Genomic DNA, 57,550 nt, shown 5'->3' with positions numbered 1-57,550 from the left:
AGAAGATCCAGAAGAAGGCGAAGACCGGCAACGCGCCCGTACTCCTGCACGGGGAGGCCGACCTCACCACCCGCGTCGTGCGCGACGTGTTCAACGAGGACTTCACCAAGCTCGTCGTCTCCGGCGAGGTCGCGTGGGAGTCGATCAGCGACTACGTCGAGTCCGTCGCGCCCGATCTCGCCGACCGCCTCGAGCGGTGGACGGGCGAGAAGGACGTGTTCGCCGAGTACCGCGTCGACGAGCAGATCGCCAAGGCGATGGACCGCAAGGTCTGGCTGCCCTCCGGCGGGTCGCTCGTCATCGACCGCACCGAGGCCATGACGGTCATCGACGTCAACACCGGCAAGTTCACCGGCTCCGGGGGCAACCTCGAGGAGACGGTGACGAAGAACAACATCGAGGCGGCCGAGGAGATCGTCCGACAGCTGCGGCTGCGCGACATCGGCGGCATCGTCGTCGTCGACTTCATCGACATGGTGCTCGAGGCCAACCGTGAGCTCGTCGTGCGTCGTCTCGTCGAGTGCCTCGGGCGCGACCGCACGAAGCACCAGGTCGCCGAGGTCACTTCGCTCGGCCTCGTCCAGATGACGCGTAAGCGCGTGGGTGCCGGGCTCATCGAGGTGTTCTCCGAGGAGTGCGAGCACTGCCACGGTCGCGGCATCCTCGTGAGCACCGAGCCGCTCGAGAAGTCCGGGGACTCCGGGCGCGGCGACGACCGTGGTCGCGGCCGTGGTGGCCGGGGCCGCCGCGAGGGCAAGGGCTCCGGCGGTCACTCCCGCGACCACTCCTCGTCCTCGTCGTCCTCCTCGTCGTCGAACTCCTCCGGGAACTCCTCGTCGCAGGCGTCGATGTCGGGCCCGACTCCGGCGCAGATCGCCGCCGTCGCGTACGCCGCCGCCGTGCAGTCGCACGAGGAGGGTGGCTCCGAGGCGCTCGACGGTGACGCGCCGATGGAGACGGCCGCCGTCGAGGCGATCGTCGCCGAGCACCTCGAGGGCGCCGAGACGACCGAGGCCTCCGTGCCGACGTCGGACGAGGTCCGTTCCGGCTCCGAGCCCACGGGGAACGCTCCCACCGGTCGTCGTTCGCGGGGTTCGCGTCGCGCGTCCTCCCCGAGCACCGCACCAGCCGCGCCCGTCGTCGAACCGGGCACGTCGGGCGACGATGCCTCCACCGACGTCACCGGCCGTGTGAGCGGCGCGGTGACGGGCAAGGTCACCGGCAAGGCGTCCGGCATGGCACGGACCGCCCCGGTGGAGGATCGGGACACCGACGCCTCCGACGGGACCGGCCACTCGGGCGACGAAGCCGCGGCCGGCGGCGAGTCCCCGGCCGAGACCGCTGCCGCCGTGTCCGCGACGGAGACGCCCGCGCCGAAACGTCGCCGTGGCGCCCGCCGTGCAGCGAGCGCGCCGACGGCCGCCCCCTCGGGTGCGGCACCGGCGGTGTTCACCGCGGAGGAGGCCGCCAAGGCCACCGAGGCCCTCGCCGCGTCCGCACCGAAGACGATCCCCGCGGCGGCCGCCGCGCCGTCGTCGGAGACGCCTGCGGCGGAGTCGCCGGCCGCGGAGGCTCCGGCCCCGACGCGTCGCCGTGCGGTCCGCCGCGCCGCGGGCGCCCCGGCCGGTCCGCCGCGTCCCGTCGAGGGGGAGTGACCCTCCGGCGTCACGACGCCTGAGCGCGAGGCGGGGACGGATCCTTCGAGGGATTCGTCCCCGCCTCGCGTCGTTCCCCGCTCCTCTCGCGGAGGGGATGGCGGCGGCGGATCCCACCGGATCGCCTCGCGCGCGGGGAGGATGGGAGAGAGGTGAGTGCGGTGGAGGAGTTCTGGGCACTGAACGGGCTCGTCGGGGTGATCTCGGCGGCCGCGCTGGGGTTGCGCATCCGGCAGCGGGGGTCGCTGCGGCCCGAGACCACCGACCCACGCAACGCGTGGGACGCGGCGCCCGGCTGGGCGCAGGCGCTGCTGTACGGCTGGCCGGTCCTCGGTGCGATGGCGGCGGTGGCCCTCGCCGCCGGGTGGCGGTCGGGTGCGGGGGCGTTCCCCACCCACTGGGGCGCGGGAGGTGTCGACGGGTGGGGGTCCCGTGAGACGGCTCTGCTGTTCCCCGCAGAGATGGCGGTCGTGTGCGGCCTGTGGTCGGCTGCCGTCACGTGGCGTCACCGGCGGGGCCTGCACGTCGCCGCGGACACCGCCGTCGTGTGCGGCATGTTCGCCTGGATCGGGGTGGGGTGCCTCGTCGCGGCGTCGGTCTCGGGTGGCCGTTCGTGGGTCGTCGCCGTCCCCGGCGCCGTCGTCGTCACGGCCGTCCTCGCCTCCCTCGTCCGGGTGGCGGGAGCTCGTCGTGCGTCCGAGGGGGAGGTGCGGCGTCCCCGGAGGTGACCGGCGGGTTTGGAGCGGGGGAGGGGCGTCGCCTACCCTGGAGAGTCGGTGCGCCCACCGAGATCCGTGATTCGCGTGTCCTCCGCCGCCTGCGGCGTGGTGGTCCCGTCTCGACGGGCCGGTTCTTCAGAGGTGCTTCGTTCGACCAACAGGAGTCATCCACGTGTATGCGATCGTCCGTGCAGGCGGCCGTCAGGAGAAGGTGTCCGTCGGCGACGTCCTCATCATCGACAAGGTGAAGGGCAACCCCGGCGACAGCCTCGAGCTCGCCCCGATCCTCCTCGTCGACGGCGAGAAGGTGACGACCGACGCCTCCGCTCTCGCGAAGGTCAAGGTCTCCGCCGAGATCGTGAAGCCCACCAAGGGCCCGAAGATCACGATCCAGAAGTACAAGAACAAGACCGGGTACAAGAAGCGTCAGGGTCACCGTCAGCACTCGACGCAGATCAAGATCACGGGGATCGACGCCTGAGGCGTCGCTCGTAGCGAGAGGCAGAACGCGACATGGCACACAAGAAGGGTGCGTCCAGCTCCAAGAACGGGCGCGATTCCAACCCGCAATTCCTCGGCGTCAAGCGCTTCGGTGGTCAGCTCGTCAACGCGGGCGAGATCATCGTCCGCCAGCGCGGCACCCACTTCCACCCCGGCGACAACGTCGGCCGTGGCAAGGACGACACGCTGTTCGCCCTGGCCGCCGGTGAGGTCCGGTTCGGCGCCAAGCGCGGCCGCAAGACCGTGAACATCGACCTCGTCGAGACCGCCTGACCCAGGAGACACACGACACACGCATCAGGGGTAGGGCCCACCAGGGCCCTACCCCTGACGCATGTCCGAACGAGAACACTCCGCCCGCGATCCACGCCCTCACCGCCCGCGATCCACGCCCTCACCGCCGCGGGTGACGTACGGGCGGCCGTCAGCGTGCGGGGGGCAGCGCGACGTCGTCGCGGTACTGGGCCACGGCGTCGTCGAAGGACGTGTCCTGGGCGAACCCGAGAGCCGTGGCCGTCGTGACGTCGAACGCGCCCGGCCAGCTCGTGACGATGGCGGCGACCCGGTCGTCCGGCGCGTCGGTCACCAGCGCTCGAGCCTCCGCGCCGCCGACGCGCTCCAGTGAGTCGAGCATCTCGCCGACGGTCACGGTGATGCCCGGCAGATCGAGCACCCGCCAACGGGGAAGCGACGCGGAGTCCAGGGTGAGCGCGTGCGCGAGGTTGGTCACGACCGTGCGCGGCGAGGACAGCCACATGCGCGTGTCGTGGGGCACCGGCACCTGGGAGGCCACCCCGGACAGCGGCTCGCGGATGATTCCGCTCGCGAAACTCGACGCCGCCGAGTTGGGCAGGCCGGGGCGCACCGAGATCGTCGGAAGACGGCACACGAGACCGTCGACGTAGCCCTTGCGCGTGTACTCGTTGACGAGGATCTCGCCGATCGCCTTGGTGGCGCCGTACGTCGAATCGGGCTGCGTGGCCCAGTGACTCGGCACCACGTCGGGCATCTGCCCGCCGAAGACGGCGAGGCTGGAGGTGAAGACGAACCGCACCGGTCGCCCCTGGGATCCGGCCCGCCGCGCGGCCTCCAACAGCGTTCGGGTGCCGTCGACGTTGACGCTCATCGCGGCGTCGAAGTCCGCCTCCGAACCGCCGGACAGCTCCGCCGCGAGGTGATAGACCGCGCCCACGCCGTCGCCGAGGGCCTCCGCGACGATCGTCGGGTCGGTGATCGCCCCCACCACCGAGGCGACGCGCGCGTCCTCGACACGGCTGGGGGCGAGGTCGAGCGACGTGATGCGCTGGAGGTCCACGTCCCCCGCGTCCGCGAGGTCGAGCAGACGCCGGGTGAGCAGGGTGCCGAGAAACCCGGCACCTCCGGTGACGACGATGTGCATCGGTGACTCCTCCATCGGGGGGTGAGGGGGCCTGGCGAGACGGCCGGGTCGGCCGGTGGAACCGATTGAAACCCACGTCGGAGCGGGCGGGTGCGGTTTCGGCAGGACGAGACACGCGGGGGATCGGCCGCATCGTGTCGACAACCGTCCGAGGGGCACCCCACCCCACTAGATTGGCGGACATCCGCCCCGGGGAACGTCCCTGGCGGGGCCACCCACCCGTCTGCCGCGTCACACACGATCAACGAGGATCCGTATGACCCCCACCGTTCTCGTCCTTCTCGGACTCGCCTCCGTCCTGGTGATCCTCGGACTCATCATCAAGGGCAGGACGCACCCGTTCCTCGCGTTGCTGTTCGTCGCCACCGCGCTCGCCCTGGTCGCGGGCATCCCGCTCGACGAGATCGTCCCCCTGCTCAAGGACGGCATGGGTGCGACGCTCGGTGGAGTCGCGCTCATCGTCACCCTGGGGGCGATGCTCGGGCGCATCGTCGAGGTCTCCGGCGGAGCCGAGGTCCTGGCCCGCAAGCTCGGCGACGCCTTCGGCGAGAAGCGCGCCCCGTGGGCTCTGGGCGCGGCGTCGTTCCTCTTCGGCATCCCCGTGTTCGTCGACGTCGCGACGATCGTCCTCGTGCCCATCGTCCTGGCCGTGGCCCGCCGCATGCCCGGCTCCAAGGTCAACATGCTCGCCTACGCGTTGCCGACCGTGGCCGCGCTCCTCACCGTGCACGTCGTGCTGCCGCCCCACCCCGGCATCGTCGGCGCCTCGGAGATGATCGGTGCGGATGTCGGTCTCGTCCTGCTCATCGGTCTCGTCCCCGCCCTCGTCATGTGGCTCGTCGGGCAGGTGCTCTCCGGTGTGGTGGCGAAGCGCGTGTTCTCGCCGGTCCCCGGGCTCGGCTCGGCCCCGGCGGGCACGACCAGCTCGGATCACGACGAACTCAGGGACACCGGCAAGGAACCGTCGGTGGCCCTCGTCCTCGCCGCGATCGTCCTGCCGCTGCTGCTCATCATGGGCGGCACCGTCTCGGCGCTGACCCTGCCGAAGGGCAACGGCGTGCGGTCGTTCCTCGGGTTCGTCGGCGACTCCCCGATGGCCTTGTTCATCGGCGTGGTCTTCGCGATCGTCACCCTCGGCTTCGCGCGCGGCTGGAACGCGAAGCGGGTGGAGGACGTCGTCTCCTCGGCACTTCCCGCCACCGCCGCCGTCATCCTCATCACCGGTGCGGGTGGAACCTTCGGTGCCGTCCTCCGCGAGACCGGCGTCGCCAAGGCCGTCGCCGACCTGCTCATCTCGACCGGGCTTCCGGTGCTCCTCCTGGCCTGGCTGTTGGCGGCGTTCATCCGCGCCGCCCAGGGCTCCGCCACCGTCGCGGCGCTGACGACCGCGCCGCTGGTCGCACCCATGATCGCCACCCTCGGCCTCAACCCCGCGCAGATCGCGCTGCTCACCGTCACGGTCGGTGCGGGCTCGATGGCGTTCAGTCACGTCAACGACTCCCTGTTCTGGGTGTGGAGCCGCTACTACCAGGTCTCGACGGTCGACGCGTTGAAGTCGTACTCCCTGGTGACGACCGTGATGTCGGTCGTGGGCCTCGTGGTCGCCTCCCTCCTATGGCTCGTGCTGGGGGTGGCGGCATGACGAGCGAGCGACGTCTACTCGTCCTCGACGACGACCCGACGGGTTCGCAGTGCGTGGCCGGGGTCGAGGTGGCCTTCGACACCGACCCTGCCATCCCGGCCCAGGTGCTCGCAGAGGCCGGCAGTACCTGTTTCGTCCTCACCAACTCCCGCGCCCTCGACGAGGCCGACGCGGAGGCCCTCAACCGGCGCGTCGTCGGTGGCGTGGTCGACCTGCTCGCCGACAGGGGCGCCCTGGCGGGGCTCCATGTCGTCTCCCGCTCGGACTCCACGCTGCGCGGGCACGTCATCGCCGAACCGACCGCCGTCGCCGACGCGCTCGCCGAGCACGGCATCGAGGTGGACGCGTTCGTGTTCTGCCCCGCGATGATCGAGGCCGGACGCTTCACGAAGGACGACGTCCACTACGCCACGGTCGACGGCGTGCCGACCCGCGTCGAGGACACCGACTTCGCCCAGGACGCCACCTTCGGATACGGCCGATCGAACCTGCGGGAGTTCCTCGAGGAGCGTTCCGACGGCGCGGTCCGAGCGGAGGAGTGCCTCTCCGTGAGCCTGGCCGACATCCGTGAAGGCGGCGTGGACCGGGTGACCGAGGTGCTCCGCGGCGCCCGGGGTCGAACCTGGGTCGTCGTGAACGCCACCGACTACGCCGACATGGACGTCGTCGCGGAGGCCATGGCCCGTCTCGAAGCCGAGGGGCGCGTGTTCGTCACCCGGTGCGGCCCGTCCTTCGTGCGGTCGCTCGCCGGTCAGTCGGGCGCCACCGTCCTCGGGCCCGAGGGCATCAGGACGAGCGGAGAGCGTGCGCCCCACGGGGTCGTCGTCGTCGGCTCGCACGTCGGCCTGACCAGCAGGCAGCTGGAGGTGCTGCAGGAACGTGGGGGCGGCCGTGGGGCATCGCTCACGGAGTTCGAACTGCAGGTGCCGCGGTTGCTCGACGACGACACCCGTGCGGACCACGTCCGCGAGACCGTCGACGGCATCAGCGCTGCGCTGGTGAGCAGCGACTGCGTGGTCTACACGAGCCGTGACCTCGTCAAGACCGACAGCAAGCAGGAGTCCCTCGCGATCGCGCGGCGCGTGTCCGACGCCGTCGTGGCCGTCGCCCGAGGCATCCGCGGCGCCCGGCCCGCGTGGGTCGTCGCCAAGGGCGGCATCACGTCCCACGAGGTCGCCGCATCGGGACTGGAGATCCGCCGGGCGCGGGTCGCAGGGCAGTTCTACGCCGGGCAGATCAGCATGTTCACCGCGACCGACGCACCCGCCGACGTCCTCGGCGTGCCGTACGTCGTCTTCCCGGGCAACGTGGGCGGCCGTGAGGCCCTCGCCGAGGTCGTGCAGCGGTTGCGCGACGCAGGCGGGTCGGACGAGCGCACCGCACCCGGCCACGACACGAAGGAGCACCGCTCATGACCCCGATCACCAAGGTCGCCTGGATCGGCCTGGGCGCGATGGGCGCCCCGATGGCACTCGCCGCCGCCGGCGCGGGCATCCCCGTCACCGCGTTCGACGTCTCGCCGACGTCGTTGGAGGCCGTGGCCCCCGATGTCACGGCGACGTCCTCCGCCCGCGAGGCGGCGACGGGCGCCGACGTCGTCGCGATCATGGTCGCCACCGGAGCCCAACTCCAGGCGGTGCTCTTCGGCGAGGACGGGATCGCCGACGTCCTCACACCCGAGACGGTGGTGCTCGTCATGGCGACGGTCGGCCCGGCGTCGATCGATCTCGTCCTCACCGGCCTCGACGGGAGGACGACCCGTGTCGTCGACGCCCCCGTCTCCGGTGGAATGGCCCGTGCCCGCACCGGCGAGCTCCTCATGATGGTCGGCGGCGCGAAGGAGGACGTGGCGCGGGTGCGACCGCTCCTCGACGCCCTCGCTTCCAATGCTCCCGTCGTCGGATCGCGTCCCGGTGACGGCCAGAAGTTCAAGATCGTCAACCAACTCCTCTGCGGCGTGCACATCGCTGCCGCGGGGGAGGCCCTGGCGCTCGCGGACTCCATGGGACTCGACCTCGCCCAGGTGCACGACGTGCTCGGCACCGGCGCGGCGGCCTCGTTCATGTTCGGCGACCGCGGGCAGCGCATGGTCGACGGCGCCTTCGACGAGGCCCGCTCCGCCCTCGACATCTTCGTCAAGGACATGGGCCTGGTGAGCGACGCCGCCCGCGCCGTCCACCAGGAGATCCCCCTCGCCTCGACGGCCGAACAGCTCTACGCGCGCGGCCACCGCGAGGGGCTCGGCCGCAAGGACGACTCGATCGTCTACCGGCTGCTGCGAGGCTCCGCGGAGCAGTGACGGCCTGGGCGGTGCGGGGACGTTCCGCCCAGACCGTCGTCCGCAGCGTCGCCTCGTCGGCGCGGGGCGGGAGCCGGGCGTGAGAGACTGCAGGGTCGCCCGTCCGTCATCGGCCGTTCGTGCGACGACCGCTTCATGTGCGCCGTGCGCGCCGCCCCCATCGCAGCAGGAGTACCCCATGGCAGCCCCGACGTTCGTCGATCGCGTCACCCTCTACGTGAGTGCCGGGAACGGCGGCCACGGCTGTGCGTCCGTGCGCCGTGAGAAGTTCAAGCCCCTCGGCGGCCCCGACGGCGGCAACGGTGGCAACGGCGGCGACGTGATCCTCCGCGTCGACCACCAGGTGACGACCCTGCTCGACTACCACCGCAGCCCCCACCGCAACGCCGGCAACGGACGCCCCGGCGAGGGCGACGAACGCAACGGCAGCAACGGTGAGGAGCTCGTGCTCCCCGTGCCCGACGGCACCGTGGTCAAGAACAACCGCGGCGACGTCGTCGCCGACCTCGTCGGCGAGGGCACGGAGTACGTCGCCGCACGCGGTGGCCGTGGCGGCCTCGGCAACCGGGCCCTCGCCTCCACCAAGCGCAAGGCCCCGGGCTTCGCCCTGCTCGGCGAACCCGGCGACGAGGCGACCCTCAGCCTCGAGCTCAAGACCCTCGCCGACGTCGCCCTCATCGGGTTCCCCTCGGCCGGCAAGTCGAGCCTCGTCTCCGTGATCTCCGCGGCCAAGCCCAAGATCGCCGACTACCCCTTCACGACCCTCGTGCCCAATCTCGGCGTCGTCACCGCCGGCGACGTCCGTTACACCGTCGCCGACGTGCCCGGCCTCATCCCCGGAGCACACGAGGGACGCGGCCTCGGGCTGGAGTTCCTCCGCCACGTCGAGCGGTGCTCCGTGCTCGTCCACGTCATCGACTGCGCCACCCTCGAACCCGGCCGTGACCCCCTGAGCGACCTCGACGTCATCGAGGACGAACTCCGCCAGTACGTCCCCGACGAGGCACTCGGCGGCCGCCCGCTCGCCGAGCGCACCCGCATCGTCGTCCTCAACAAGGCCGATGTGCCCGAGGCCCGCGAGCTCGCCGAGTTCGTCAAGGGCGACCTCGAGGCGCGCGGCCTGGAGGTCCACGTCGTCTCCGCCGTCGCCCGCACCGGCCTCAAGGAGCTCACGTTCGCCCTCGCCCGCCACGTCCAGGAGAACCGTGAGGCGTTCGGCGACGTCGACGACGAGCGCCGCCGCATCGTCATCCGCCCCGAGGCCGTCGACGACGGCGGGTTCGCCGTGCGTCGCGAGAACACCTCCGACGGGTTCGTCTTCCGCGTCACCGGCGCCAAGCCGATCCGCTGGGTGCGCCAGACCGACTTCACCAACGACGAGGCCGTCGGCTACCTCGCCGACCGTCTCAACCGCCTCGGCGTCGAGGAGGAACTCGTCAAGGTCGGGGCCGTCGCGGGCGACACCGTCGTCATCGGCGACGGCGACGATGCCGTCGTCTTCGACTGGGAACCCACCCTCTCCTCGGGTGCCGAGATCCTCGGCACCGTCGGCCCCCGCGGCACCGACATCCGCCTCGAGGAGGCCCACCGCCCCACCCGCGCCGAGAAGCGCGAGGACTACGACCTGCGCCGCGCCGCCAAGCGTGCCGCCCGCGAGGAACTCGCCGAGGAACGCCGCGCCGGTCTCTGGACCGGCCACGACGAGGGCTGACCCACCCACGGGAGCCCGCCGTCGATGAGTACAACGTGCCCTTCGGCGGCGGGCCACCCGCGTCTACCCTGGCCATACGCCGAAGCCACGCCGGTTCCCCTCCCCGCCGCGGTCCACCACGAGCGTGAGACGAAGGGAGGCCCACGATGATCGTGCTCGACCTGCGCATGCCCATACCGCCGGCGGTTCCCGTGGTCGCCTCCCCGTCGCCGGGAGCCACCGCGACCAACACGGGCAAGGCCAAGGAGGACCCGCGCCTCCAGTGGGGCGGCCACGTCGCCTACGCAGGTGGAGTGGGGTTCTCCGTCCTCGACCGGGCGCTCATCCGCGCCGTCACCGGCGAGAACGTCGAGATCCTCCACCCGAACGATCTGTCGGCGTTCGCGTTGCAGATCCTCGCCGACCGTCACAACGGTCGTCTGCCCGCCGGGCGCGAGGTCGACCTCGACTACCTCTCCCGCACCCACCGTCGGCTCCTCGGCCTCGGCGAGGCCAATCCCTTCGCCGGCGCCCTGCTCAAGCGGGCGATGGCCTTCGTCGAGTCCCGCGCCTCGGGCCGCATCGACATCGCCATGTGAGACGGCGCGCGCGAACACGTCGCTCGGGCCGACCTGCGCGGCCGGTACTCTCGCAGACGTGAGTGATGCGTTGGAGGCCGCGCGGGCGCGGGTGCGGGAGGCACGGACCGTCGTCGTCAAGGTCGGGTCGAGTTCGCTGACGACCCCCGAGGGTGTCCTCGACGTCGCCCGCCTCACGGCCCTCGCGGACGCCCTCGCCGCGCGCCGCCTCGCCGGGTCCGACGTCGTCCTCGTCTCCTCCGGCGCCATCGCCGCCGGCATCGTCCCGCTCGGTCACACGACGCGCCCCAACGACCTTGCGACGCAACAGGCCGCTGCGAGCGTCGGGCAGGGCGCGCTCATCGCGGCCTACACCGCCGCGTTCGGCGCCCACGGGCTCACAGTCGGGCAGCTCCTCCTCACCGCCGACGACCTCATCCGCCGACAGAACTACGGCAACGCCCGCCGCGCCGTCGGCCGCCTGCTGCGTCTCGGCGTCGTGCCCGTCGTCAACGAGAACGACGCCGTCGCCACCGACGAGATCGGCTTCGGCGACAACGACCGTCTCGCCGCCCTCGTCGCCCACCTCACCCGGGCCGACGCGCTGCTGCTGCTCACCGACGTCGACGGGCTCTACGACGGCCCGCCGAGCGAGGCCGGATCCGTCCGCATCCCGCTCGTCCGACGCCAGGAGGACCTCGCCGAGGTGCGCCTCGGCGGCACGGGGTCCAAGGTCGGCACGGGCGGGATGGTGACCAAGGTCGAGGCCGCCCGCATCGCCACCGGCGCGGGCGTGACGACCCTCCTCACGAGCGCCGACCAGATCGTCGACGCCCTCACCGGCCGCGACGCCGGCACCGTCTTCCTCCCCACCGGCACCCGCCCCGCCTCCCGCATGCTGTGGCTCGCCCACGCGAGCGACCCCGCCGGGAGACTCGTCGTCGACGACGGCGCCGTCCGCGCGCTCCGCGGCCGTGGTGCCTCCCTGCTGCCCGCCGGGATCGTCCGAGTCGAGGGCTCCTTCGACGAGGGTGCCCCCGTCGAGGTCGTCGACCGCCGCGGTATCGGCGTCGCCCGCGGCCTCGTCGCCTACGGCAGCGATGAACTCCCGCGCCTGCTGGGCCGATCCACGACGTGGATCGCCGACGTGTTCGGCGGTGAGTACGCCCGCGAGATCGTCCACCGTGACCACCTCGTCCTCGTGTGAACGATTGCGCCCCGCCCCGCCCTGCCCGGGGTCCCGTGTCGCCGCCGGGCACCCGACCTCGCTACCGTCTGGGCATGACCGTTCGAATCCAGCGTGCCCACGTGCGGGACCTCACCCGCGTCAAGCCGCTGTGGAAGCTTCTCCTCCAGCGCTACCAGGAGTACACCGCCGGCGACTGGCCGGTGCGTGACCCCCAGGAGGCCTGGCAGCTCCGCCACCAGGAGTACCTGTCGTGGATCAACGACGGGGACGGGGTCGTCTACCTCGCCGCCGATGAGGCCGACCCCGACGCGGGTCTCCTCGGATACGCCGCGATGCGGTTCGTCGAGTCCGGCGCCGTCATGAACCTCGGCGACGCCATCGGCCTGATCGAGACGCTCGTCGTCCACCCCGACCACCGCGGCCAGGGCATCGGCAACCAGCTCCTCAACCAGTGCCGTCGCGAACTCGAACGCCGCGAGATCTCCTACTGCTGCATCGAGACCCTCTCGACCAACGAGGAGGCCATGGGCCTCATCACGAAGAACGGGTTCCGCCCGTACATGACGCGCCTCATCCGGCGCATCGACACCGACGATTGACCGGCCCCACCGCACGCCCGACACGAAGGACGACGAGGAATGACCGACGAGACGACGCCCGTGGATGCCGCCGTGACCGCCGAGGTCGAACGCCGCGCCCGCCTCGCGGGAGAGGCGGGCCGCGTCCTCGCCGGACTCACCCGGGCCCGCAAGGACGCCGTGCTCCACGCCCTCGCCGACGCCCTCGACACCTCGGCGGCGGAGGTGCTGCCCGCGAACGGGGCCGACCTCGCCGCCGGTCGCGAGATCGGATCACCCGAGTCCCTCCTCGACCGGCTGCGTCTCGACGAGTCGCGCCTCGCAGCGATCGCCCAGGCGGTGCGGGACGTCGCCGCGCTGCCCGACCCCGTCGGAGACGTCGTACGCGGATCGACCCTGCCCAACGGCCTGCAGATCCGCCAGGTGCGGGTGCCCATGGGCGTCGTCGGGATGATCTACGAGGCCCGCCCCAACGTCACCGTCGATGCCGCCGCGCTCGCGCTCAAGAGCGGCAACTCCGTGCTCCTGCGCGGCGGGTCGGCCGCGGCCCGCAGCAACGCAGCCCTCGTCGGAGTCGTCCGTCGGGTGCTCGCCGAGCAGGGCCTGCCGCAGGACGCCGTCGCCTCCGTCGACGACGGCGGGCGCGAGGCCGCACGCGCCCTCATGCGCGCCCACGGGCTCGTCGACGTCATCATCCCGCGCGGGGGAGCCGGCCTCATCGCCACCGTCGTGCGCGAGTCGATCGTCCCCGTCATCGAGACCGGCAGCGGAAACTGCCACGTCTACGTCGACGCCGCCGCCGACCACGCCAAGGCGCGCCGCATCGTCGTCGACGCGAAGACCCACCGGCCCAGCGTCTGCAACGCCGCCGAGACCCTCCTCGTCCACGCCGACCTCGCCGACTCCCTCCTCCCCGTGCTGCTCGCCGACCTCCACGCGCGCGGCGTCCGTCTCCACGGGGACGACACCACCCGTGCCCATGCCGGCGACGTGCCCGTCGAGCCCGCCACCGAAGAGCTCTACGACACCGAGTTCCACGGCCTGGAGATGACCATCGCCGTCGTCGACTCCCTCGACGCCGCGCTCGACCACGTGCGTCGGTACACGACCGGCCACACGGAGGCGATCGTCACCGAGGACCGCGCCGCCGCCCGTCGCTGGACGGGCGAGGTCGGCGCCGCCGTCGTCGTCGTCAACGCCTCCACCCGGTTCACCGACGGCAGCGAGTTCGGCTTCGGCGCCGAGATCGGTATCAGCACCCAGAAGCTTCACGCCCGCGGACCCATGGCCCTGCCCGAACTCACGACGACGACGTGGATCGTCGAGGGCGACGGCCAGACCCGCGGCGACGACGACCCGACCGACGCCGCCGCGCCCCACGCGGCGCGGTAGAGTCGGACGTCCCCCCGGAACAGGCAGTGAGGAAGACGTAGCGATGGAAGCCACCGAGGTCCGTAAGCTCGCGGCACTCGAGGAGGACCACTGGTGGTACCGCGAGCGGCGCCACATCCTGGCCTCCTCCCTCAGGGGGATGACGCCGGGCACCGCCCTCGACATCGGCGCCGCCGGCGGTGGCAACTCCCGCGTTCTGCGCGAGATGGGCTGGAAGGCCATCCCGCTCGAGTACGGCGCCCCCGGTGCCGAGGTCGCCGCCGAACGCGGCCTGTCGGTCATCCGCGCCGACGCCAGCCGCCTCCCCCTCGCCGACGAGTCCGTCGACCTCGTCGTCGCGTACGACGTCCTCGAGCACATCGCCGACGACGAGGGCACCGTCGAGGAGGTCATGCGCGTCCTGCGCCCCCACGGCCGGTTCCTCGTCGCCGTCCCCTGCGACCCCAAGCTGTGGAGTGAGCACGATGTCGCCGTCGACCATCTGCGCCGCTACACCCGCGAGACCCTCACGGCACTCCTCGACCGCCCCGGTTTCGAGCTCCGTTCGATGACGTCGTGGAACGTGCTCCTGCGCCCCGTCGTCGCGATGCGCCGCAAGAAGAGCAGCGGCAGCGACCTCGAGAAGTTGAACCCGATCGTCAACCTCGGCCTTCGCACCATCGTCACCGCCGAGCGCTACCTGCCGGTCAAGAACCTCCCCGGCGTCACGCTGTTCGCCGACGTGCGTCGCGTCTGACACCGCCCGCTCCGGTAGGCGCGAAGGGCCGCTCCCCATCTCGGGGAGCGGCCCTTCGTGTGTCGAGGAGGCCTCGAGCGTCAGCGCAGGCGACGGGCCATGCGCTCCTCGGCGGACAGGCCGCCATGGTGGGCGACGTGCCGCTCGTCGTGGTGCGCCGCCTGCTCAGAACCGAGCACGGGGGCGTCGATGCGGGGGAGAACGGACGTCGGCGGAACGGTGGCCACGGTGCGGTCGTCGTCCGCATCGTCTCGCTCCACCGCGTCGGTCGCGGTCGCGCCCTCTGTCGTGACGAACGCGTCGGTCGGCGCCTCCGAGCCCTCGGCGACGGCGGCGGCGCGTTCCATCTGGGTGAGGACGGGGTCGACCGTGGGTGCGCTCGTCCGCTCGTCGTCGCGGTCGGACGTGGATGCGGTGTCGTCGTGTCGGCGGGTGAGGTCGTTGCGCGACCCCGAGGTGACGACGGCGGGCTCGGCTTCGACGCCGTCCTGCGCGGCGGACTCCTCGACGGCCTCGGTGACGACGAGCCTCGGGGCGTCGGGCCGCGCGCCGGTGACGACGTGGACGGCACCGTCCTCGTCGTGGACGCTCGTGCCGCCGGGGAACTCCGAGGCGGGGACGGGACGCACCCGCTCCAGCGTCGACCGGGGGGCGGCGGCCGCCGCGGCCTCGACGCGCGAGCGGGAGTCGCGCCGGATCTCGGCGGAGTCGTAGGCGACGAAGTACGTGGGGATGCCCTGCATCATCGTGTACATCCGCCCGACGTACTCGCCGAGCAGACCGAGGCAGAGCAGCTGGATCGAGCCGATCGCCGCGACCGTGACGACCGTGGACGCCCAGCCGGCGACCGCGTGACCGCTCCACACCGAGATGAGGGCATACACGAGGATGAGCAGCGAGAGCACCCCGCCGAGCAGACCGCACCATGTCGCGAGCCGCAGCGGCGCCATCGAGTGGCTCGTGAGCGAGTCGATGGACAGCTTGATCATCTTCGTGAGCGGGTACTTGCTGTGCCCGGCCGCGCGCTCCTCACGCTTGTACGTGACCTGCGCGGAGGGGAACCCCAGCGCGGGCACGACGAGGCGCAGCACCCGGTGGTGCTCGGGGAGGGCGTTGACGGCATCGACCGTCGCCCGCGACATGAGGCGGAAGTCGCCCGCGTCCGGCGGGGCGTCGGTGCCGGAGACGGCGCGCATCGTCGCGTAGAACGCCCGCGCCGTGCCCCGCTTGAACGCCGTGTCGGTGCTGCGGTCGTTGCGGACGCCGTAGACGACGTCGACGCCCTCGGACTTCGCGAGGTGCAGCATCTCGGCGATGACTTCGGGCGGATCCTGCAGGTCGGCGTCGATCGTCACGCTGTACCGACCCCGCGACCGGGCGAGACCCGCGGAGATCGCGGCCTGGTGCCCGGCGTTGGCGCGCAGCCGGACGACGCGCACCTCGGGCCACTCGTGCCGCAACCGTTGGAGGATGACCGCCGAGGCGTCCGTACTGCCGTCGTCGACCGTCACGACCTCGTACGGAACGTCGAGTCCGTCGAGGACCGGACGCAGCCGATGGGCGAGGAGGGGGAGCACCTCTTCCTCGTTGTAGACAGGTATGACGACCGACAACTCTGGGTGCATGAGCACAGGTTAGGTGACCGACCCTGGGCGTGACCTCACGGTAGGCTGTACTGCATGTCGATGTTCCTCACACTCGCGACCGCCGCCGAGAACGGCCACGTCCACCTGCCGATGCCGGCGTGGGCCTTCGGGGTTCTCGGCCTCGGGGTCTTCCTCGCCCTCCTCCTGTTCGTGTGGATGTTCCGCCACACCGCCTCCTCCCTCCTCGAGGGTGGCCACGGCCCCGCTCAGGGCGACTTCGCCCACGGCAACGCCCCCGAGGGGCACGGCCACGACGGCCGTCACGGCACCACCGGTGACGACCATGGGCGCCGACACTGAGCAGGCGAATCGGGGTGATGGGTGGGACCTTCGACCCCATCCACCACGGTCACCTCGTCGCGGCGAGTGAGGTCCAGCACCTCCTCGGCCTCGACGAAGTGATCTTCGTTCCTACGGGCCGGCCGTGGCAGAAGGACGCCGGCAAGGTCTCCCCGGCCGAGCACCGTTACCTCATGACGGTCATCGCCACCGCCTCGAACCCGCGGTTCTCGGTGAGTCGCGTCGACATCGACCGGCCGGGCACCACGTACACGATCGACACGCTACGGGACCTGAGCGCGCTCGACCCCGACGCCGAGCTGTTCTTCATCACCGGTGCCGACGCGTTGCAGCAGATCCTCTCGTGGAAGGACGCCGACGAGCTCTTCGAGCTCGCGCATTTCGTCGGCGTCACCCGCCCCGGTCACGTCCTCAGCGACGAGGGACTCCCCGAGAAGGGCGTCACCCTCACCGAGGTGCCCGCCATGGCGATCAGCTCGACCGACTGCCGCGCACGCGTCGGCGGCGGCGCCCCCGTCTGGTACCTCGTCCCCGACGGCGTCGTCCAGTACATCGACAAGTACGACCTCTACCGCCGCCCCGGGACGCCTGCGGCCGCGGCCCCCGCCGCGCTGCGGTCGGCGCTCACGTAACGTGCGCACCGCGGCCCGTCCACACTCCCGCCACGTCATGCCCATCGCGTGGGCGTCGCCGGCGCCGGTGAGGTCGGCCCCGCACCCCCCACCCTTTCTCGACACCCCTTAGGAGACCCCGCGTGGCTGCAACGCCCGAGGCGCTCACCCAGGCACGACAGGCCGCCGCCGCGGCCGACGACAAGCTCGCCACCGACATCGTCGCGATCGACGTGAGCGAGCACCTCGCCCTCACCGACGTCTTCGTCATCGCCTCCGCCCCCACGGACCGCCAGGTGCAGGCGATCGTGTCGGGCGTCGAGAAGAAGATGCACGAGGTCGGCGTCAAGCCCCTGCGACGGGAGGGCGAGCGGGAGGGGCACTGGGTGCTCCTCGACTTCGGCGACATCGTCGTCCACGTCATGCAGGCCGAGGACCGCATGTTCTACCAGCTCGAACGGCTGTGGAAGGACTGCCCGCGGGTGCCTCTCGAGGGCCTCGGCGCCGCCACGTCGCCCGGCGCGGACGAGCCCGAGGGCGAGGGCGAGGTCGGGGTGTGAGCCCCGCGGTCGACGCACCCGGCCCCGGTCGACGCATCGTCGTCCTCCGGCACGGCCTCACCGCGCACAACGCACGTGGGGTGTGGCAGGGGCACCTCGACTCCCCGCTCACCGACGAGGGCCGGGCCCAGGCGGAGCGGGCCGCCGACGCCGTCGCGTCGTACGCCCCCGACGTCGTCGTCGCGAGCGACCTCCAGCGTGCCCGGATCACCGCCGAGATCGTCCTCCGCGCGCTTCCCGGCCGGGACCTCCGGATCGACCCCCGGCTGCGGGAGATCCACGTCGGTCAGTGGCAGGGCCTCGAGCGTTCCGTGATGACCGAACGGTTCCCCGACGCGGCCGCGCTGCTCGCCGGCAGCGAGGACTTCCGTCGAGGCGTCGACGGCGAGACGTACGGAGAGCTGGGGGAGCGGGTGGGCGCCGCCGCCGCCGACGCCCTCCACGACGTGTCCGACGGGGGCACCCTCCTCCTCGTCACGCACGGCGTCTCCGCCCGCGTGCTCACCGGGGACCTTCTCGGTCTCGATCGGGCGTCCTCGTGGGCGATGCTCTCCGGACTCGGCAACTGTCACTGGGCCGAACTCCGCGAGAACGGCCGGAGCTGGCGACTTTCCGGATGGAACCTCCGAGCCCGATTTGGCGCCGACGAGCAAGGGCGCTAAACTCATCGGGTGCTCAAGGGCCGAAAGGTTCTCTTGGGAACGGGGCTGTAGCGCAGTTGGTAGCGCACCTCCATGGCATGGAGGGGGTCAGGGGTTCGAATCCCCTCAGCTCCACCGCACGACGAAAGCCTCCCGAGAGATCGGGAGGCTTTCGTCGTTTCTGCCTCCGGACCGGCGCGAGTGCATCCCCCCCGGGTGATCGCTCCGCTTCGCGCGAACGCCGAGCGCGCTCGCAGGCCGTCGCCCGGGAAGGGCTCGTCGTTCGACGGGGCCGGAGAACAACCACAACTCTCGTCCGTTCTGGAGCGCCGCTGGTCACAGGCGCGAGGGGTGCCGGGTGGGCGAGTTCTGGTCGTCGTTCGAGCCGATCCCTCCGCGTCTCGGCGCGCCCCGATGCAGAAGCGGGGCCTGAACCGTGTCTCAGCTCCCGTCGAGGAGGTCGTCGGCCTGCGCGCGGACGCGGCGGAGGATGTCGTCCCGGACGAGACGCATGCGCTCGAGGCCCTCGACGCCGCGAAGGGAGGGTTCGTCGATCTCCCAGACCTCCACGGGGGCCCGATCGGGTGCTCGGCCGGGGGCCTCGACGTGCGCCTCCGCGCCGAGGACGACGACGCGGTCGACGGAGTCGAGGAGGGCGGGGTCGACGGGCTTGGGGTGCTCACCTGAGAACGTCGCGCCGATCTCCTCGACGACGCGCCGGGACTCCGCGTTGAGCGAGGTCCCCGGGTGTGTCCCGGCGGAGTGCACCTCGACGGCGTCACCGGCGACGTGCCTCATGAGTGCGGCGGCCATCTGGGACTTGCCGCCGTTCTTGACGCAGACGTAGAGGACGGAGGGTGACCTGCTCATGGGGGGTCTCCTCGGTGGGACGGTGCATCCGGTGGAGCGGCGCTGCTGGGTGGGGCGCGGCGGTCTCGGGGCGTGCGGGTGAGGGGTGGGTCAGCGGGCGTCGGCGGCGACGGCGTCGGGGAATCGACGACGCAGCCAGAGGCTCACGTAGACGAGACCGACGAGCACCGGCACCTCGATGAGCGGCCCGACGACGCCGGCGAGGGCCTGACCGCTCGTCGCCCCGAAGGTCGCGATCGCGACGGCGATCGCGAGTTCGAAGTTGTTTCCCGCCGCGGTGAACGCAAGGGTCGTCGTCCTCTCGTACCCCATGCCCAGGGCGCGGCCGAGGACGTATCCGAGGCCCCACATGATCGCGAAGTAGGCGAGGAGCGGGAGCGCGATGCGGGCGACGTCGAGCGGGTGCGTCGTGATCTGGTCGCCCTGGAGGGCGAAGAGCACGACGATCGTGAAGAGCAGGCCGTAGAGCGCCCACGGGCCGATGCGCGGCAGGAACGACCGCTCGTAGGCCTCCCGGCCCCAGCGCTTCTCACCGAGGCGGCGCGTGAGGTACCCCGCCACGAGGGGGATGCCGAGGAAGATGAGCACCGATTTCGCGATCTGCCACGCCGACACCTCGAGACCGGTCTGCGGAAGACCGAGCAGACCGGGGAGCACGGAGAGGTAGAACCAGCCGAGGAAGGCGAACGCGACGACCTGGAAGATCGAGTTGACGGCGACCAGTACGGCGGCGGCCTCCCTGTCGCCACAGGCGAGGTCGTTCCAGATGATGACCATGGCGATGCACCGGGCGAGCCCGACGATGATGAGGCCGGTGCGGTACTCCGGCAGGTCGGGCAGGAACACCCAGGCGAGCGTGAACATGAGCGCCGGCCCGAGGATCCAGTTGAGGAACAGGGAGGTGAGGAGCATCCGGCGGTCGTGGGTGACGGTGTCGAGCCGGTCGTAGCGCACCTTGGCGAGCACCGGGTACATCATCACGAGCAGCCCGACGGCGATGGGGAGCGAGACGCCGTCGATCGACACCGCGGCGAGGGCTTCGCCGAGCCCGGGGACGAGGCGCCCGAGCAGGAGTCCGGCGACCATGGCGAGCCCGATCCACAGGGGGAGGTGCCGGTCGAGGGTGGACAGGCGCGCCGCGACGGGTGCGTCGGGGACGGTGCGGGTGTCGGTGGACATGGAGGGCCTTTCATCGACGATCGTCGATACGAACTGTGTCAGTCGTATCGACGTACGTCAATGCGATCGCGTGGCGTGCCTAGACTCGCCTTCATGGCGACGCACGACACCCCAGCGGACGGTCTCGTGAGAGCGGCGGTGGTGCAGGCGGCACCCGCCTCCTCCGGCGAGAACGCGGCGGGCGACCCGCCTCGGGGCACGGAGACCTGCTGCCCGGCGTCGACGGCCACGCTGCCGGACGCCGACCGGGCCGCCGCACTCGCGGACGTCTTCAAGGCCCTCGCCGATCCCACGCGCGTCCGGCTGCTCGGCTACGTCGCCTCGGCGGAGGGCGGCACCGTGTGTGCCTGCCACCTGCCCGACGAGCTCGGGATCAGCCAGCCCACCCTCTCCCACCACCTCAAGAAGCTCGTCGCGGCAGGGCTCCTCGCCCGGGAGCAGCGGGGGAGATGGGCGCACTACACCGTGATACCCGCCGCGCTCGAGCGGGCCCGGAGGTTCCTCGGCTCGGCCACGGGCGCCTGAGCGTCGCTCACGCGTTCGGGCCGCGGCTCGTCACGAGGCGGTGCTGCACTCGGCGCAGAGGCCGAAGATCTCGAGGGTGTGGGAGACGTCGGTGAAGCCGTGGGCGGAGGCCATGCGTTCCGCCCACCGCTCCGCGTCGGGCTCCTCGACCTCCACCGTGCGGCCGCACTCGCGGCACACGAGATGGTGGTGGTGGTCCTCCGACGCGCACAGCCGGTAGCGGGCCTCGCCGTCCTCCGCGCGGATCATGTCGACGGCGCCCGTCTCGGCCATGAGGCCGAGGGTGCGGTAGACGGTCGCGAGCCCCACGCGCTCGCCGGCCTCCCGCAACGTGAGGTGGAGGTCCTGGGCCGAGACGAAGTCGGCGGTGCGGCGGAGCGCCGCCTCGACGGCACGACGCTGCCGGGTGGTGCGGGGTCCGGACTCGGTCATCGCGGCGTGTCTCCTCTCCTGGCCCGCCTCGTCGGCGGGCCGTGGCTCTGCCCCACCCTAGGAGGCTCGCCGCGCCTGCGGGGCACGGGCCGTGCGCGTCGAGTCGAGGGCGGGCCGCTGAGGAGGGTGCGACCGGCGTGGGCGCCGATGCGGGAGGACGAGACTCGACCGGTGGGAGGTGTGCGGGAGGACGGCGACGCGGGCGCCCCGGTCAGGGCGCCCGGCGTCTCACCTCGGCTCGAACGGGCGGGGCGTCCCCACCTCGGCCGCGGACTCGTGCGTGGGCGCGTGGCCCGGTCCGTGCCCGTGGTCGCCGCACTGCTCGATGGGGCCGTGCTCGTCGTAGTGGTCGCCGTGGGGGGAGTGGAGGTGGCCGTCGTGGACGTAGTCGACGTGGTCCTCGTGGAGGACGGGCAGGTGCTCGCAGTCCGGCATGCCGTGGACGTGCGGGTGGTCGTGGGCGTGTTCGTGGCCGGGCGCGCGCCGCAGGCGACGCCCGCGTACGGCACCGAGCGCCGTGTCCGCCGACGCGAGCACCGCGTACACGATCACGGCGAGGACGACGATCGTGCCGCCCGAGGGGGTGTCGAGCTGGAACGACGCGACGACCCCGACGACGCTGCACACGAGTCCGATCGCGACCGCGATGCCCATCGCCGACGCGAAGCTCCGCGCGACGACCTGCGCGGCCGCGTTCGGCACGATCATGAGCGCCGCGATGAGGAGAAGACCCACGACCCGCATCGATACGACGACCGTGATCGCAGTGAGCACGGCGAGCGTGACGTTGAGGGCGAGGACGGGCAGCCCCGACGCGCGGGCGAACTCCGGGTCGTTCGCGACGGCGAACAGCCGCGGACGCAGGAACCACGTGACGATCGCGACGGCGATCGCGAGCCCCGCGAACACGACGACGTCGGAGTCCTTCGTCGTCGAGATCGCGCCGAAGAGGTACGCGGGGATGCTCTTGCCGCCCGAAGGGGCGCGACTCATGAGGACGACGCCGAGGCTGATGCCGCCGTAGAACAGGATCGCGAGCGCGGTGTCGCCGGTCGTCGTGCCGCGCGCCCGCATGAGCTCGATCGCGACGGCCGCGGCGACGGCGAGTGCGAGCGCGGTCCACACCGGCTGGGTGCCCGTGACGGCGCCGAGGGCGACGCCCGCGAACGCGACGTGGCCCATGCCGTCGCCGATGAGCGTGAGGCGCCGCTGCATGAGGAAGATGCCCACCATCGGCGCCGCCGCCCCGATGAACACTGCGGCGAGCAGCGCACGCTGCATGAACTCGTACGTGAGGAAGTGGAGCATCAGGCCCTTCCTGGAGCGGGGACGTCCCCGGTGATGCGGCCGGTGTCGACCGTGACGACGCGGGTGAGCAGCGAGGCGAGGGGGTCGATCTCGTGCGTGACGACGACGAGGGTCACCCCGCGCTCGACGAGGCGGCCGAGCACCTCGGCGAGGACGACCTGGTTGGCGGCGTCGACGCCGGCGGTGGGCTCGTCCATGACGAGCACCTCCGGGCCGGCGGCGAGGGCGCGGGCGATGAGGACGCGCCGCTGCTGCCCGCCGGAGAGGTCGGCGACCTCGCGGTGGACCGCGTCACCGAGACCGACGACGGCGAGACATTCGGCGATGACCGCCCGATCCGCGCGGCCCGGGCGTCCGAGGAGGCCGAGGCGCGGCAGGCGGCCGCTCGCGACGACCTCCCCGGCCGTCGCCCGTACCGTCGCCGACACGGTGTGTCGCTGCGGCACGTAGCCGAGGAGGTGACGCTGCCGGAACCGGTCGGCCGGGGTGCCGAAGAGGCGCACCTGCCCGCCGAGGTGGTCGTTGAGGCCGAGAACGCCCTTGACGAGCGTCGACTTGCCGCTGCCGTTCGGGCCGACGACGGCGACGCGTTCGCCGGGGCGGATCGCCAGGGTCGCGCCCGTGACGACCGGCCGGTGCCGGTATCCGAACGAGGCGTCGACGAGGTCGATCACCGGCGTGTCCGCCGGGCGGGGCCCGCGAGGTGGGGCAGCGGTCATGAACATCCCTGTCCGGTGCGGAGGGTGGCGAGGTTGGAGCGCATGAGGCCGAGGTAGTCCGTTCCGTCCTTCGTGAGGCCTTCGATGGGGTCGAGCACGGCGGTGCGGGCGCCCGTCTCCCGTGCGACCGTCTCGGCGACCGCCGGGCTCGTGAGCGTCTCGGCGTAGATCGTGCTCACGTCGTGCTTGCGGACGTAGTCGGCGACGGCCGCGAGCCGGGCCGGGTCGGGCTCGGACTCGGGGGACAGGCCGCTGATCGCCGCCTGCGTCAGACCGTACCGCGCCGCGAGGTACCCGAACGCCGCGTGTCCGGTGACGAGGGTCGTGCTGCGGCACTTCTCGAGGCCCTTCTCGTACTCGGCGTCGACGGCCTCGAGATCACGGCGCAGGTCGGCGAGGTTGGCCTCGTACGTCGCCTTGCCCTCCGGGTCGACCTGCGACAGCCGCTCGGTGAGCGCCGCCGCGACCGCCTCGTACCGCACCGGGTCGAGCCAGAAGTGCGGATCCACCGTGCCGTGGTCGTGGCTGTGCCCCTCGTGCCCCTTCTCCTCGCCCTCGTGTCCCTCGCCCTCGTGTGCGTGGTCGTGCCCCTCGTGGCCCTCTTCGTGGCCCTCCTCGTGCGCGTGCTCGTCGCCGTGCGCGTGGTCGTGGCCGTCGCCGCCGAGGTCGGCGACCGGCTCGGGGACGGGCGCGTCGAGCTGGGCGACGGTCGCGACGTCGAAGGCCTTGTCGGGGTTCTCGGCCGCGACGGCGTCGTCGAGCGCGGGCTGCATGCCCTTCTCGTGGACGGCGAGGTCCGCGTCGGCGACGGCGGCGACGTCCTTGGGGGTGAGCTCCGCGTCGTGCGGCTCCCCGCCGGGGCGGGTGAGGTTGGTGACGTGGATGCGGTCGCCACCGATGCGCTCGGCGGCGTACTGGAGGGGGTAGAACCCGACGACGACGGAGGGCTTGCCGTCGGTGCCGCCCGTGCCGCTCTTCTCCGGGGAGGGGGCACCGCACGCGCCGAGGAGGGCGCAGACGGTGAGAGCGGCGGTGGGGGCGGCGGTACGGCGGAAGGTCATGGGACGAGACAACCCGCAATTGGGAATGATTGTCAAATCAATGCCGGGGGAGGCTCGGGGCCGAAGAGTGAGCGTCCGTGGGCCACAGTCGGGCCCGCCACCGCACGCGCCGTGACGCACCGGCGAGGGCCGCCGCGCGAACGCTCTCGGCGTCCCGGCCCGCCGCCTCTGCGGTCTCGGCGGTCGGGGCATCCACCGGGGGCCGGTACCGCCCCGCTTCGACGGCGGCGACGAGCCGGTCGAGCCCTGCGCGGGCCTCGTCGTGCAGGTCTTCGGCGTAGGTCGCGGCGTTCGCCCGGACGGTGGCGTCGGGGACGGTGGGGAGGCCGAGGTCGGTGAGAGCGGCGGTGAGCCGACGCCAGTGCTCGTCGATCTCCTCGGCGGGCGAGGATGCGGCATGCAGACGGCGTCGGTGCCGGGCGCTCGCGAGGGCTGCCGGGGCCGCGAGGGCGGCGAGGAGGACCAGAGCGACGAGGGCCGCGGCGGCGAGGCGCCCGAGGAGGTCGTCTGCGGGGCGAGGGGAACCCGCGGGTGTGCCCGGTGCGGTCGAAGGGGTCGTCGAGGCGCCCGGCGAGGCCTTCGCGGCCGTGGGGTGCGCCGAGGTGGGGGTGGCCGAGGGCCTCGGTCTCGCGGTGGGCCGACCCGTCGGCGTGGCGCCCGTGCGGGTCGCGGGCGTCGGCTCGAACCGCGTCCAGCCGAGACCGGGCAGGTACAGCTCCGGCCAGGCGTGGGCGTCGTCGGCACGCACGACACGAGAGTCCCCGTCGGGCGTCCCGGGGAGGAACCCCGTGGCGAGACGCGCGGGGATGCCCTGTGCCCGGGCCAGGAGGATCATCGTCGTCGCGAAATGCGTGCAGTAGCCCGTGCGGGTGTGGAGGAACGTCTCGATCGGGTCGACGCTCTGCGGCTCGGGCAGGTCGAGGGAGTACGTGAACCGGTCCTCGTCCCGCAGCCACGCCTCGATCGCCTCGGCGCGCTCGCGGTCGGTGCGTGCCCCACGCGTCGCCTCCTCGGCCGCCTCCCACACCTCCGGTCGGACCGTCGTGGCGTCGAGCTCGTCGACGAGGTCGGGGGTGCGGCGGCCGCCGTCGTCCGCCGTCGTGCGGGGCACGGCGAGGTATGTCATCTCGTAGTGGCGGGGGCGGCGGTCGACGACGAGCATGCCGGTGACCGGGTCCTGACCCCATCGAGACCCGGTGACGGTGCCGCCGACGAGGGGCGCGGGGGCGGCGAGGTAGGGCGGGTCGAGGCGCGTCTCGGTGACGGTGAGGGTGCGCTCGGCGGCGGGCACGGTGAGGCCGGGCGGATAGGGCAGGGTCGGTGACGTCGTCGGGACGGCCGCCGCGGTCGCGGGCAGCCATCGCGCGCCGTCGTACTCCGACGTGACGGCGATGCGCAGGGGAGGCGGGGTCGGATCGGTCGTGCGGTAGCGGAGGACCGGCGTCGGGTCGTCGTCGCGCAGGTCGGTGAGGAGATCGGGCGCGGGGGTGAAGCCGACCTGGGCGAGGTCGCGTGACGCCCCACCGCCGAGGTGGTCGAGGATCGGGTGGCGGTGGTGGGGGAGGAGCGCCGCGCCGCCCGTCGCGAGGAGGAGGGCGCCACCGGTGACGACGGCCGTGACGCCGACCCGGCGCGCCCGCGTCGCCGTCCTGGCATCGCGACCGGCCGAGGGGGACCCGATGGTCGTCGGGGTGGGACGACGTGGCGGGCTCGGTTCGAGCAGGAGGAGCCCCACGAGGGCGAGGGCGGGGACGACGAACGCCGGCCACGGGGACGGCTCCCCACTCACCGCGACGACGACGAGCGCGGGCAGGACGACGGGGACGACCGCGAGGAGCGGGCGGCGCAGCGTCACGGCGAGCGTGTCGGTGAGGAGTGCGAGGAGCCCGAGGCCTGCGGCGAACGCGAACGCGACGCCCACCGTGCCGGGCGCGGGGGGAGGGCTCGTCGCGATGGTGAGGGTCGCGTCGTCGAGGAGGGCGCCTGCACGCTCGACCGTCGCCGGGGTGGGGACGGCGCGGAAAAGGGCCGCACCGTCGCCGAACGCGGCCGTGAGGACGCCGGCGAGGACGAGGGCTTGCACGAACGGAGTCGCCACACGGGACCACTGACGCACGAGTGACCCCGTGAGCACGAGGGCGACGAAGACCAGAAGGAGTGGGGTGCGCCACGGCGCCGAGGTGAACTGCGTCGCGATCGGTGCGGCGGAGGCCCACAGGGCGACGGCGACGAGCGCGGAGGCCGCCACTCCGGATCGCGCCACGAGATCGACCCCCGACACCGCGACGGACCGGGGCGTCGGGATGCGGTCACCGCGTGGTGCCTCGGCGGGGAGCCGACGCCCCGCGGATGCGGCCGCGCTCCCGTTCGTCGCCGTCATCGCAGCCACCCGCCGACGCGTGCGTCCTCCAGCGGGGCGAGGGCTTGCCGCCACGCCTCCGCGTGGGGCGTGCGCTCGGACACGACGACGACGTGGGCTCCTGCTGCGCGCAGTCCGGCGACGACCCGGGCGGTGGCGGCCTCGTCACCGTCCTCGAGAGGGGGTGCGGTCGTCGGGCGACGGCGGAGGCCCGGACCCCGCTCGGCCGCGCCGTCGCGTGACGTGACGCCCCGAGCCCCGCCCGACCCCGCGGTCGCGACAGAGGAGTCGGCGACGACGACGACCGTGGCAGCAGTTCCCGGCGCGAGTGTGTCGAGCGACGAGCAGATCCCGTCGGAGGCATGGCTCCCCGTGACCTGGAGGACCCAGCCCGCGTGGTCGAGGACGGTCCGGGCGGAGACATCCCTCGCCCGCCGCGGTGAACCGCTCTGCTCCGGTCCCGTCGTCTCCTGCCCTTCCGGCGTGGGGGAGGCCGGCGGGGCGGTTCGTCGTCCACGGCCGGGTGGACGGGTCGGGGCGAGGGCGAGCGCCCGCAGGCAGGCGTCGCGGCCGACGCCGAGCACCCGACCGACCTCCGCCTCGGCGGAGCTCGCATCGCCTGCCGTGGGACCGGGCCGAAGCGCCCCGGCGCGGGAGGTCCCGGCGGCGCTCGTCCCGGCCGCGATGTCCGCGACGCTCCCCTCGGATCGGCGTGCCGTCGGTGTCGCGGGGCCCGCGGCGACGGACGTGGGGCCGGGACCGGCGACGACGAGGGAGACGTCGGCCCCGGCCTCGTCGCAGGCGACGACGACCGAGGCGAGCAGGTCGATCCCCCATTCGAAGCGGGCGGGGTGTCGACCGTCGGCAAGCCAGGGGTCGAGGACGAGCGTGACGTGGAGCCGACCCTCGGGCTCCTCCTGCCGCACCATGAGCTCCCCGCGGTGGGCGCTCATCGGCCAGTGGATGCGTCGCAGGTCGTCGCCCGGGCTGTAGGGGCGGGCGGAGGCGGGGACGCCACCGGCAGGTGTTGCCGCGGCGGAGAGGACGGCGGAGCCGGGCCGCGTCGACACCGCGGCTCCCGGGAGGGCGTCGAGGTCGTGGAGACGGGGGGCCACGAGGACGTCCGTGGGGGTGCCGACGACGCTCGCCGTCCGGGCGAGGCACAGGGGGTCGACGACGTCGATCGTCGCAGGTGGGATGCGATGCAGTCCCCGTCTGGTGGGCCTCAGTCTCAGGGTGAGGTCCAAAGTTTCGGTCGGGCCGAGATCGTCGTCGACGAGGACGGACGAGCAGGGTGTGCCGCCCGTGAGGGCCGGCGGGATCGCCACCGAGATCGGGTGTGTCCGTGTGGGGCGGTGTGCGGTGACGGCAAGCGCGAGCGTGGTGCTGCGGCCGACGGACGTGGTGCCGGGCGACGGACGGACCTCGACCTCGACGCCAGGTCGACACAGGGTGACACTCAGGGCGGCGCAGGCGACGAGACCGAGCGCGAACAGGCCCCACCGCGTGAGGTCGGGGACGCCGAGGAGAGGGCCGCCGACGGCGAGGGCCAGCCCGCCGCCGAGGAGGGCGGAGCCGCGTCCCGTGAGACGGGGCCGCATGCTCAGGGCCTCACACGCGCCGCCGCGGCCCGCACCGCCCGCGCGCCGGGTTCCGTCGTCCCCCCCGCGCGCTCTGCGGGCACGACGCGGTGGGCGAGGACGGGCACGAGGAGGGCCTGGACGTCGTCGGGCAGGACGTGGTCGCGGCCGTCGAGGGCGGCCCTCGCCCGCGCGGCGCGGACGAGGTGGAGCCCCGCCCGGGGAGAGGCGCCGAGGCGGAGGTCGGGGGAGGTGCGGGTCGCCTCGAGGAGGGCGACGACGTAGCGGCGGACCTCCGCGGAGACGTGGACGTCCTCGATCGCCACGATCGCCGCGGCGACCTCGTCGGGCTTCGTCACGGCCGGTGCGGCCACGGCCGTCGACGCGGCAGACCGGTCGGCGAGCATCGCCACCTCGGCGTCGGGGTCGGGATAGCCCATCGACACCCGCGCCATGAACCGATCCCGCTGCGCCTCGGGGAGGGGGTAGGTGCCGGCCATCTCGAGGGGGTTCTGCGTGGCGACGACGACGAAGGGGCGACCGAGGGCATAGGTGCGGCCGTCGACGCTCACCTGCCCTTCCTCCATGCACTCGAGCACGGCCGACTGCGCCCGCGGGGTCGCGCGGTTGATCTCGTCGCACACGACGACCGTCGAGAAGATCGCGCCGGGGCGGAAGTGGAACTCGCGGGTCTCGGGGTCGAAGACGCTCACCCCGGTGATGTCGCTCGGCATGAGGTCGGGGGTGAACTGGATGCGGCGCATGGGGGCGCCGATCGCCGCGGAGAGGGCCTTGGCGAGGGTCGTCTTGCCGACGCCGGGGACGTCCTCGACGAGAAGGTGTCCTCCGGCGAGGAGGACGGTGACGGCGATCTCGGCGACCTCGTGCTTGCCCGCGATGACGTCGTCGACGGCCGCGACGATCTCCCGGCCGAGCCGCCGTGCCCGGTCGAGGGCCTCGGTGGGGTGGGAGGTCGAGAAGGGGCTTCGAGGGTCCACGGGGAGTCTCGTCTCTGTCGTCGCCGGGGCGGGGTGGTGCGCAGGTCGTGCCGTCCCCTCCTCCGATGGTGCCCCACTTTCCTCCCCACTTCGCTCCACGACGGTCCCGGCCGTGTCCCGCCGGGTCGAGGGGAGGCGCCGCGACCTGGGCTTTCGTCGGGGAGGCCGCGGAGATGTCCGGACGGGTCCCGCAGGGGCCGGTGACGCCCTGCCCGCGCCCCCCCACCTCACACCAACCCCGTTGACCTGCACGGATGTCGACATCGGAGGGGACCCGGCGCGTCGCAGGCTATTTCCGTGGGGCACAGTGGAGTAAAGTGGAGGGCCAGGGAACGAATCGGCGCGACGGGCGAACGGGAGGTGCCAGATGTTTCTCGGCACCCACACCCCTCGCCTCGACGACAAGGGCCGGTTGATCCTGCCCGCGAAGTTCCGCGACAAGCTCGCCGGCGGCCTCGTCGTCACCCGCGGGCAGGAGCGGTGCCTCTACGTCTTCCCCATGGACGAGTTCGTCCGTGTCGCCGACGACCTCCGTGCCGCGCCCGTCACGAGCAAGGCCGTCCGCGACTACCTTCGCGTGTTCCTCTCCGGTGCCTCCGACGAGATCCCCGACAAGCAGGGCCGGGTGACGATCCCGCCGGCGCTGCGTCAGTACGCCGGGCTCGACCGCGAGTGCACCGTCATCGGCGCGGGATCCCGCGTCGAGGTGTGGGACACCGCGGCCTGGAACGCCTACCTCGAGTCCACCGAGCAGGCCTTCGCCGACCAGGCCGAGGAGGTGATCCCCGGACTGCTCTGATCCGCGTGCCGACCCGGCGCCTCCCTGGCGTCCGGTCTCCACCCCGCTCGCGCGTCGCCCCGAGGACTCTTCCCCGTCCGCGGGTCGAGGCGGCCGCCTCCCGAGATCCCTTCCCCGATCCCGGGCGGCACGAGAGGGTGGGGCCCCGACCTCAGGGCCCGCATCACGGCCGCCGTCCCCGCAGTTCCGTAGTCCTTCCTCCCGTTCCCGATCTCCCCACCCCGCCCGCGATTTCCCCTCCCGCCCCCCACGACGCGACGATCAGAAGAGGAGAGACGGCTGTGACGACCACCCCCGACCGTGGCCCCGCCCACGATCGACACGTGCCCGTGATGTGCGACCGCATCGTCGAGCTCCTCACGCCCGCGCTCGCCGACGGGGGAGTGGTCCTCGACACGACGCTCGGCATGGGTGGCCACGCGGAGGCGCTCCTCGAGGCGTGCCCCGCTGCGCGCCTCGTCGGCATCGACCGCGACACCGAGGCGCTCCGCCTCGCCGGGGAACGCCTCGCCCGGTTCGGCGACCGGTTCACGCCCGTCCACGCCGTCTACGACGAGATCCCCGAGGTGCTCGAGGAGATCGGCCTGGAGGAGGTCGAGGCGGTGCTCTTCGACCTCGGCGTCTCCTCGCTCCAGCTCGACGCGCTCGACCGCGGGTTCGCCTACCGCGCGGACGCCCCGCTCGACATGCGGATGGACCAGTCGGAGGGCCCCACGGCCGCGGACGTCCTCAACACGTACTCCCACGGTGACCTCGCGCGCATCCTCCGCGACTACGGCGAGGAGCGGTTCGCGGGACGGATCGCCTCCGCGATCGTGCGGGGGCGCGAGACGGAGCCGTGGGCACGTTCCGAACGGCTCGTCGATCTCCTACGATCGGTCGTACCCGCCGCCTCGCAGAGGTCCGGTGGCCACCCTGCCAAACGTACCTTCCAGGCCTTGCGCATCGAGGTCAACGCCGAACTGCGCGTTCTCGAACGCGCCGTGCCGGCCGCGATCGATGCTCTCGGGGTCGGTGGGCGTGTCGCTGTCCTCTCCTACCACTCCTTGGAGGACAGGATGGTCAAGAGAGTTCTGAGCGCCGGAAGCACGAGTTCCGCCCCGCCCGGGTTGCCCGTCGAGCTGCCCGAGCATCGGGCGTACCTCCAGCTCCTCACGCGGGGGGCCGAAGAACCCTCGGCGCAGGAGGTGGAGGCGAATCCACGGGCCGCCTCGGCGAAGTTGCGGGCGGCCACACGGATCCGTCGGGGGGATGCACGACCGGTGAGGACACGAGGGAGCAGACGATGAGCCAGATGCCAGCGACGACGGCCCTGCGGGCGCCGCGGCGGCCGGCCCCGGCGCGTCCGGAGCTCCGTGTGGTCCCCACCACCGCTCCCGTCAAGGCGCCGCCCCGAACTCTTCCGTTCGCCCTGTTCTGCTCGGTGATCCTCACGCTCGGGCTCTTCGCGCTCCTCTTCATCAACATGTCCCTCGCGCAGGGTGCCTACGAGCTCCACGACCTCCAGAAGCGCGTCGTGGGGCTCGACGAGGAGGAGCAGCAGCTGCGGGAGGAGCTCGCGACGCTCGAGTCGCCGAGCCACCTCGCGGAGGAGGCCCGCAAGATCGGCATGGTTCCGGGCACGGTGCCCGTGTTCCTCGACGTGTCCGACCGGTCGCTCACGGGCAGGCCCGTGCCGGCGCCCGGCCCGACGGACGTGCCGGGATCCGGCGCGGGAACGGCCGGGAGGAACTGACGTCGTGACGGTGCAGACGCGGCGGAGGGCGACCCCTCCCGGCGCGTCGGCAGCCGGCTCCCGTGATGCCGCCCGCGATGCTCGCGGTGCGGGGCGCGGCTCGGGCCGGGCCGGCGACGCCTCGACACGTGGTTCCCGCGACCCGGAGGAGCGTCGGGCCCGCGACGACGGCCGGGGGGACGCGTGCCCCGACGGCGGCCGTCGCGGCCGTCGCGGCGGTCGCGACGGGAGCGGGAGCACGAGCGGCGGCGGACGCGGTGGCGGTCGCTCCGACGGCCACGGAGGCGGCCGTGGCGGCGGCGGTCGTGGCGGCGGCGGTGGTCGCGGTGGCGACGGTGGCTCCTACCGTAGGGACGGGGCGGGTCGTCGCGGCGTGCTGCAGCGTCTGCGTCTCCCGGGGACGTCGTCGCGGCGTCCGACCGCGAAACGTCGCGTGCGCGTCCTCTTCGTCGTCACCCTCTTCGTCTTCACGCTCTTCGCCGCGCAGCTCGTCCGACTCCAGGTCGTCGACGCCGGACGGATCGCGGCCGAGGGTCTCGAGGTGCGCTCGGAGCGCACCGACCTGCCCGCCCGCCGCGGCGTCGTCCTCGACACGAACGGCGTCGTCCTCGCCTCGAGCGTGGAACGGCGCACCGTGCTCGTCGACCAGAACCTCGTGCCGCGGTACAGCGTCAAGGATCCGGAGACGAAGAAGCGGCGCACCGTCGGCGTCGACGGCGCGGCGGAGGCGATGGCCCCGCTCCTCGGCCTCTCCGTCGAGGACATGAGGTCGCGCCTCACCGGCACCGACCTCGGCGCCGTCGTCGCCCGACGTATCGAACCGACGGTGTGGCGCAAGATCGCCGCGCTCGAGATCCCCGGTGTCGCCTCCCAGACCGAGCAGGTGCGCACCTACCCCGGTGGGGAACCGGTCGCACCCCTCGTCGGCTGGGTCGGTCCCGACGGCACCGCGGCACACGCGGGCGGCGGGCTCGAGCATCTCCTCGACGCCTCCCTCATGGGCACCCCCGGCGAGGCCGTCCGCGAGATCAGCCGCGACAGCCGCGTCATCCCCCTCGGTCAGCAGACGATCAAGCCCGCAGTGCCGGGCAAGAACGTACGCCTCACGATCGACCAGGACCTCCAGTACGTCGCCTACGACGCGATCGCGAGGCAGGTGAAGGAACTCGACGCCGAGTCCGGCTACGCCGTCGTCCTCGACCGGCGGGGGCGCCTGCGCGCCGCGGCGCAGTACCCCGGGTTCGACCCCGACGACCGTTCGAAGGAGGGCCAGGTCTTCGGCAGTCTGCCGTTCCAGGACACCTTCGAACCGGGCTCCACCGCCAAGGTCATGTCGATCGGCGCCGCGCTCGCCGAGGGCAAGACGAACCCGACGACGCTCTACGAGGTCCCCAACCGGCTGCAGCGCTCCGATCCCAAGCCGTTCAAGGACAGCCACGAACACGGCACACTCGACCTCACGACCGCTGGGATCGTGGCCCAGTCGAGCAACATCGGCACCCTCCTCATCGGCGAGCAGATGCCGAAGGCCACCCTCGAGTCCTACTACCGCAAGTTCGGGGTGGGCGAGAAGACGGCCGTCGGCTTCCCCGGCGAGAGTGCCGGCATCTTCGCGCCGTCGTCGCAGTGGAACGAGACCCAGTGGTACACCCTCATGTTCGGTCAGGGCGTCGCGATGACGGCCGTGCAGGACGCGGGCGTGTTCCAGGCCATCGCGAACAAGGGCGTACGCATCTCCCCGACGCTCGTCGAGGGCACGTACGACGAGGGTGGCCGGTTCACCGCCGCTCCCGCCCCGGACCCGGTGCGGGTTCTGCCGCCCGAGGCGTCCGAGCAGATGAGCCGCATGCTCGAGACGGTCGTGAGCGAGAGCGGCACCGCGCAGACCGCCGCGATCCCCGGCGTCCGCATCGCCGGTAAGACCGGGACGGCGCAGGACCTGGCCAAGGGCGGGTTCGTCTCGAGCTTCATCGGTTACGCGCCGGCGGAGAACCCGCAGTACGTCGTCGCCGTCATCGTCAACCGCCCGGGCAAGGGCAAACCGATCTATGGCGGCACCGTCGCCGGCCCGGTGTTCCGGGACATCATGTCCTTCGCGCTCAAGAAGGCGGGGGCCCGGCCCGGCCGGGTCGTCCCGCAGCACTACCCGCTCGACAAGTTCGAGCTCGAGAACGGCATCCCCGAGCAGGGGCCGCGCCCCGGCGCGATCCGTCCTCCGGGCGCCCCGATCGGGGGCCGCACCCCGACGTCCACCTCCGACGCGAAGCCGCTGACCACGACGCCGACGGGCTCCGGGTCCGACGGGGCCGACGGGGCCGGGGCGTCGACGACGACACCCACGCGGCGTGATGCGGAGCGGTCCTCGACCTCGACCCCCGGGTCGTCGTCCGGTTCCTCCTCGGATCCGGCGGGAAGGTAGTTTCGGCCGTGATGACTGCACCCTCGCGCCCCCAGCACCTCGCGCCCACGCCGCTCTCCGACCTCGTGTCCGACGACGTGCGGATCGTCGGCGACGCCGAGTCCGTCGAGGTCACCGGCGCGTCCCTCGACAACCGTCGCGTCGTGCCCGGCGACCTCTACGCCGCGCTGCCCGGCGCGCACGTCCACGGCGCCCTGTTCGCCGCCGCCGCGGTGGACTCCGGAGCCCGCGCCGTCCTCACCGACGAGGCAGGGCTCGCCCTGCTCCGCGACGCGGGCCCCCTGCCCGTGCCGGTGATCCTCGCCGACGACCCGCGGGCAGTGCTCGGCGAGATCTCCGCGCGCATCTACGACCGCCCCGCCGAGCGGCTGCGCACGGTCGGCATCACGGGCACGAACGGCAAGACGACGACGGCCTACCTCCTGGACGGCGCCCTCCGCGCCCTCGGCCGCACCACCGGCCTCGTCGGCACGATCGAGATCCGCGTCGGCGAGAGCCGCGTCGACGCCGTGCGCACCACCCCGGAGTCCTGCGACCTCCAGGCCCTCCTCGCCGTCATGGCCGAGCGTGACGTCACCGACCTCACGATGGAGGTGAGCAGCCACGCCCTCGCCCTCCACCGTGTCGACGGGGTCGTCTACGACGTCGCCTGCTTCACCAACCTCAGTCAGGACCACCTCGACTTCCACCGCACGATGGAGGCGTACTACGAGGCCAAGGCCTCGCTGTTCACGCCGGAGCGGGCGCGTCACGGTGTCGTCTGCGTCGACGACGACTGGGGGCGGCGCCTCGCCGCCGAGACGACGATCCCCGTCGTCACCGTCGCGAACTCGGCCGATCGTCGCGCGGACTGGGTGATCGCGTCCCGCCCGGGCGAGTCGAAGTTCACGCTCACGCCGTCGGGTGCCCTCGTCGCCGACGGGGCCCGTGCCCTCCACCTCGCCTCGCCGCTGCCGGGCGACTTCAACCGGACGAACACGGCCGTCGCCGCCCTCGCCCTCCTGACCCTCGGTACGAGCTCCGAGGACGCCGAACGTGGCCTCGCCGGCGACATGCACGTCCCCGGCCGGGCGGAGACCGTCGATCTCGGGCCGGACGCGCCGCGCGCGATCGTCGACTTCGCCCACACGCCCGACGCCGTCGCCTCCGTCCTCGCCGCCCTGCGGCCCGGCACGGAGGGGCCCCTCGTCGCCGTCCTCGGCGCCGGTGGCGAGCGCGACCCCGGCAAGCGTCCCCACATGGGCGCCGCCGCCGCCCGGTACGCCGACCACGTCGTCGTCACCGACGACAACCCCCGCCACGAGGACCCCGCGGAGATCCGCGCCGCCGTCCTCGCCGGCGCCACCGCGGCCCTCGAGGACGCGCGCGACTCCCGCGGAGAGGCCCTCGCCCGCGACGCCGTCGAGGTCGCCGGCCGCGAGAACGCCCTCGTCACGGCGCTCGGCCTCGCCGGGCCGACCGGCACCGTCGCCGTCCTCGGCAAGGGCCACGAGACCGGTCAGCAGATCGGCGACGTCGTCCACCCCTACGACGACCGCTCCGCCCTCACCCGCGCCTGGCAGCGTCGCCCGGCCCCCACCTCCGACCCTGCAGGAGAGCACGCATGATCCCCCTGACGCTGCGGCGCCTCGCCGAGATCACGGGAGGTGACCTCCTCGACCCCGCGAGCGGCGACGTCCTCGTCGACGGCCCCGTCGTCACCGACTCCCGTGAGGCGGGGCCGGGGTCGCTCTACGTCGCCCGCGTCGGTGAGCACGCGGACGGCCACGTCTACGTGCCCGCCGCGAAGGAGAAGGGCGCCGTCGCCGCCCTCGTCACGACGCCCGTCGAGCAGCTCCCGGCCGTCCTCGTCGACGACGTCCAGGAGGCGTTCGCCGCCCTCGCCCGCGAGGTCGTGCGTACCCGCGTGGCGGACGGTCTCCGCGTCGTCGGCATCACCGGCTCCTCGGGCAAGACGAGCACGAAGGACCTCCTCGCCCACGTCCTCTCCGGGCACGGCGAGACCGTCGCGACGATCGGGTCGCTCAACTCCGAGGTCGGCGTCCCGCTCACCCTGTGCCGGGTGACGCCGACGACGGCGATGCTCGTCGTCGAGATGGGCGCCCGCGGCATCGGCCACGTCGCCTACCTCACCGACATGGCGCCGCCCCACGTCGGCATCGTCCTCAACGTCGGCACCGCCCACCTCGGCGAGTTCGGCTCGCGGGAGGCGATCGCCCGGGCCAAGTCCGAGCTCGTCGCCGCCCTCACCCCCGAGGGGCTCGCCGTGCTCAACGCCGACGACGACCTCGTGCGCGGCATGACGGGCGCGACGCCCGCCCGCGTGTGCCTCACCGGCCGCTCGACGGACGCCGACGTGCGCGCCGACGACATCCACCTCGACGCGCTCGGTGCGCCGTCGTTCACCCTTCACGTCCCCGGCGCGGACGGCGCGGGGGAGCGCTCCCTGCCCGTCCACCTCGCCCTCCTCGGCGAACACCAGGTCGACAACGCCCTCGCCGTCGTCGCCGCCGCCCTCGAGCTCGGCATGACGCCCGAGGCGATCGTCGAACGGCTCGAGAGCGCCGCCCCCGCGAGCCGCTGGCGCATGGAGCGTCACGTCCGCGCCGACGGGGTCGTCGTCGTCAACGACGCCTACAACGCCAACCCCGACTCGATGTCCGCCGCGCTCCGCACCCTCGCCCGGATGGAGTGCGCGGGCCGCCGCGTCGCCGTCCTCGGCGCGATGTACGAGCTCGGTCCCGACTCCGCAGACGAGCACCGCCGCATGGGCGCCCTCGCCGCCGAACTCGGCGTCGACGTCGTCGTGGCCGTGGGGGAGGACGCCCGCGTGATCGCCGACGGCGCCACCCGGGCCACGGCCGGGGACGCCCCCGAGATCCACCACGTCGACACGCTCGACGCCGCCGAGTCGCTCCTCGACGAGCGCCTCGGCCACGGCGACGTCGTGTTGCTCAAGTCGAGTCGAGACGCCGGTCTCCGCCTGCTCGGCGACCGTCTCATCGCGCAGGAGGACCGTTCATGAAGCCCGTGCTCGCCGCGACCGGCCTCGCACTCCTCATCGCGCTCTTCGGGACGCCGCTCTACATCAAGTTCCTCGTCAAGCGCGGGTACGGCCAGTTCATCCGCGACGACGGCCCGACGACCCACCACACCAAGCGGGGCACCCCGACCATGGGCGGCGCGGTCATCATCGCCGCGACCGTCCTCGGCTACTTCCTCGCCCACCTCGTCACCGTGACGCCGCTGTCGACGAGCGCGTTGCTCGTCATGGGGCTCATGGTCGGGCTCGGGCTCGTCGGATTCGCCGACGACTTCATCAAGATCAGCAAGGCCCGCAGCCTCGGGTTGCGTTCCGGTCAGAAGCTCGTCGGTCAGTTCGGCGTCGGCACGATCTTCGCCGTGCTCAGCCTCACGCTCCACGACGAGCGCGGGGTGAGTCCCGCCTCGGGCCGGATCTCGTTCCTCCACGACCTCCCGATCGACCTCTTCGTGTTCGGGCCGATCATCGGGTATCTGCTCTTCATCCTCTGGATCAACCTGCTCATCGCGGGAACGAGCAACGGCGTCAACCTCACCGACGGTCTCGACGGCCTCGCGACGGGCGCGACCGTCCTCGTGAGCGGCGCGTTCATCCTCATCGGCATCTGGCAGTTCAACCAGCGGTGCGCGCGTGCCGGCGCCAACCCCGCGCTCTGCTACCAGACGCCCCACCCCCTCGACCTCGCGATCTTCGCCGGGGCCCTCATGGGGGCCTGCGTCGGGTTCCTCTGGTGGAACGCCTCGCCGGCGAAGATCTTCATGGGCGACACCGGCTCCCTCGCCCTCGGCGGTGCGCTCGCCGGCCTCGCGATCACGACCCGCACCGAGCTGCTCATGGTCATCCTCGGTGGGCTGTTCGTCATCATCACGCTGTCGGTCATCATCCAGGTCGCCTCGTTCAAGATGACGGGCAAGCGCGTGTTCCGCATGGCGCCGCTGCAGCACCACTTCGAACTCAAGGGCTGGAACGAGGTGACGATCGTCATCCGGTTCTGGATCATCGCCGGCATGTGCGTCGGCCTCGCCCTCGCCCTCTTCTACACGCCGTGGATCGTCATCGGAGGTACCGTGTGAGCGCCCAGACCAGCCCCGTCCCCGGCTCGGACGCTCCCGAACCCAACGGTGTCGTCGAACCCACCGGTGTCGTGCGGTGTGGCGGTGAGCCCGCCGGCCGCCGCGGCCCCCTCGACCACGCCGGCGCCGACTGGGCCGGACTGCGGGTCCTCGTCACGGGCCTCGGCGTGAGCGGATTCGCCGCCGCCGACGCCCTCCTCGAACGCGGCGCGCTCGTCCGTGCCGTCGACTCCGGCTCCTCCGAGGCGCTCACCGAGCGGTGCCGCATCCTCGAGGTCCTCGGCGCCGACCTCGTCCTCGGCGAGGACGCCGCCACCGCGCTCGCCGACGACCACGACCGCCTCCTGCAGGGGATCGACCTGGTCGTCACCTCGCCCGGCTGGCGGCCCACGACTCCGCTGTTCGTCGCCGCCGACGCCTGGGGCATCCCCGTGTGGGGCGAGGTCGAACTCGCCTGGCGGATGCGCCCCGAGGGTGCCGCGCCGTGGGTGACGATCACCGGCACCAACGGCAAGACCACGACGGTGCAGATGCTCCACTCGATCTTCACCGCCGCCGGGCTCCGCTCCCGCGCCGTCGGCAACGTCGGCACCCCGATCATGGAGGCCGTGCTCGACCCCGAGCCCTACGACGTCCTCGCCGTCGAACTCTCGAGCTTCCAGCTCCACTGGCAGAACTCCGTCTCGCCGGTCGCCTCCGTCTGCCTCAACCTCGCCCCCGACCACATCGACTGGCACGGCTCCTACGAGGAGTACGTCGCCGCCAAGGGACGCGTCTACGCGAACACCCACGTCGCGTGCGTCTACAACGTCGAGGACGCGGCCACCGAGAAGCTCGTCGAGGACGCCGACGTCGTCGAGGGCTGCCGCGCCGTCGGCTTCACGCTCGGCACACCCGGTCTCTCGATGGTCGGGGTCGTCGAGGACGTCCTCGCCGACCGCGCATTCGTCGAGGAACGCCGCACCGCGGCCGCCGAACTCGGCACCGTCGCCGACCTCCAGCGGGGGAGCATCACGCCCCCGAGGCACGTCGTCGCGAACGCCCTCGCCGCCGCCGCCCTCGCCCGTGCCGTGGGCGTCGAACCCGTCGCAGTCCGCGACGGTCTGCGCGTGTTCACGCCCGAGGCACACCGCATCGCCGAGGTCGCCCGCTCCGGCGACATCACGTGGATCGACGACTCCAAGGCGACGAACCCGCACGCCGCCACCGCGTCCCTCCAGGCCTTCGACCCCGTCGTGTGGATCGCCGGCGGCCTGCTCAAGGGGGCCGACGTCGACGACCTCGTCCGCGACAACGCCCACCGGCTCCGCGGCGCGGTCCTCCTCGGACGCGACCGGGCCCGCCTCGCCGAGGCGCTCGCCCGACACGCGCCGGAGGTCCCCGTCGTCGACGTGGAGCAGACCGACACTGGGGCGATGACGCGCATCGTCGCCGAGGCCGCGGCGCTCGCCCGACCAGGCGACGTCGTCCTCCTCGCCCCGGCCGCCGCCTCGATGGACATGTTCCGCAACTACGAGGTGCGCGGCGAGGAGTTCGCCGCCGCCGTCCACGCCCACCTCGGGCACTGACACCCCCGCCACCGCCGCCCGTGCGACGACGCGTGGGCCGCGACGGCGCACGACCGGCACGTCGCCCGCGGCGCGCACGGTGGACACGACCCCTCGAAGGAGGCCCCGGTGAGCACCTCGACCCGCCGCCCGACGACATCGGCGGCCTCGCGCTACGCCCGCGGCGAGACGGGTGGCGGCGCCCCGCCGGACCCGCACCCCTTCTGGGTCGGCCTCGAGTCGCCTCTGTCGACGTACTACCTCCTCATCGCGGTCATCTCGAGCCTCACGCTCATCGGCCTCGTCGTCGTCCTCTCGTCCTCCTCCGTCACCTCCCTCAAGGCCGGCAACCCCGCCTACAGCCTCTTCATGAAGCAGGCGCAGTTCGCCGTCCTCGGCACCGTCGGGGCGTTCGTCGCCTCCCGGCTGCCCGTGAGCGCGTGGAAGAAGCTCGCGTTCCCGATCTTCTGCGTCGCGGTATTCCTCCAACTCCTCGTCCACACGCCCGTCGGCGTCGAGGTCAACGGCAACCGCAACTGGATCCAGCTCCCCGGGATGCAGCTCCAACCCTCGGAGATCGGCAAGTTCGCGCTCGTCCTCTGCATCGCCCTCGGCCTCGCGACCAAGCGACGCCGCCTCCACGAGTGGCAGCACGTCGTCGTCCCCGCCCTCGTGCCGTTCGGGGCGATCATCGTCGGGCTCACCCTCCTCGGACGCGACCTCGGCACCGCGCTCATCCTCCTCGCGATCATCGCGGGGCTGCTCTGGGCCGCGGGCGTCTCGTGGAAGCTGTTCGTCGCCGCCGGGGGTCTCTTCGGCGCGCTCGCCGCCGTCATGGTCCTCGTGAGCGGCAACCGCATGTCGCGCATCGACCAGTGGCTCAACTGCACCGACGTCCACCAGTGCTGGCAGACGCGCCACGGCCAGTTCGCCCTCGCCGACGGCGGGATCCTCGGCCGCGGCCTCGGCAACAGCGTCGAGAAGTGGCTGTGGCTGCCCGAGCCGCAGAACGACTTCATCTACGCGATCATCGGCGAGGAGCTCGGCCTCTGGGGGGCGCTCCTCGTCCTCGCCCTCTACGCCCTCCTCGCCCTCGCCTGCTACCGCATCGTCATGCAGAGCGACGACCAGTTCGTCCGCCTCGCGACGACCGGCGTCATGGTGTGGATCCTCGTCCAGGCGATGATCAACATCGGCTCCGTCATCGGGCTCCTGCCCGTCATCGGCGTGCCGCTGCCGCTCGTCTCCTACGGCGGGTCGGCGCTCGTGACGAACCTCGGCGCGCTCGGCATGGTCATCTCCTTCGCCCGCAGCGAACCTGCCTGCCGCCGCGCCCTCGCCGTCCGGCCCGTCGCCTGGCGCCGCTCCCTCGAGACCGTCCATCTGCCCGGCCTCACCCGCCGCCGCCTCGCCCCCGTGCCCGCCACCTCCGACGAGCCCCCCGTGACCTCCGCCCGGACGAGAACGACCCGCCGGGCCCGCCCCACGCCCCCGACCCGAAAGGACAAGTGATGCGTTCCGTCGTCCTCGCCGGAGGAGGGTCGGCCGGCCACGTGTCCCCGCTCCTCGCGCTCGCCGACCGTCTCCGCGCCCGCCACCCCGAGGCCACGATCACGGCCCTCGGCACGGTGGCCGGGCTCGAGTCCCGCCTCGTGCCCGCCCGCGGCTACACGCTCGAGACGCTCCCCAAGGTGACGTTCCCGCGCCGCCTCGACGCCGCAGCGTTCTCGCTGCCCGCCCGCCTCGCCCGAGCGGTGAGGGCCGCCGACCGTGTCGTGGCGGGCGCCGACGTCGTCGTCGGGTTCGGTGGCTACGTCGCGAGCCCGGCCTACCTCGCCGCCCGTCGCCGTGGCATCCCGATCGTCGTCCACGAGCAGAACGCGCGCCCCGGCCTCGCCAACCGTCTCGGAGCCTCCCTCTCCCGGCACGTCGGCGTGACGTTCCCCGACACCCCGCTGCCGCACGCCACGGTCGTCGGCATGCCGCTGCGGCGCGAGATCGCCGACCTCGACCGCGCCGCCCTCCGCGGGGATGCCCTCGCGCACTACGGCCTCGACCCGCAGCGTCCCACGCTCCTCGTCACCGGTGGGTCGCTCGGCGCGCAACGTCTCAACACCGTCCTCGGCGAGACCGCCCCCGCACTCCTCCACGCCGGGATCCAGGTCGTCCACCTGTGCGGCCGCGGCAAGGACGTCGACCTCTCCGGCGTCGCGGGGGAGCACACCGACGGCGGTGTCGTCGCCGAGTCCGGCGCCCGCTACGTCGTCCGCCAGTACGCAGACCGCATGGAGCTCGCCTACGCCGCCGCCGACCTCGTCGTCTGCCGCTCCGGCGCGAACACCGTCTGCGAACTCACCGCCGTCGGGCTGCCCGCGATATTCGTGCCGCTGCCCATCGGCAACGGCGAGCAGCGCGTCAACGCGACCCAGGTCGTGGACGCGGGCGGCGCCCGCATCGTCGACGACGCCTCGTTCACGCCCGACGTCGTCCGCACCCGGGTGCTGCCCCTCCTCACCGACACCGAGCGCCTGACGCAGATGGCGGCCGCGTCCGCCTCCTGCGGCGAACGCGACGCGGACGACCGCCTCGCCGACCTCGTCGAGGCAGCCGTCGCCGACAGGAAGGGGCGCTGACATGAGCGACGCCCGCCCCACCCGGCGGCCCTTCACCCCGCGCTTCGACGTCGACGCGGTCGTCCCGCCCGCCGCGGAGCTCGGCCACGTCCACGTCCTCGCCGCCGGCGGCGCGGGCATGTCTGCGGTCGTCCGGCTCCTCCTCGACGCCGGCCTCGAGGTCTCCGGCTCCGACGCCCGCGACTCGGCCGTCCTCGACGCCCTCCGCACCCAGGGCGCGACGATCCACGTCGGCCACGACGCCGCGTACGTCGCGGACGCCGACACGCTGGTGGTGTCCTCCGCCGTCCGTGACGACAACGTCGAACTCGTCGCCGCCCGCGCCGCCGGGCTGCGGGTCCTCCACCGGTCCCAGGCCCTCGCAAGCCTCATGGCCGGTCGTCGACGCGTCGCCGTCGCCGGTGCGAACGGCAAGACGACGACGACCGCGATGCTCACCTCCGCGCTCCTCACCGCGGGAGCCGACCCCTCGTTCGCGATCGGTGGCGAACTCGTCGGACCCGAGGTCAACGCCCGGCTCGGCGAGGGCGACGCGTTCGTCGTCGAGGCCGACGAGAGCGACGGGTCGTTCCTCGTCTACCACCCGGACGTCGCCGTCGTCACCAACGTCCAGCCCGACCACCTCGACTTCTACGGAACCTTCGAGGGGGTCCGCGCCGCCTACGGCCTCTTCGCCGAGAGCATCGGCACGGCCCACCCGGAGGGATCCGCCGACGCGGTCGCAGGTCTCGTCGTCACCTCCGCCGACGACGAGGGTGCTCGACGCCTCGCCGAGGAGCGTCGCCGCGCCGGTGCCCGGGTCCTCACGTTCGGCACCGGGGAGGACGCCGACCTCCGCCTCGTCGACGTCGTCGGGGAGGGACTGCGCGGTCGCGCCCGTCTCGTCGTCCGCGACGCCGCGCGCGGCGTCGACGCCCCGCACGGACAGGCGCTCGCCGACCTCGACGGCCGCACCCTCGAGGTCGCCATGCCGGGCACCCACAACCTCCTCGACGCCGCCGCGGCGCTCCTCGCCGCGTGCATCGGCCTCGACGCCGACCCGACCGCCGTGCTCGCCGGCCTCGCCGACTACCGGGGCACACGCCGCCGGTTCGAGGCCAAGGGTGAGGTCGGGGGAGTGCGGGTCGTCGACGACTACGCCCACAACCCCGCCAAGGTCGAGGCTGTCGTCGCCTCCGGGCGTCAGGTGTGTGCGCCGGGGCGACTCGTCGTCTGCTTCCAACCCCACCTCTACAGCCGCACCCGCGACTTCGCGCCCCAGTTCGCCGCCGGGCTCGCCCGCGCCGACGTCCTCGTGCTCCTCGACGTCTACGGCGCGCGTGAGGACCCGATGCCCGGTGTGAGCTCCGCCCTCGTCTCCGACGAGGTGCGGCGCCTCTCCGCCGAGGAGGACCACCACTGCGAGGTCCACGACGTCGTCGGCCTCGACGCGGCGGCCGAGACCCTCTCCGGTCTCGTCCGCCCGGGCGACCTCGTCCTCACCGTCGGTGCCGGATCGGTGACGACCGTCGGTCCCGTCCTCCTCCACGCCCTGGAGGCCCGGGCGTGAGATCCGGCTCGACGACGGCCGGTGCCCCGCGCCGACCCCGTCCCACCCCGCGCCTGTGGGTGCCCCGGATCCCGGCCCGCGTGCTGGGGATCGTCGCCCTCGTCGTCGCCGTCCCCGGGCTCCTCGCGGCGGTCCTGTGGCTCGCACCCTTCTTCCGGGTCTCGGAGGTCGACTACCGCACGACGCCCGACCGGGCGTCGGCGTTGGCCGCCTCGGCACCCGTCGAGAAGGGTCGACCTCTAGTCGAGGTCGATACCCGGGCGGTCCATGACGCGGTGCTCGCGAATCCCGTCTTCCGTGCCGCCGACGTGAGCCGCTCGTGGCCGTCCACCCTCGTCGTCGAGGCCACCCCGCGCACGCCCGTCGTCGCCCTGCAGGAGCGGGAGGCCCCGACGTTCCGCCTCGTCGACGCCGAGGGCGTGGCCTACGACTCCGTCGCCGAGGTGCCCGACGGTGTCCTCACGGCCCGCGCCGACGCACCCGAGGATCCGGGGGCGCTGCGCACGCTCGTCGCCTTCGTCGGCGCCCTCGACCCCGGGCTCCTGTCCCAGGTCCGCGACCTGAACGTCGACGACCGGGGGAGGCTCACCGCGTCCCTCTCTCGTGTCGAGATCGACTGGGGGACCGCCGAGGACAGCGCGCTCAAGGCCGCCGTCGTCCGTGACCTCGTCGGCCGGGCCGGGGTCGCCCGAGTCGACGTGTCCGTCCCGATGGAGCCGGTGACCTCGGCGACGCGGCGCTCGTCGCCCCCGACCTCGGGCGCGGCCCGGGAGACGTCCCGGGCGGGCGGCGACGCCTCCCGACCCTCGAGTCCTTCCTCGACGTCCTCGCCGACGCCGTCGCCGACCCGTTCCTGAGCCGCGGCGAACGACCGGCGGCCCTCGGCACCGCTCGACGTCAATCAGAGGTCAAGGGTTGGGAAAGTCGGGTCGAGATGGCAGGGTGGGCGGTCGAACGTCCATTACGATGAGTGCGGACAGCAGCGATCCCGCTGCGACTCGCCGGAAATCGGCGGGTGGGGGTGTGCCTGCGGTCCGACCTCATATCGTGGGGCCGATACGCCCGTCCGTACGGGCGTGCTCGACCCGCTCGACCGAAAGATCGTCTTCAGGAGAGGCCCCCGTCGTGGCAGCACCGCAGAACTACTTGGCCGTCATCAAGGTCGTCGGCATCGGCGGGGGCGGTGTCAACGCCATCAATCGGATGATCGAGGTCGGCCTCAAGGGCGTCGAGTTCATCGCGATCAACACCGACGCCCAGGCGCTCCTCATGAGCGACGCCGACCTCAAGCTCGACGTGGGCCGTGAGCTCACCCGTGGTCTCGGCGCCGGCGCCGACCCCGAGGTCGGCAAGAAGGCCGCCGAGGACCACGCGGAGGAGATCGAGGAGGCCCTCAAGGGCGCCGACATGGTCTTCGTCACCGCCGGTGAGGGTGGTGGCACCGGTACCGGTGGCGCGCCCGTCGTCGCCAAGATCGCCAAGGGTCTCGGCGCCCTGACGATCGGTGTCGTCACCCGCCCCTTCACGTTCGAGGGTCGTCGCCGCGCCAACCAGGCCGAGTCCGGCATCGGTGCGCTGCGCGAAGAGGTCGACACCCTCATCGTCATCCCCAACGACCGACTCCTGTCGATCAGCGACCGCGCGGTCTCCATGCTCGACGCCTTCCGCAGCGCCGACCAGGTGCTCCTCTCGGGTGTCCAGGGCATCACCGACCTCATCACGACGCCGGGTCTCATCAACCTCGACTTCGCCGACGTCAAGTCCGTCATGCAGGGCGCGGGGTCCGCGCTCATGGGCATCGGCTCGGCCCGCGGCGAGGACCGCGCGGTGCAGGCGGCCGAGCTCGCGATCAGCTCCCCGCTCCTCGAGGCGAGCATCGACGGTGCGCACGGCGTGCTCCTGTCGATCCAGGGTGGCAGCGACCTCGGTCTCTTCGAGATCAACGAGGCCGCGCGTCTCGTCCAGGAGGCGGCGCATCCCGAGGCCAACATCATCTTCGGTGCCGTCATCGACGACGCCCTCGGCGACGAGGTCCGCGTCACGGTCATCGCGGCCGGGTTCGACGGTGGCAGCCCGCAGCGTCGCACCGACGAGAACCCCCGCCAGGCCGGTCAGCAGCAGCGTCCGCCGCAGATGCCGCAGGGGCGTCCGACCTCGATGCCGGGCATGGGTCAGGCGGCCTCGCAGCAGTCGCCGATGCCGCAGCAGCACCCGCATGGTGGCATGCCCCAGCAGGGCGGCATGTCGCAGCCGGTGATGCCGCGTCAGGGCCAGGTGCCCCACCAGCAGCAGGAGCAGGCGCAGGAGCGTCGCCCGATGCCGCAGCAGGTCCAGCCGGCCGGTGTGCAGCCGTCGCTCGACCCGATGTCGCAGCGTCAGGCCCCGCCGCGTCAGCAGATGCCGCAGCAGCAGCCGGTCCAGCCCCAGCGTCCGCAGCAGCCGCAGCACCAGCACCAGCAGCCGCAGCACCAGCAGCAGCCGCCGACACAGATGCCGCAGCAGCCGGGTCGCCCGCCGCGCACGGTGACGTTCGACGAGGGCGACGACCTCGACGTGCCCGACTTCCTCAAGTAAGACCCGGCTCCTCGTGTTCGCGTGGCGTGCGCAGGTGGGACCTCTCCCCGAGACGGGGGAGCCCACGGCGCACGCCACGCGCATGTCCGGGCACGGTGGGGACATGCAGCCGACGCGTGTCGCCGACTGGGGGTTCACCCGCGCCGACGACGGTGGGGTCTCCACCGGCGACTTCGCCGGGCTCAACCTCGGCGGTCACGTCGGTGACGACCCGGCGGCGGTCGAGGAGAACCGCACCCGTCTCGCGCGTGCCGTGGGCGTCGACCGGGAGCACCTGCTCTTCATGGCGCAGGTGCACGGGTCCGACGTCGCGGTCGTTCGTGGCCCGTGGGAGGGCGACCCGCCGGAGGTCGACGCGATCGTCACCGACCGGCCCGGCCTCGCTCTCGCCGTCCTCGTCGCCGACTGCACCCCGATCCTCCTCGCCGACCCGGAGGCCGGCGTCGTCGGTGCCGTCCACGCCGGTCGTCCCGGCCTCGACGCCGGTGTCGTCGACGCCGCCGTCGAGGCCGCCCGCGACCTCGGGGCACACGCCCTGCGCGCCGCCGTCGGTCCGAGCGTCTGTGGTCGCTGCTACGAGGTGCCGGCCGAGATGCGCGACGAGGTCGCGGCACGTCATCCCGTGGCGGCCACGGTCTCCTGGACCGGCACGGCCGCGCTCGACGTCGCCGCCGGGGTCGTCGCCCGACTCCACGCCCTCGACGTCCCCCTCACGTGGGTGCCGGGGTGCACGCGGGAGGATCCACGTTTCTACAGCTACCGCCGGGCGTCCCGCACGGGGCGCTTCGCCGGCGTCGTCACGACGAGGGAGGGCATCGATGGCTGACGCGCCGCAGGACGGGACCGCGCCGCTCGCGGAGGGCGACGCGGAACGCACACGCCGTCGCGCCGAGCTCGCCGAGGCCCTCGAACGGACTCGCGAGCGTATCGCCGTCACCGGCGCCGAGCCGACGCTCGTCGTCGTGACGAAGTTCTTCCCCGCCGCCGACGCCGCGGCGCTCGTCGACCTGGGCATCACCGACATCGGCGAGAACCGCGACCAGGAGGCCGCGGCCAAGGTCGCCGAGCTCGAGGAGACCGGGCACCGTCCGGCGCGGGTCCACTTCATCGGGCAGCTCCAGAGCAACAAGGCCGCATCCGTCGCCCGGTACGCCGATGTCGTTCAGTCCGTGGACCGGGTGAAGATCGTCACCGCGCTCGAGAAGGGTGCGCGGGCGGCGGAGCGTCGTCTCGACGTCCTCCTCCAGGTCGACCTCGCGGGAGACGACGAGGGTCGCGGCGGGGTCCTCCCCGACGCGTTGCCCGCCCTCGCCGAACGGGTCGCGGGCAGTGACGTCCTCGACCTGCGCGGCGTCATGGCCGTGGCGCCTCTCGGTGGCGACCCCGACGCGGCGTTCGCCCGTCTCGCGGATCTCCACGAGCGTCTACTGCGGGACCATCCGGAGGCGACGTGGCGGTCGGCGGGCATGAGCGGCGACCTCGAGGCGGCGCTGGTGCACGGGGCGACCCACGTGCGTGTCGGGTCGGCAATCCTGGGTGCCCGACCACGAGCCCGATAACGTGGGTCCGAGGACTTCGCCCCGTGGTCGTCCCGGACACCCACGTCGTCGTATCGTGCGGGGACGGCCGAGGGTGAGGTCGACGATCCACGACGAGCACGACACACGGCAGGTGGGAGCACACTGATGGCGGGAGCACTGCGCAAGGCCTGGGTCTACCTCGGTCTGGCCGACGAGGACGACCGCGACGTGCGCTACGAGGACGAGTACGAGGACCGGGAGGTCCACATGCGCCGTCACGAGGACGAGCGCGACGACGACCGCGTCGACGCCGAGCCCGTGCGTGCCGAGCGGTCGGAGCGCGTCGAGTCCCGCGAGCCCGTCCGTGAGGTGTTGCCCCAGGAACGTCGGCCCCTCGTCCGCGAGGGCGAGGGTGAGGATGCGGGTAGCGTGGTCCCCGTCGCCCGCGAACGCCGCGGGTCGAGCGTCGCCCTCGCTCCCGTCGAGGAGCGCCGCACCGCGGAAGTCACTCCGTTTCCGCGCCGTACCCCCGTGAGTGAGGTCGTGAAGGACGTGGACGTGACGGGTGTGCACCGGATCTGCACGATCCACCCGCGGACGTACAACGAGGCCAAGAAGATCGGTGAGACGTTCCGCGAGGGCACCCCGATCATCATGAACCTCTCAGATCTCGACGACGCGGACGCCAAGCGTCTCGTCGACTTCGCCGCGGGTCTCGTGTTCGGTCTCCAGGGTGCGATCGAACGGGTGACGAACAAGGTGTTCCTGCTGTCCCCGGTGAATCTCGAGGTCACGACGGGGGAGGGCGAGGGCTCTCGCGCTCGTCGCAGCGTGTTCAACCAGAGCTGACAGGACATACTCGGTCCATGCAGCTGTTGTTCTCGCTCGTCTCCGCCCTGCTCAACCTCTACCTCATCGTGCTCATCATCCGGATGGTGCTCGACTGGATCCAGGTGTTCGCCCGTGACTGGCGTCCGCGGGGTGTCGTCCTCGTGTTCGCCAACCTCATCTACGGGCTCACGGACCCGCCGCTCAACGCGCTGCGTCGGCTCATCCCGCCGCTGCGTCTCGGCACCGTCGCGCTCGACGTGGGTTTCATCCTTCTCTTCCTCGCAGTCTCGATTCTTGGCAACGTGTTCGCGCAAATGGCCGTCACGGCCGCCTGAAAAGCGGCGAGAATGTCGCCATGACGAACGTCCGAATTCATGGACGACAGGCGTCCGACCTGGACGATCGAATCATAGAAAGGGCCTCTCACCTGCGGCGTTCCTGTGGATGACGGGTCGGCCGATCACCGTTCTTGGGGTTACTCTGATGACGGATATGACGGCGCGACAAAAGGGTTCGACATGGCTCTCACTCCTGAGGACGTCCTGAACAAGCACTTCACGGCGACGCAGTTCAGGCGCGGATACGACGAGCAGGAGGTCGACGACTTCCTCGACGAGGTCGTCGTCGAGCTGCGCCGCCTCGCCGGCGAGAACGCGGATCTCCGGCGTCACGCGTCCGTCGCCGCCGGCGCCCAGGGGGGATCCGCGGGCGCTGCGGCGGTCGAGGACGTCGCCGTCACCGAGGCCGCCCTCGCGGAGGCCCAGGAGCGTGCGGCGCGTGCCGAGATCGAGGCGCGTGAGCGCATCGCCGCCGCCGTCGAGCAGGCCGAGCGGGCCGAGCGGGAGTCGCAGGAGCGCATCGAGGCCGCCCGTGTCCGGGCCCGTGAGATCGAGGAGTCGGCCGAGTCGGCCGAGTCGGCCGACTCACCGGAGTCCTCGGACGCCCCCGTCGCCCCCGTTGCCGGCGTCTCCTCGTCGTCGGTCTCCGCACCCGCGGACGCCGCCGGGGTCATCGCCCTCGCGCAGAAGGTGCACGACGAGTACGTCGACCAGGGGCGCCAGGAGCACGACCGTCTCGTGTCGGAGGGCACGTCCCGCCGTGACGAGCTCGTCGCCGAGGGGCAGGCGCGTCACACGGAGCTCGTCGAGTCCGGTCAGGCCCGTCACGACGAACTCGTGAGCAAGGGACAGGCGCGGCACGACGAACTCGTCTCCACCGGCGAGGCGCGCCACACCGAGCTGGTCGAGACGGCGCAGTCGCAGCACGACGAGCTGCTGCGCACGGGTCAGGCCGAGCACGACCGTCTCGTCACCGAGGCGCGCTCGACGGCCGAGGAGCTCGTCGGGGAGGCGGAGACGCGTCGCGAGCAGGTCCTCGGCGAGCTCGAGCGTCGCCGTGGCGCCTACGACGCGAAGATCGGCGAGCTCTCGACGTACGAGGAGCGGTACCGCTCCGCGCTCACGTCGCTCATCGAGTCGCACCTGCACAGCCTCGTCGGCGACGGCGAGGTCAAGCCCGGGCCGATGCCCGACGCATCCGTGGACGAGCCGTATGACGCCGACCGGGCGGAGTCCTTCGACGGCGGCGACGCCCCCGTCGAGGAGCACGAGGAGCACGAGGAGCACGGGGAGTCCGTGGCACACCACGGCTGAGCGACGCCGGTGCGTCGCCCGTGTGAACGGGGACGCCGGACGAGGTGGGGGTGGGCCGCGGGCCCGCCCCCATCTCGCGTCGTGGGGAGCGTCGTCGAGGCGTGCGCGAACGTGCCGCCGGGTGCGGCTACCGTGGGGGGTGGCAGCGTGGGCGTCCGTCGTGGCCCCGCCTGCACCTCACCCCGGGCCACGCCGAGCGTGGCGTGACCGCACGAGACGGAGCGTCGCCGATTTCCCCCACCCCCACCTCCACCACCCCCGCCGCCGGGTCCCGCGTGTTGTCGCGGCCGAGGCTCACGGCGACGATGCTCGTCCTCGCCGCGGCCGTGTGGGCGCTCGACCAGGCGACCAAGCAGTGGGCCCTCGGGCGGTTCACCCCGGGGGAGGCCGAACCGTTCCTGGGGCGGTTGTTGCAGTTCACCCTCGTGTTCAACCCGGGGGCGGCGTTCTCGATGGGGACGGCGTTCACGCCCGTCATCACGGTGATCATGGCCGCGGTCGGGATCGGGCTGCTCGTCGCGTCGACGCGGGTGGGGTCGCGGTGGTGGGCGATGTCGGCCGGGTTCCTCCTCGGCGGCGCGCTCGGCAACCTCACCGACCGTCTGTTCCGGCCCCCGGGCTTCGCGCACGGTCACGTCGTCGACTTCCTCATGCTGCCGGACTTCCCGGTGTTCAACGTCGCGGACTCGTTCATCACGACCGCGGCGGTGTGCATCGTGCTCGCGGCGATCAAGGACATCCCGTTCGGCGGCCGTGCCGCCGACACGACGACGGAGGAGGGCGACCACCGTGGCTGACGTGCGCACGATGCCGGTGCCCGACGGTCTCGCGGGCGAGCGGGTCGACGCCGCCCTCGCGCGGCTGTTCGGGGTGTCCCGCACCAAGGCGGCGGACCTCGCCGCCGCCGGGGACGTGCTCCTCGACGGACGTACGGTGGGCAAGTCCGACCGACTCGTGCCGGGGGCGGTCCTCGAGGTCACGCTGCCCGACCCGAACCTTCCCCCCGGGCCGGAGGTGGTCGCGGAGCCCGTGCCGGGCATGGCGATCGTGCACGACGACGACGACATCGTCGTCGTCGACAAGCCCGTCGGGGTCGCGGCCCACCCGAGCGTCGGGTGGACGGGGCCGACCGTCGTCGGGGGGCTCGCGGCGGCGGGGTACCGCATCTCGACCTCCGGCGCGAGCGAGCGTCAGGGCATCGTGAGCCGCCTCGACGTCGGCACGAGCGGCCTCATGGTCGTCGCGAAGAGCGAGTACGCGTACATGATGCTCAAGCGCGCGTTCCGCAACCGGGAGGTCGACAAGACCTACCACGCCCTCGTGCAGGGGCTGCCCGACCCGGTCGTCGGCACGATCGACGCGCCCATCGGGCGGCACCCTGGCCACGAGTTCAAGTTCGCCGTCATGCGGGGCGGCAAGCCCAGCATCACGCACTACGAGGCGATCGAGGCGTTCCGGCACGCGAGCCTGCTCGAGGTCAAGCTCGAGACGGGGCGCACCCACCAGATCCGCGTGCACATGGCCGCGCTCAAGCATCCGTGCGTCGGCGACCCGCTGTACGGCGGCGACCCCGTCCTCGCGAAGCGCCTCGGGTTGGCACGGCAGTGGCTCCACGCGATGGCGCTCGGCCTCGTCCACCCCGGTACGGGGGAGTACGTGACGTTCGAGAGCACCTACCCGGACGACCTCGCCCACGCCCTCGACGTCGTCGCGGAGGGCTGAGGACGCCCGCCGCGTCCCGCCCCCGAGGGAGAGGTGCGGAGGGGCGAAGGGCTGTCGGCGTCCGGTCGTAGGATGCGGGGACGATGAGTGAGAACAGCCCGGCCCCCGGTGAAAACTTCGTCCACCTCCACTGCCACACCGAGTACTCGATGCTCGACGGTGCGGCCCGCATCGACGACCTCTTCGCCGAGTCCGCCCGCATGGGCATGCCGGCGATCGCGACGACCGACCACGGGTCGATCTTCGGCGCGTACGAGTTCTGGAAGAAGGGGCAGAAGCACGGCGTCAAGCCGATCATCGGCATCGAGGGCTACCTCACGCCGGGCACGCACCGCACCGACAAGACGCGGGTGAAGTTCGGCGACGGTGGCCGCGACGACGTCTCCGGTTCTGGTGCCTACACGCACATGACGTTGTGGGCCGAGAACACCCCGGGCATGCACAACCTTTTCCGGTTGTGCTCGCTCGCGTCGCTGGAGGGCTATTACTTCAAGCCCCGCATGGACCGGGAGCTCCTCGAGACGTACGGCAAGGGCATCATCGCGACGACGGGCTGTCCGTCGGGCGAGATCCAGACGCGGCTGCGGCTCGGGCAGTACACCGAGGCCAAGCAGGCGGCGAGCGACTTCCGCGACATCTTCGGCGTCGACAACTTCTATTGCGAGCTCATGGATCACGGCCTCGACATCGAGCGCCGCGTGCAGAAGGACCTCCTGCGGCTCGCCAAGGAGCTCCGGCTCCCGCTCGTCGCGTCGAACGACCTTCACTACACGCGCCCGGAGGACGCGAAGGCGCACGCCGCGCTGCTCTGCGTCCAGTCGGGGTCGACGCTCATGGACCCGGGCCGGTTCAAGTTCGACGCCGACGACTTCTACCTCAAGAGCCCCCAGGAGATGCGTCACCTGTGGCGTGAGCTCCCCGAGGCCTGCGACAACACCCTCCTCATCGCCGAGCGCTGCAACATCGACTTCGTGGAGGGCGAGGGCCGCTACATGCCGCGCTTCCCCTGCCCGCCGGGGGAGGACGAGACGAGCTGGTTCCTCAAGGAGGTCGAGACGGGGCTGCACCAGCGGTTCCCCGAGGGTGTCCCCGACTACGCCCGCAAGCAGGCCGAGTACGAGGCCGAGGTCATCATCGGCAAGGGCTACCCGGGGTACTTCCTCGTCGTCGCCGACTTCATCAACTGGGCCAAGTCGCAGGGCATCCGTGTCGGGCCGGGCCGTGGCTCGGGTGCGGGGTCGATGTGCGCGTACGCGATGAAGATCACCGATCTGGACCCCATCCCGCACGGCCTCATCTTCGAGCGGTTCCTCAACCCCGAGCGCAAGTCGATGCCCGACTTCGACGTCGACTTCGACGAGCGTCGGCGCGGCGAGGTCATCAAGTACGTCACGGAGAAGTACGGCGAGGAGCGCGTGGCGCAGATCGTCACGTACGGCACGATCAAGGCCAAGCAGGCCCTCAAGGACGCGAGCCGCGTCATGGGCTTCCCCTTCGCGATGGGCGAGAAGCTCACGAAGGCGATGCCGCCGGACGTCATGGGCAAGGGCATCCCGCTCTCCGGCGTGTTCGACCCGGAGCACAAGCGGTACGCCGAGGCCGTCGACTTCCGCGCGATGCACGACGAGGACCCGCAGGCGCAGGAGATCGTCAAGACCGCGCTCGGCCTGGAGGGCCTCAAGCGTCAGTGGGGCGTGCACGCCGCCGGCGTCATCATGAGCAGCGAGCCGCTCATCGACGTCATCCCGATCATGCGGCGCGAGCAGGACGGGCAGGTCATCACGCAGTTCGACTACCCGACGTGCGAGACGCTCGGGCTCGTCAAGATGGACTTCCTCGGCCTGCGCAACCTCACGATCCTCGACGACGCGATCGACAACGTGCGCCTCAACCGGGGTGAGGAGATCGACCTCGACGCCCTGTCCAAGGACCTCACCGACCCCAAGACGTACGAGCTGCTCCAGCGGGGCGACACCCTCGGGGTGTTCCAGCTCGACGGCGGCGGCATGCGCGCGTTGCTGCGGCTCATGCAGCCGGACAACTTCGAGGACATCTCCGCGGCTCTCGCGCTCTACCGCCCGGGTCCGATGGGTGTCGACGCGCACACGAACTTCGCGCTCCGCAAGAACGGTCGGCAGGAGATCGTCCCGCTCGACCCGCGGCTCGAGGGCAAGCTCGAGCAGAAGATGATCGACGCGCTGGACCCGATCCTCGGCACGACCTATGGCCTGGTCATCTACCAGGAGCAGGTCATGGAGATCGCGCAGAAGCTTGCCGGGTACACCCTCGGCAACGCCGACCTGCTCCGCCGCGCCATGGGCAAGAAGAAGCGCGAGGTCCTCGACGCCCAGTTCGTCGACTTCGAGAGGGGCATGCTCGACAACGGGTTCTCCTCGGCGAGCGTCAAGGCCCTGTGGGACGTCCTCGTCCCGTTCTCCGACTACGCGTTCAACAAGGCGCACACGGCGGCCTACGGTCTCGTCTCCTACTGGACGGGCTACCTCAAGGCGAACTACCCGGCCGAGTACATGGCGGCACTCCTCACGAGCGTCGGCGACGACAAGGACAAGTCGGCGCTGTACCTCAACGAGTGCCGTCACATGCGCATCAAGGTGCTGCCGCCCGACGTGAACTCCTCGATCGGCCGGTTCGCCGCCGTCGGCGAGGACATCCGGTTCGGCATGGCCGCGATCCGCAACGTCGGACAGAACGTCGTGGACGCGATCGTCGCCGCGCGCGAGGAGAAGGGGGAGTTCGCGAGCTTCTCCGACTTCCTCTCCAAGGTGCCGGCCGTCGTGTGCAACAAGCGCACGATCGAGTCGCTCGTCAAGGCGGGCGCGTTCGACTCCCTCGGCCACCCGCGCGCCGGTCTCGTGCGGGTGCACGAGAGCTACGTCGACGCCCTCGTCGACATCAAGCGCAAGGAGGCGATCGGGCAGGACTCCCTCTTCGGGGCGTTCGGCTTCGGGGACGACGAGGACGACGACGCCACGGGCGGGCTCGACGGGTTGCCGCCGATCCCGCCGCAGGAGTGGGACAAGCACACCCTGCTCACGTACGAGCGGGAGATGCTCGGTCTCTACGTCTCGGACCACCCGTTGTTCGGCATCGAGCACATCCTCGCCCAGCACAGCGACACGTCGATCGCGTCGGTGTCGGCGTCGGTGGAGGAGGGCGGCCGTGCCGACGGGGCGACGGTGACGATCGCGGGTCTCATCACGGGTCTGCAGCTCAAACGCACGAAGAAGGGCGACCTGTGGGCGATCGTCACGGTGGAGGACCTCGAGGGTGCGGTGGAGTGCCTGTTCTTCCCGAGCACGTACATGACGGTGAGCACGATGCTCTCGACCGACACGGTGTGCGCGGTGCGGGGGCGCATCAACCGGCGTGAGGACCAGGTGTCGATCTACGCCCAGGAGCTCACGCTGCCCGACATCTCCGAGGGTCCGCGCGGCCCGGTGGTGCTGTCGATGCCGGCGGCGCGGGCGACGAACGGTCTCGCGCTCAAGCTGAAGAGCGTCCTGCACGAGCACCCGGGCGCCACCGAGGTGCACCTGCGTCTCACCCAGCCGGGCCGCAGCGTCGTCATGAGGCTCGACGACAACCTCCGCGTCACGGCCTCACCCGCGCTCTTCGGTGACCTCAAGGCCCTCCTCGGCGCCTCCTGCCTCGCCTGAGCGCGGGCCGCGACGGGTCTTTCCGCCGCGGCCCACTCCGGGCTCATGCCCTTCAGACGACGGTCTCGTAGAGCACGACGCGGCTCGGCCCGCCGGGGGCGTCCTCGTGGAGGCAGACGACGAGGTGACCGCGGTCGTCGGACACGACGAGTCGACACGTGCCCGGCGGGGAGGCGGGGGCGTCGGGGATCGACCTCCGGACCTGCTCCACGACCTCCTCGGCCGTGACGACCGCGCGGGCACGGCGCGCGTCGGCGCCGGGGGGATCTCCCAGGGGAAGGCGTAGACGGTGACGCCGACCCCGTCGCCGAACGCACCCTTCTCCTCGGCATGCGCGACGAGCGAGCCACCGTCGAGCGGGAAGCCCCAGTGATGCTGCAGCCGTGCGGTCGTCATCGCCCGTGACAGGCCGCGTACCGCCCATACCCCCGTGGTCGTGACGAGGACGGCGGTGCAGACGGCCAGAGCTGCGGCGAGGAGGCGTCTCGTGCGACGTGTTCCGGGGCGCCGCCGGCTGTCTCGGCTGTCTCGGCTGTCTCGGTCATCGGGCCCCCGTTCGCGGGCCGGATCCTCCGGTCCCGGAGCCGACGGTAGGTGCCCCTCCTCGTCCCCGCCTGGGAGATCACCGGGGAAGGCCCGGGACCCTGCAGCGGCTGCCCCTTCAGGCCTCCGCGAGGAGGGCCGAGGTGCGGGCGGCGTGGCCGGTGCGGCGGTGGGGACGCTGCCCCTCGCTGCCCCGAGGTGCCTCGCGGCGCGCCTCCCGGCGGGCGCGGTGCTCGGTGGCGGTGCGGGTGAGGCTCGGCATGTGGACTGCGCGGACATAGTGTGCCCAGTCGATCTCCCGCGCGTCGAGCGCGTCGAGGAACCCGGCGGCGTTCGCGCGGGCGAGGAGGGTGCGGGTCTCGGCGTCGTCGTAGCGGGTGTGGCTGCACGTGTACGGCTGGTAGATCCCCGCGTACTGCCGGAGGAGACCCAGCCCGCGGGCCGCCGTCGCGACTCGGCGACGGGCCCGGGGGAGCGTCGCGGCGGGAAGGACGTCGAGCGCTCGGCCGAGACGATCGACGACGTCGATGCGGCGCCCGGCCCACGCCTCGAGCGCGTCGGGGTCGAGGAACCGCCACGGACGCAGGCGGATCGGTGCACCGTCCCGGTCGACCCACGGGTGCTCCCGGAGGAACCCCTCGACGTGGCCCCGCAGCGTGTCGAGGGTCATCGGGTTGCTCACGCTCGTCCCCACCTGGAGGTACCGCGGGAGGGCGTCGTCGTGCGGCACGTGCGTCGCCGCGAGGATCGCGTCGACGACGAGGTCGACGGGGACGACGTCGAGGACGGCCTCGGGATATCCCGGGAACGCGACGAGCCGCCCCTTGGCGAACGCCGCGATGAGCGGGTCTGCCACCTTGAACCCGTCGATCCACCCCGGGAACGGATGCCGCAGGGCGCTCTCGATGATCGTCGGACGCAGGATCGTGAGGCGGTGTCCGGGGGCGGCCCACAGCTCTTCGGCGACGCGCTCGCCGAGCGACTTCGTCATCGTGTAGACGTCGGTCCATCCGAGCTCTCGGGCGCGCTCGCGGCCGAGGGCGCGCATCGTCGCGTCGGTCTGCGC

The 57,550-nt window shown here is 72.4% G+C and carries 52 protein-coding genes and 1 tRNA gene (1 of these 53 cut by a window edge); 40 read left to right on the top strand and 13 right to left on the bottom strand.

Features of this window, described 5'->3' with window-relative positions; all coding sequences use genetic code 11:
- The 4 genes from MOPEL_RS05710 to rpmA all read left to right on the top strand — a co-directional run.
- Positions 1 to 1,655, top strand: the 3' portion of a protein-coding gene (locus tag MOPEL_RS05710; protein WP_009481908.1) for an Rne/Rng family ribonuclease. Its footprint begins 1,897 nt before the window's first position; 1,655 of the gene's 3,552 nt are visible here — the last part of the coding sequence; its start codon lies beyond the left edge, outside the window; it ends in the stop codon at positions 1,653 to 1,655.
- 152 nt (positions 1,656 to 1,807) lie between these two features.
- On the top strand, positions 1,808 to 2,383 hold the full coding sequence (locus MOPEL_RS05705) for a DUF1648 domain-containing protein (RefSeq protein WP_009481907.1): 576 nt from the start codon (positions 1,808 to 1,810) through the stop codon (positions 2,381 to 2,383).
- A 163-nt stretch (positions 2,384 to 2,546) separates the two neighbouring features.
- Positions 2,547 to 2,855 (top strand): 50S ribosomal protein L21, encoded by a 309-nt coding sequence (rplU, locus tag MOPEL_RS05700; protein ID WP_009481906.1) that lies wholly within the window; start codon positions 2,547 to 2,549, stop codon positions 2,853 to 2,855.
- Between the two features lie 32 nt (positions 2,856 to 2,887).
- Positions 2,888 to 3,148, top strand: a complete 261-nt coding sequence (rpmA, locus tag MOPEL_RS05695) for a 50S ribosomal protein L27 (RefSeq protein ID WP_009481905.1) — start codon at positions 2,888 to 2,890, stop codon at positions 3,146 to 3,148.
- 151 nt (positions 3,149 to 3,299) lie between these two features.
- Here the strand turns inward: rpmA and denD are convergent, their stop codons facing one another.
- A complete protein-coding gene (gene denD / locus MOPEL_RS05690) occupies positions 3,300 to 4,274 on the bottom strand; it encodes a D-erythronate dehydrogenase (RefSeq protein ID WP_009481904.1) in 975 nt (324 codons plus the stop codon).
- 256 nt (positions 4,275 to 4,530) lie between these two features.
- Here denD and MOPEL_RS05685 point away from each other — a divergent pair, with 256 nt between their 5' ends.
- From MOPEL_RS05685 to MOPEL_RS05645, 9 genes are all read left to right on the top strand, one after another.
- Complete coding sequence (locus MOPEL_RS05685; RefSeq protein WP_009481903.1) at positions 4,531 to 5,916, top strand: GntP family permease; 1,386 nt, start codon at positions 4,531 to 4,533, stop codon at positions 5,914 to 5,916.
- A complete protein-coding gene (locus tag MOPEL_RS05680; RefSeq protein WP_009481902.1) occupies positions 5,913 to 7,331 on the top strand; it encodes a four-carbon acid sugar kinase family protein in 1,419 nt (472 codons plus the stop codon). Before MOPEL_RS05685 ends, MOPEL_RS05680 begins: the two co-directional genes overlap by 4 nt.
- The gene (locus tag MOPEL_RS05675) at positions 7,328 to 8,215 is read left to right on the top strand and encodes an NAD(P)-dependent oxidoreductase (protein ID WP_009481901.1); all 888 of its coding nucleotides are present in this window, start codon (positions 7,328 to 7,330) and stop codon (positions 8,213 to 8,215) included. The genes MOPEL_RS05680 and MOPEL_RS05675 overlap by 4 nt, the downstream gene beginning before the upstream one ends.
- 178 nt (positions 8,216 to 8,393) lie before the next feature.
- Positions 8,394 to 9,926, top strand: coding sequence for a GTPase ObgE (gene obgE / locus MOPEL_RS05670; RefSeq protein ID WP_009481900.1), 1,533 nt, complete (start codon positions 8,394 to 8,396; stop codon positions 9,924 to 9,926).
- A gap of 146 nt (positions 9,927 to 10,072) precedes the next feature.
- Positions 10,073 to 10,504 (top strand): hypothetical protein, encoded by a 432-nt coding sequence (locus MOPEL_RS05665; protein WP_009481899.1) that lies wholly within the window; start codon positions 10,073 to 10,075, stop codon positions 10,502 to 10,504.
- Positions 10,505 to 10,562: 58 nt separating this feature from the next.
- A complete protein-coding gene (proB, locus tag MOPEL_RS05660; protein ID WP_141631201.1) occupies positions 10,563 to 11,690 on the top strand; it encodes a glutamate 5-kinase in 1,128 nt (375 codons plus the stop codon).
- Between the two features lie 74 nt (positions 11,691 to 11,764).
- On the top strand, positions 11,765 to 12,271 hold the full coding sequence (locus tag MOPEL_RS05655) for a GNAT family N-acetyltransferase (protein WP_009481897.1): 507 nt from the start codon (positions 11,765 to 11,767) through the stop codon (positions 12,269 to 12,271).
- 39 nt (positions 12,272 to 12,310) lie between these two features.
- Positions 12,311 to 13,642 (top strand): glutamate-5-semialdehyde dehydrogenase, encoded by a 1,332-nt coding sequence (locus tag MOPEL_RS05650; protein ID WP_009481896.1) that lies wholly within the window; start codon positions 12,311 to 12,313, stop codon positions 13,640 to 13,642.
- Between the two features lie 43 nt (positions 13,643 to 13,685).
- On the top strand, positions 13,686 to 14,378 hold the full coding sequence (locus MOPEL_RS05645; RefSeq protein WP_009481895.1) for a class I SAM-dependent methyltransferase: 693 nt from the start codon (positions 13,686 to 13,688) through the stop codon (positions 14,376 to 14,378).
- A gap of 80 nt (positions 14,379 to 14,458) precedes the next feature.
- Here the strand turns inward: MOPEL_RS05645 and MOPEL_RS18820 are convergent, their stop codons facing one another.
- Positions 14,459 to 16,003, bottom strand: coding sequence for a glycosyltransferase family 2 protein (locus MOPEL_RS18820; protein WP_083841756.1), 1,545 nt, complete (start codon positions 16,001 to 16,003; stop codon positions 14,459 to 14,461).
- Positions 16,004 to 16,057: 54 nt separating this feature from the next.
- Between MOPEL_RS18820 and MOPEL_RS05635 the strand changes: the two genes are divergently transcribed.
- The 5 genes from MOPEL_RS05635 to MOPEL_RS05615 all read left to right on the top strand — a co-directional run bounded on the left by MOPEL_RS05635 (position 16,058) and on the right by MOPEL_RS05615 (position 18,271).
- Positions 16,058 to 16,324 (top strand): hypothetical protein, encoded by a 267-nt coding sequence (locus MOPEL_RS05635; RefSeq protein WP_009481893.1) that lies wholly within the window; start codon positions 16,058 to 16,060, stop codon positions 16,322 to 16,324.
- Positions 16,325 to 16,338: 14 nt separating this feature from the next.
- Entirely contained in the window at positions 16,339 to 16,956 is a 618-nt protein-coding gene (nadD, locus tag MOPEL_RS05630; protein ID WP_009481892.1) for a nicotinate-nucleotide adenylyltransferase, read from the top strand.
- A gap of 122 nt (positions 16,957 to 17,078) precedes the next feature.
- On the top strand, positions 17,079 to 17,495 hold the full coding sequence (gene rsfS, locus MOPEL_RS05625) for a ribosome silencing factor (RefSeq protein ID WP_009481891.1): 417 nt from the start codon (positions 17,079 to 17,081) through the stop codon (positions 17,493 to 17,495).
- Positions 17,492 to 18,157, top strand: a complete 666-nt coding sequence (locus tag MOPEL_RS05620) for a histidine phosphatase family protein (RefSeq protein ID WP_009481890.1) — start codon at positions 17,492 to 17,494, stop codon at positions 18,155 to 18,157. Before rsfS ends, MOPEL_RS05620 begins: the two co-directional genes overlap by 4 nt.
- Positions 18,158 to 18,198: 41 nt before the next feature.
- Positions 18,199 to 18,271 (top strand) — tRNA-Ala (locus tag MOPEL_RS05615).
- Between the two features lie 306 nt (positions 18,272 to 18,577).
- Here the strand turns inward: MOPEL_RS05615 and MOPEL_RS05610 are convergent.
- Positions 18,578 to 19,006 (bottom strand): arsenate-mycothiol transferase ArsC, encoded by a 429-nt coding sequence (locus tag MOPEL_RS05610; protein WP_009481889.1) that lies wholly within the window; start codon positions 19,004 to 19,006, stop codon positions 18,578 to 18,580.
- Positions 19,007 to 19,096: 90 nt separating this feature from the next.
- A complete protein-coding gene (gene arsB, locus MOPEL_RS05605; RefSeq protein ID WP_009481888.1) occupies positions 19,097 to 20,185 on the bottom strand; it encodes an ACR3 family arsenite efflux transporter in 1,089 nt (362 codons plus the stop codon).
- Between the two features lie 93 nt (positions 20,186 to 20,278).
- Between arsB and MOPEL_RS05600 the strand changes: the two genes are divergently transcribed.
- Entirely contained in the window at positions 20,279 to 20,710 is a 432-nt protein-coding gene (locus MOPEL_RS05600; protein WP_083841754.1) for an ArsR/SmtB family transcription factor, read from the top strand.
- A gap of 30 nt (positions 20,711 to 20,740) precedes the next feature.
- On the opposite strand, the gene MOPEL_RS05595 is transcribed toward MOPEL_RS05600, so the two are convergent.
- The 7 genes from MOPEL_RS05595 to MOPEL_RS05565 all read right to left on the bottom strand — a co-directional run bounded on the left by MOPEL_RS05595 (position 20,741) and on the right by MOPEL_RS05565 (position 29,167).
- Positions 20,741 to 21,142 carry a Fur family transcriptional regulator gene (locus MOPEL_RS05595; protein WP_009481886.1) on the bottom strand — a complete coding sequence of 134 codons (402 nt, stop codon included), beginning with the start codon at positions 21,140 to 21,142 and terminating at the stop codon, positions 20,741 to 20,743.
- A gap of 228 nt (positions 21,143 to 21,370) precedes the next feature.
- On the bottom strand, positions 21,371 to 22,450 hold the full coding sequence (locus MOPEL_RS05590; RefSeq protein ID WP_009481885.1) for a metal ABC transporter permease: 1,080 nt from the start codon (positions 22,448 to 22,450) through the stop codon (positions 21,371 to 21,373).
- The gene (locus MOPEL_RS05585; protein ID WP_009481884.1) at positions 22,450 to 23,124 is read right to left on the bottom strand and encodes a metal ABC transporter ATP-binding protein; all 675 of its coding nucleotides are present in this window, start codon (positions 23,122 to 23,124) and stop codon (positions 22,450 to 22,452) included. Before MOPEL_RS05585 ends, MOPEL_RS05590 begins: the two co-directional genes overlap by 1 nt.
- Positions 23,125 to 23,165: 41 nt before the next feature.
- Complete coding sequence (locus MOPEL_RS05580; RefSeq protein ID WP_009481883.1) at positions 23,166 to 24,230, bottom strand: metal ABC transporter substrate-binding protein; 1,065 nt, start codon at positions 24,228 to 24,230, stop codon at positions 23,166 to 23,168.
- Positions 24,231 to 24,267: 37 nt separating this feature from the next.
- Positions 24,268 to 26,610, bottom strand: coding sequence for a transglutaminase TgpA family protein (locus tag MOPEL_RS17120; protein WP_040633045.1), 2,343 nt, complete (start codon positions 26,608 to 26,610; stop codon positions 24,268 to 24,270).
- Positions 26,607 to 28,190, bottom strand: a complete 1,584-nt coding sequence (locus MOPEL_RS05570; protein WP_009481881.1) for a DUF58 domain-containing protein — start codon at positions 28,188 to 28,190, stop codon at positions 26,607 to 26,609. The genes MOPEL_RS17120 and MOPEL_RS05570 overlap by 4 nt, the downstream gene beginning before the upstream one ends.
- A 2-nt stretch (positions 28,191 to 28,192) precedes the next feature.
- Positions 28,193 to 29,167: an AAA family ATPase gene (locus MOPEL_RS05565; RefSeq protein ID WP_009481880.1), complete on the bottom strand. Its 975-nt coding sequence runs from the start codon at positions 29,165 to 29,167 to the stop codon at positions 28,193 to 28,195.
- Positions 29,168 to 29,534: 367 nt separating this feature from the next.
- Between MOPEL_RS05565 and mraZ the strand changes: the two genes are divergently transcribed.
- The 21 genes from mraZ to dnaE all read left to right on the top strand — a co-directional run bounded on the left by mraZ (position 29,535) and on the right by dnaE (position 55,941).
- Complete coding sequence (gene mraZ, locus MOPEL_RS05560; protein ID WP_009481879.1) at positions 29,535 to 29,966, top strand: division/cell wall cluster transcriptional repressor MraZ; 432 nt, start codon at positions 29,535 to 29,537, stop codon at positions 29,964 to 29,966.
- A 281-nt stretch (positions 29,967 to 30,247) separates the two neighbouring features.
- Positions 30,248 to 31,255, top strand: coding sequence for a 16S rRNA (cytosine(1402)-N(4))-methyltransferase RsmH (gene rsmH, locus MOPEL_RS05555; protein ID WP_009481878.1), 1,008 nt, complete (start codon positions 30,248 to 30,250; stop codon positions 31,253 to 31,255).
- Positions 31,252 to 31,701, top strand: coding sequence for a cell division protein FtsL (gene ftsL / locus MOPEL_RS05550; RefSeq protein WP_009481877.1), 450 nt, complete (start codon positions 31,252 to 31,254; stop codon positions 31,699 to 31,701). Before rsmH ends, ftsL begins: the two co-directional genes overlap by 4 nt.
- A gap of 433 nt (positions 31,702 to 32,134) precedes the next feature.
- Positions 32,135 to 34,120: a peptidoglycan D,D-transpeptidase FtsI family protein gene (locus tag MOPEL_RS05545; RefSeq protein ID WP_009481876.1), complete on the top strand. Its 1,986-nt coding sequence runs from the start codon at positions 32,135 to 32,137 to the stop codon at positions 34,118 to 34,120.
- Between the two features lie 11 nt (positions 34,121 to 34,131).
- Positions 34,132 to 35,727, top strand: a complete 1,596-nt coding sequence (locus MOPEL_RS05540; RefSeq protein WP_040633042.1) for a UDP-N-acetylmuramoyl-L-alanyl-D-glutamate--2,6-diaminopimelate ligase — start codon at positions 34,132 to 34,134, stop codon at positions 35,725 to 35,727.
- The gene (locus MOPEL_RS05535) at positions 35,724 to 37,145 is read left to right on the top strand and encodes a UDP-N-acetylmuramoyl-tripeptide--D-alanyl-D-alanine ligase (protein WP_009481874.1); all 1,422 of its coding nucleotides are present in this window, start codon (positions 35,724 to 35,726) and stop codon (positions 37,143 to 37,145) included. Before MOPEL_RS05540 ends, MOPEL_RS05535 begins: the two co-directional genes overlap by 4 nt.
- Positions 37,142 to 38,236, top strand: coding sequence for a phospho-N-acetylmuramoyl-pentapeptide-transferase (gene mraY, locus MOPEL_RS05530; RefSeq protein WP_009481873.1), 1,095 nt, complete (start codon positions 37,142 to 37,144; stop codon positions 38,234 to 38,236). The genes MOPEL_RS05535 and mraY overlap by 4 nt, the downstream gene beginning before the upstream one ends.
- On the top strand, positions 38,233 to 39,804 hold the full coding sequence (gene murD, locus MOPEL_RS05525; RefSeq protein ID WP_009481872.1) for a UDP-N-acetylmuramoyl-L-alanine--D-glutamate ligase: 1,572 nt from the start codon (positions 38,233 to 38,235) through the stop codon (positions 39,802 to 39,804). The genes mraY and murD overlap by 4 nt, the downstream gene beginning before the upstream one ends.
- Positions 39,805 to 39,912: 108 nt before the next feature.
- Positions 39,913 to 41,295, top strand: a complete 1,383-nt coding sequence (ftsW, locus tag MOPEL_RS05520; RefSeq protein WP_009481871.1) for a putative lipid II flippase FtsW — start codon at positions 39,913 to 39,915, stop codon at positions 41,293 to 41,295.
- Entirely contained in the window at positions 41,295 to 42,416 is a 1,122-nt protein-coding gene (murG, locus tag MOPEL_RS05515; RefSeq protein WP_009481870.1) for an undecaprenyldiphospho-muramoylpentapeptide beta-N-acetylglucosaminyltransferase, read from the top strand. The genes ftsW and murG overlap by 1 nt, the downstream gene beginning before the upstream one ends.
- Position 42,417: 1 nt before the next feature.
- Positions 42,418 to 43,965, top strand: coding sequence for a UDP-N-acetylmuramate--L-alanine ligase (gene murC / locus MOPEL_RS05510; RefSeq protein WP_009481869.1), 1,548 nt, complete (start codon positions 42,418 to 42,420; stop codon positions 43,963 to 43,965).
- A gap of 80 nt (positions 43,966 to 44,045) precedes the next feature.
- Complete coding sequence (locus tag MOPEL_RS15770) at positions 44,046 to 44,822, top strand: cell division protein FtsQ/DivIB (RefSeq protein ID WP_141631200.1); 777 nt, start codon at positions 44,046 to 44,048, stop codon at positions 44,820 to 44,822.
- 268 nt (positions 44,823 to 45,090) lie between these two features.
- Positions 45,091 to 46,539 carry a cell division protein FtsZ gene (ftsZ, locus tag MOPEL_RS05500; RefSeq protein WP_009481867.1) on the top strand — a complete coding sequence of 483 codons (1,449 nt, stop codon included), beginning with the start codon at positions 45,091 to 45,093 and terminating at the stop codon, positions 46,537 to 46,539.
- 103 nt (positions 46,540 to 46,642) lie between these two features.
- Positions 46,643 to 47,365: a peptidoglycan editing factor PgeF gene (gene pgeF, locus MOPEL_RS05495; protein ID WP_040633063.1), complete on the top strand. Its 723-nt coding sequence runs from the start codon at positions 46,643 to 46,645 to the stop codon at positions 47,363 to 47,365.
- The gene (locus MOPEL_RS05490) at positions 47,358 to 48,098 is read left to right on the top strand and encodes a YggS family pyridoxal phosphate-dependent enzyme (protein ID WP_009481865.1); all 741 of its coding nucleotides are present in this window, start codon (positions 47,358 to 47,360) and stop codon (positions 48,096 to 48,098) included. The genes pgeF and MOPEL_RS05490 overlap by 8 nt, the downstream gene beginning before the upstream one ends.
- A gap of 126 nt (positions 48,099 to 48,224) precedes the next feature.
- A complete protein-coding gene (locus tag MOPEL_RS05485) occupies positions 48,225 to 48,908 on the top strand; it encodes a cell division protein SepF (protein WP_009481864.1) in 684 nt (227 codons plus the stop codon).
- A gap of 17 nt (positions 48,909 to 48,925) precedes the next feature.
- Entirely contained in the window at positions 48,926 to 49,225 is a 300-nt protein-coding gene (locus tag MOPEL_RS05480; RefSeq protein ID WP_009481863.1) for a YggT family protein, read from the top strand.
- A 183-nt stretch (positions 49,226 to 49,408) separates the two neighbouring features.
- Positions 49,409 to 50,542 carry a DivIVA domain-containing protein gene (locus MOPEL_RS15765; protein ID WP_009481862.1) on the top strand — a complete coding sequence of 378 codons (1,134 nt, stop codon included), beginning with the start codon at positions 49,409 to 49,411 and terminating at the stop codon, positions 50,540 to 50,542.
- A gap of 203 nt (positions 50,543 to 50,745) precedes the next feature.
- A complete protein-coding gene (gene lspA, locus MOPEL_RS05470) occupies positions 50,746 to 51,339 on the top strand; it encodes a signal peptidase II (RefSeq protein ID WP_245544723.1) in 594 nt (197 codons plus the stop codon).
- Positions 51,332 to 52,264 (top strand): RluA family pseudouridine synthase, encoded by a 933-nt coding sequence (locus MOPEL_RS05465; protein ID WP_009481860.1) that lies wholly within the window; start codon positions 51,332 to 51,334, stop codon positions 52,262 to 52,264. The genes lspA and MOPEL_RS05465 overlap by 8 nt, the downstream gene beginning before the upstream one ends.
- Before the next feature lie 83 nt (positions 52,265 to 52,347).
- Positions 52,348 to 55,941, top strand: a complete 3,594-nt coding sequence (gene dnaE / locus MOPEL_RS05460) for a DNA polymerase III subunit alpha (RefSeq protein WP_009481859.1) — start codon at positions 52,348 to 52,350, stop codon at positions 55,939 to 55,941.
- A gap of 52 nt (positions 55,942 to 55,993) precedes the next feature.
- Here the strand turns inward: dnaE and MOPEL_RS17590 are convergent, their stop codons facing one another.
- Together MOPEL_RS17590 and MOPEL_RS05455 are read right to left on the bottom strand one after the other, a co-directional pair.
- Positions 55,994 to 56,152 (bottom strand): hypothetical protein, encoded by a 159-nt coding sequence (locus MOPEL_RS17590; RefSeq protein ID WP_009481858.1) that lies wholly within the window; start codon positions 56,150 to 56,152, stop codon positions 55,994 to 55,996.
- A 450-nt stretch (positions 56,153 to 56,602) separates the two neighbouring features.
- Positions 56,603 to 57,550, bottom strand: a 948-nt coding sequence (locus MOPEL_RS05455) for an SDR family oxidoreductase (RefSeq protein ID WP_009481857.1), incomplete at its 5' end; no start/stop codon positions are given.

The sequence above is a fragment of the Mobilicoccus pelagius NBRC 104925 genome, from assembly GCF_000247995.1.
In the GTDB taxonomy this organism is placed as follows: Bacteria; Actinomycetota; Actinomycetes; order Actinomycetales; family Dermatophilaceae; genus Mobilicoccus; species Mobilicoccus pelagius.
Note: the sequence above shows the minus strand (reverse complement) of the source record. Positions and strands in the feature narration are given on the sequence as shown.

Coding starts and splice junctions, on each gene's coding strand:
- rpmA (WP_009481905.1), top strand. CDS start 2,888: ATGGCACACAAGAAGGGTGCGTCCAGCTCCAAGAACGGGCGCGATTCC.
- denD (WP_009481904.1), bottom strand. CDS start 4,274: ATGCACATCGTCGTCACCGGAGGTGCCGGGTTTCTCGGCACCCTGCTC.
- MOPEL_RS05685 (WP_009481903.1), top strand. CDS start 4,531: ATGACCCCCACCGTTCTCGTCCTTCTCGGACTCGCCTCCGTCCTGGTG.
- MOPEL_RS05680 (WP_009481902.1), top strand. CDS start 5,913: ATGACGAGCGAGCGACGTCTACTCGTCCTCGACGACGACCCGACGGGT.
- MOPEL_RS05675 (WP_009481901.1), top strand. CDS start 7,328: ATGACCCCGATCACCAAGGTCGCCTGGATCGGCCTGGGCGCGATGGGC.
- obgE (WP_009481900.1), top strand. CDS start 8,394: ATGGCAGCCCCGACGTTCGTCGATCGCGTCACCCTCTACGTGAGTGCC.
- MOPEL_RS05665 (WP_009481899.1), top strand. CDS start 10,073: ATGATCGTGCTCGACCTGCGCATGCCCATACCGCCGGCGGTTCCCGTG.
- MOPEL_RS05655 (WP_009481897.1), top strand. CDS start 11,765: ATGACCGTTCGAATCCAGCGTGCCCACGTGCGGGACCTCACCCGCGTC.
- MOPEL_RS05650 (WP_009481896.1), top strand. CDS start 12,311: ATGACCGACGAGACGACGCCCGTGGATGCCGCCGTGACCGCCGAGGTC.
- MOPEL_RS05645 (WP_009481895.1), top strand. CDS start 13,686: ATGGAAGCCACCGAGGTCCGTAAGCTCGCGGCACTCGAGGAGGACCAC.
- MOPEL_RS18820 (WP_083841756.1), bottom strand. CDS start 16,003: ATGCACCCAGAGTTGTCGGTCGTCATACCTGTCTACAACGAGGAAGAG.
- MOPEL_RS05635 (WP_009481893.1), top strand. CDS start 16,058: ATGTCGATGTTCCTCACACTCGCGACCGCCGCCGAGAACGGCCACGTC.
- MOPEL_RS05610 (WP_009481889.1), bottom strand. CDS start 19,006: ATGAGCAGGTCACCCTCCGTCCTCTACGTCTGCGTCAAGAACGGCGGC.
- arsB (WP_009481888.1), bottom strand. CDS start 20,185: ATGTCCACCGACACCCGCACCGTCCCCGACGCACCCGTCGCGGCGCGC.
- MOPEL_RS05600 (WP_083841754.1), top strand. CDS start 20,279: ATGGCGACGCACGACACCCCAGCGGACGGTCTCGTGAGAGCGGCGGTG.
- MOPEL_RS05595 (WP_009481886.1), bottom strand. CDS start 21,142: ATGACCGAGTCCGGACCCCGCACCACCCGGCAGCGTCGTGCCGTCGAG.
- MOPEL_RS05590 (WP_009481885.1), bottom strand. CDS start 22,450: ATGCTCCACTTCCTCACGTACGAGTTCATGCAGCGTGCGCTGCTCGCC.
- MOPEL_RS05580 (WP_009481883.1), bottom strand. CDS start 24,230: ATGACCTTCCGCCGTACCGCCGCCCCCACCGCCGCTCTCACCGTCTGC.
- MOPEL_RS17120 (WP_040633045.1), bottom strand. CDS start 26,610: ATGACGGCGACGAACGGGAGCGCGGCCGCATCCGCGGGGCGTCGGCTC.
- MOPEL_RS05570 (WP_009481881.1), bottom strand. CDS start 28,190: ATGCGGCCCCGTCTCACGGGACGCGGCTCCGCCCTCCTCGGCGGCGGG.
- mraZ (WP_009481879.1), top strand. CDS start 29,535: ATGTTTCTCGGCACCCACACCCCTCGCCTCGACGACAAGGGCCGGTTG.
- ftsL (WP_009481877.1), top strand. CDS start 31,252: ATGAGCCAGATGCCAGCGACGACGGCCCTGCGGGCGCCGCGGCGGCCG.
- MOPEL_RS05540 (WP_040633042.1), top strand. CDS start 34,132: ATGACTGCACCCTCGCGCCCCCAGCACCTCGCGCCCACGCCGCTCTCC.
- MOPEL_RS05535 (WP_009481874.1), top strand. CDS start 35,724: ATGATCCCCCTGACGCTGCGGCGCCTCGCCGAGATCACGGGAGGTGAC.
- mraY (WP_009481873.1), top strand. CDS start 37,142: ATGAAGCCCGTGCTCGCCGCGACCGGCCTCGCACTCCTCATCGCGCTC.
- murG (WP_009481870.1), top strand. CDS start 41,295: ATGCGTTCCGTCGTCCTCGCCGGAGGAGGGTCGGCCGGCCACGTGTCC.
- murC (WP_009481869.1), top strand. CDS start 42,418: ATGAGCGACGCCCGCCCCACCCGGCGGCCCTTCACCCCGCGCTTCGAC.
- pgeF (WP_040633063.1), top strand. CDS start 46,643: ATGCAGCCGACGCGTGTCGCCGACTGGGGGTTCACCCGCGCCGACGAC.
- MOPEL_RS05490 (WP_009481865.1), top strand. CDS start 47,358: ATGGCTGACGCGCCGCAGGACGGGACCGCGCCGCTCGCGGAGGGCGAC.
- MOPEL_RS05485 (WP_009481864.1), top strand. CDS start 48,225: ATGGCGGGAGCACTGCGCAAGGCCTGGGTCTACCTCGGTCTGGCCGAC.
- MOPEL_RS05480 (WP_009481863.1), top strand. CDS start 48,926: ATGCAGCTGTTGTTCTCGCTCGTCTCCGCCCTGCTCAACCTCTACCTC.
- MOPEL_RS15765 (WP_009481862.1), top strand. CDS start 49,409: ATGGCTCTCACTCCTGAGGACGTCCTGAACAAGCACTTCACGGCGACG.
- dnaE (WP_009481859.1), top strand. CDS start 52,348: ATGAGTGAGAACAGCCCGGCCCCCGGTGAAAACTTCGTCCACCTCCAC.